The sequence below is a fragment of the Paenibacillus xylanexedens genome, from assembly GCF_017874615.1.
Lineage (GTDB): Bacteria > Bacillota > Bacilli > Paenibacillales > Paenibacillaceae > Paenibacillus > Paenibacillus xylanexedens.
This window is the reverse complement of record NZ_JAGIKV010000016.1, coordinates 115344-161106: the sequence shown is the minus strand read 5'-3', so window position 1 is coordinate 161106 and position 45763 is coordinate 115344. Positions and strand designations below refer to the sequence as shown.

At 47.3% G+C, this 45763-nt stretch carries 41 protein-coding genes and 1 riboswitch (1 of these 42 running past the window's edge); of the genes, 2 read left to right on the top strand and 39 right to left on the bottom strand.

The genetic code is table 11. From position 1 onward, the window contains the following. Positions 1-276: 276 nt before the first annotated feature. The 29 genes from spoIID to J2Z28_RS20240 form a co-directional block, all read right to left on the bottom strand. Entirely contained in the window at positions 277-1617 is a 1341-nt protein-coding gene (gene spoIID, locus J2Z28_RS20380; protein WP_211084050.1) for a stage II sporulation protein D, read from the bottom strand. Between the two features lie 469 nt (positions 1618-2086). Then, the gene (gene murA / locus J2Z28_RS20375; RefSeq protein ID WP_017691942.1) at positions 2087-3433 is read right to left on the bottom strand and encodes a UDP-N-acetylglucosamine 1-carboxyvinyltransferase; all 1347 of its coding nucleotides are present in this window, start codon (positions 3431-3433) and stop codon (positions 2087-2089) included. A gap of 523 nt (positions 3434-3956) precedes the next feature. Continuing rightward, entirely contained in the window at positions 3957-4214 is a 258-nt protein-coding gene (locus J2Z28_RS20370) for a DUF1146 family protein (RefSeq protein WP_211084048.1), read from the bottom strand. Between the two features lie 606 nt (positions 4215-4820). After that, positions 4821-5225 (bottom strand): F0F1 ATP synthase subunit epsilon, encoded by a 405-nt coding sequence (locus tag J2Z28_RS20365; protein WP_017691940.1) that lies wholly within the window; start codon positions 5223-5225, stop codon positions 4821-4823. A 60-nt stretch (positions 5226-5285) separates the two neighbouring features. After that, positions 5286-6689 (bottom strand): F0F1 ATP synthase subunit beta, encoded by a 1404-nt coding sequence (gene atpD, locus J2Z28_RS20360; RefSeq protein WP_105406848.1) that lies wholly within the window; start codon positions 6687-6689, stop codon positions 5286-5288. Positions 6690-6782: 93 nt separating this feature from the next. Continuing rightward, on the bottom strand, positions 6783-7655 hold the full coding sequence (atpG, locus tag J2Z28_RS20355; protein WP_076319219.1) for an ATP synthase F1 subunit gamma: 873 nt from the start codon (positions 7653-7655) through the stop codon (positions 6783-6785). Between the two features lie 129 nt (positions 7656-7784). Then, positions 7785-9299, bottom strand: coding sequence for a F0F1 ATP synthase subunit alpha (atpA, locus tag J2Z28_RS20350; RefSeq protein WP_036612563.1), 1515 nt, complete (start codon positions 9297-9299; stop codon positions 7785-7787). A 16-nt stretch (positions 9300-9315) separates the two neighbouring features. Continuing rightward, a complete protein-coding gene (locus J2Z28_RS20345; RefSeq protein WP_036667767.1) occupies positions 9316-9864 on the bottom strand; it encodes a F0F1 ATP synthase subunit delta in 549 nt (182 codons plus the stop codon). Continuing rightward, positions 9861-10349 carry a F0F1 ATP synthase subunit B gene (gene atpF / locus J2Z28_RS20340; RefSeq protein ID WP_211084047.1) on the bottom strand — a complete coding sequence of 163 codons (489 nt, stop codon included), beginning with the start codon at positions 10347-10349 and terminating at the stop codon, positions 9861-9863. Before atpF ends, J2Z28_RS20345 begins: the two co-directional genes overlap by 4 nt. Positions 10350-10462: 113 nt before the next feature. Then, complete coding sequence (gene atpE, locus J2Z28_RS20335; RefSeq protein WP_017691934.1) at positions 10463-10687, bottom strand: F0F1 ATP synthase subunit C; 225 nt, start codon at positions 10685-10687, stop codon at positions 10463-10465. Positions 10688-10766: 79 nt separating this feature from the next. Further along, positions 10767-11585, bottom strand: a complete 819-nt coding sequence (gene atpB / locus J2Z28_RS20330) for a F0F1 ATP synthase subunit A (protein WP_017691933.1) — start codon at positions 11583-11585, stop codon at positions 10767-10769. A gap of 45 nt (positions 11586-11630) precedes the next feature. Continuing rightward, positions 11631-12008, bottom strand: a complete 378-nt coding sequence (locus J2Z28_RS20325; RefSeq protein ID WP_017691932.1) for an ATP synthase subunit I — start codon at positions 12006-12008, stop codon at positions 11631-11633. Next, positions 12001-12255, bottom strand: a complete 255-nt coding sequence (locus tag J2Z28_RS20320) for an AtpZ/AtpI family protein (protein WP_017691931.1) — start codon at positions 12253-12255, stop codon at positions 12001-12003. Before J2Z28_RS20320 ends, J2Z28_RS20325 begins: the two co-directional genes overlap by 8 nt. A 185-nt stretch (positions 12256-12440) precedes the next feature. Then, positions 12441-13598: a non-hydrolyzing UDP-N-acetylglucosamine 2-epimerase gene (gene wecB / locus J2Z28_RS20315; RefSeq protein WP_036667768.1), complete on the bottom strand. Its 1158-nt coding sequence runs from the start codon at positions 13596-13598 to the stop codon at positions 12441-12443. A 38-nt stretch (positions 13599-13636) separates the two neighbouring features. Next, a complete protein-coding gene (upp, locus tag J2Z28_RS20310) occupies positions 13637-14266 on the bottom strand; it encodes a uracil phosphoribosyltransferase (protein ID WP_017691929.1) in 630 nt (209 codons plus the stop codon). A gap of 463 nt (positions 14267-14729) precedes the next feature. Further along, entirely contained in the window at positions 14730-15977 is a 1248-nt protein-coding gene (locus tag J2Z28_RS20305; protein ID WP_164783303.1) for a serine hydroxymethyltransferase, read from the bottom strand. A gap of 41 nt (positions 15978-16018) precedes the next feature. Beyond that, positions 16019-16612 (bottom strand): TIGR01440 family protein, encoded by a 594-nt coding sequence (locus J2Z28_RS20300; protein ID WP_211084045.1) that lies wholly within the window; start codon positions 16610-16612, stop codon positions 16019-16021. A 141-nt stretch (positions 16613-16753) separates the two neighbouring features. After that, positions 16754-16835: riboswitch (ZMP/ZTP riboswitch) on the bottom strand. A 90-nt stretch (positions 16836-16925) separates the two neighbouring features. Beyond that, a complete protein-coding gene (locus tag J2Z28_RS20295; RefSeq protein WP_017691926.1) occupies positions 16926-17504 on the bottom strand; it encodes a low molecular weight protein arginine phosphatase in 579 nt (192 codons plus the stop codon). 58 nt (positions 17505-17562) lie between these two features. Continuing rightward, positions 17563-18123, bottom strand: a complete 561-nt coding sequence (locus tag J2Z28_RS20290; protein ID WP_211084043.1) for a manganese efflux pump MntP — start codon at positions 18121-18123, stop codon at positions 17563-17565. Between the two features lie 155 nt (positions 18124-18278). Continuing rightward, positions 18279-18782 (bottom strand): hypothetical protein, encoded by a 504-nt coding sequence (locus tag J2Z28_RS20285; protein WP_211084041.1) that lies wholly within the window; start codon positions 18780-18782, stop codon positions 18279-18281. After that, complete coding sequence (locus tag J2Z28_RS31535) at positions 18754-19689, bottom strand: HipA domain-containing protein (protein WP_211084039.1); 936 nt, start codon at positions 19687-19689, stop codon at positions 18754-18756. The genes J2Z28_RS20285 and J2Z28_RS31535 overlap by 29 nt, the downstream gene beginning before the upstream one ends. Before the next feature lie 60 nt (positions 19690-19749). Next, on the bottom strand, positions 19750-20934 hold the full coding sequence (locus tag J2Z28_RS20275; RefSeq protein WP_415841507.1) for an L-threonylcarbamoyladenylate synthase: 1185 nt from the start codon (positions 20932-20934) through the stop codon (positions 19750-19752). A gap of 247 nt (positions 20935-21181) precedes the next feature. Then, on the bottom strand, positions 21182-21841 hold the full coding sequence (spoIIR, locus tag J2Z28_RS20270; protein ID WP_076254010.1) for a stage II sporulation protein R: 660 nt from the start codon (positions 21839-21841) through the stop codon (positions 21182-21184). Between the two features lie 931 nt (positions 21842-22772). Next, positions 22773-23993, bottom strand: a complete 1221-nt coding sequence (locus J2Z28_RS20265) for an FtsW/RodA/SpoVE family cell cycle protein (RefSeq protein ID WP_211084035.1) — start codon at positions 23991-23993, stop codon at positions 22773-22775. Between the two features lie 270 nt (positions 23994-24263). After that, positions 24264-25484: an FtsW/RodA/SpoVE family cell cycle protein gene (locus J2Z28_RS20260; RefSeq protein ID WP_076254008.1), complete on the bottom strand. Its 1221-nt coding sequence runs from the start codon at positions 25482-25484 to the stop codon at positions 24264-24266. 85 nt (positions 25485-25569) lie between these two features. Then, positions 25570-26454 carry a peptide chain release factor N(5)-glutamine methyltransferase gene (prmC, locus tag J2Z28_RS20255; RefSeq protein ID WP_211084069.1) on the bottom strand — a complete coding sequence of 295 codons (885 nt, stop codon included), beginning with the start codon at positions 26452-26454 and terminating at the stop codon, positions 25570-25572. 24 nt (positions 26455-26478) lie between these two features. Then, a complete protein-coding gene (gene prfA / locus J2Z28_RS20250) occupies positions 26479-27546 on the bottom strand; it encodes a peptide chain release factor 1 (RefSeq protein WP_017691918.1) in 1068 nt (355 codons plus the stop codon). 638 nt (positions 27547-28184) lie between these two features. After that, on the bottom strand, positions 28185-29285 hold the full coding sequence (gene ychF, locus J2Z28_RS20245; protein WP_017691917.1) for a redox-regulated ATPase YchF: 1101 nt from the start codon (positions 29283-29285) through the stop codon (positions 28185-28187). A gap of 192 nt (positions 29286-29477) precedes the next feature. Beyond that, positions 29478-29948: a GNAT family N-acetyltransferase gene (locus tag J2Z28_RS20240; RefSeq protein ID WP_244988426.1), complete on the bottom strand. Its 471-nt coding sequence runs from the start codon at positions 29946-29948 to the stop codon at positions 29478-29480. Positions 29949-30465: 517 nt separating this feature from the next. On the opposite strand from J2Z28_RS20240, the gene J2Z28_RS31530 reads away from it, so the two are divergent. After that, entirely contained in the window at positions 30466-30594 is a 129-nt protein-coding gene (locus J2Z28_RS31530; protein ID WP_280530842.1) for a hypothetical protein, read from the top strand. A 128-nt stretch (positions 30595-30722) separates the two neighbouring features. Here the strand turns inward: J2Z28_RS31530 and J2Z28_RS20235 are convergent, their stop codons facing one another. From J2Z28_RS20235 to J2Z28_RS20190, 10 genes are all read right to left on the bottom strand, one after another. Beyond that, positions 30723-33977 carry an S-layer homology domain-containing protein gene (locus J2Z28_RS20235; protein ID WP_211084033.1) on the bottom strand — a complete coding sequence of 1085 codons (3255 nt, stop codon included), beginning with the start codon at positions 33975-33977 and terminating at the stop codon, positions 30723-30725. A gap of 593 nt (positions 33978-34570) precedes the next feature. Beyond that, positions 34571-35638, bottom strand: a complete 1068-nt coding sequence (gene fni, locus J2Z28_RS20230) for a type 2 isopentenyl-diphosphate Delta-isomerase (RefSeq protein ID WP_211084031.1) — start codon at positions 35636-35638, stop codon at positions 34571-34573. Positions 35639-35987: 349 nt separating this feature from the next. Beyond that, a complete protein-coding gene (locus J2Z28_RS20225; RefSeq protein WP_211084029.1) occupies positions 35988-37469 on the bottom strand; it encodes a phytoene desaturase family protein in 1482 nt (493 codons plus the stop codon). Continuing rightward, positions 37466-38614: a glycosyltransferase family 2 protein gene (locus J2Z28_RS20220; protein WP_211084027.1), complete on the bottom strand. Its 1149-nt coding sequence runs from the start codon at positions 38612-38614 to the stop codon at positions 37466-37468. Before J2Z28_RS20220 ends, J2Z28_RS20225 begins: the two co-directional genes overlap by 4 nt. Position 38615: 1 nt before the next feature. Further along, on the bottom strand, positions 38616-39377 hold the full coding sequence (locus J2Z28_RS20215) for a lysophospholipid acyltransferase family protein (RefSeq protein ID WP_211084025.1): 762 nt from the start codon (positions 39375-39377) through the stop codon (positions 38616-38618). After that, on the bottom strand, positions 39346-40113 hold the full coding sequence (locus J2Z28_RS20210; protein WP_211084023.1) for a carotenoid biosynthesis protein: 768 nt from the start codon (positions 40111-40113) through the stop codon (positions 39346-39348). The genes J2Z28_RS20215 and J2Z28_RS20210 overlap by 32 nt, the downstream gene beginning before the upstream one ends. Continuing rightward, positions 40113-40985: a phytoene/squalene synthase family protein gene (locus tag J2Z28_RS20205; RefSeq protein ID WP_076328724.1), complete on the bottom strand. Its 873-nt coding sequence runs from the start codon at positions 40983-40985 to the stop codon at positions 40113-40115. The genes J2Z28_RS20210 and J2Z28_RS20205 overlap by 1 nt, the downstream gene beginning before the upstream one ends. Then, on the bottom strand, positions 40982-42445 hold the full coding sequence (locus tag J2Z28_RS20200) for a phytoene desaturase family protein (protein ID WP_211084021.1): 1464 nt from the start codon (positions 42443-42445) through the stop codon (positions 40982-40984). Before J2Z28_RS20200 ends, J2Z28_RS20205 begins: the two co-directional genes overlap by 4 nt. Then, positions 42442-43992: a phytoene desaturase family protein gene (locus J2Z28_RS20195; RefSeq protein WP_211084019.1), complete on the bottom strand. Its 1551-nt coding sequence runs from the start codon at positions 43990-43992 to the stop codon at positions 42442-42444. Before J2Z28_RS20195 ends, J2Z28_RS20200 begins: the two co-directional genes overlap by 4 nt. A gap of 264 nt (positions 43993-44256) precedes the next feature. Further along, positions 44257-45201 carry a MerR family transcriptional regulator gene (locus tag J2Z28_RS20190; RefSeq protein WP_100528386.1) on the bottom strand — a complete coding sequence of 315 codons (945 nt, stop codon included), beginning with the start codon at positions 45199-45201 and terminating at the stop codon, positions 44257-44259. Positions 45202-45468: 267 nt separating this feature from the next. Between J2Z28_RS20190 and J2Z28_RS20185 the strand changes: the two genes are divergently transcribed. After that, a protein-coding gene (locus tag J2Z28_RS20185) for a phospholipase D family protein (protein ID WP_211084017.1) crosses the window boundary here: on the top strand, positions 45469-45763 show its 5' end (the start). The gene runs 1181 nt beyond the window's last position; the window shows 295 of its 1476 coding nt (coding positions 1-295); its start codon is at positions 45469-45471; its stop codon lies beyond the right edge, outside the window.

Here is a 45763-nt window from a genome sequence, read left to right as displayed (position 1 = left end):
TGTAGCTCTGAAATGGTGGTTCTTACTTTCCATTTTAACCTACGATGTGCAGCAATATGGAGGGCTATTTTTGCGGTTACGTTCATCATAGCTAGAATTTCCATTCGTTGTAATATCGCCTGATAAGGCCTCCCAGGTTCGTTAGCGCGCAATGATATACGGGGAGTCAGATGAGTTCCAAACCAAAACTGCTCTCATTCACATACATTTGTATACATTCGCACATACTCCTACTCATTCGAATTATTTCGCTTTATCCATCCGTATTCATCTCTCCTACTTCGTTGCCAGCATCTTGGATGCCTGTCCGAATGAAATGCCGGTATAGTAGTGTTTGAGAATCTGGGTGGCTGTGTGTCCCTCCTGCGCCATGCCGTTTGCTCCCCATTGGCTCATACCAACCCCATGCCCATACCCGAACGTTGTAATTTGGACCTCGTCACCTGTGCTCTTCCAACTGAACTGGCTGGATCTTAGTCCAAGCAGTTTGCGAACTTCGGGTCCGCTGAATGTCTCACCTGCAATCTGCATTTCCTTAATTCGATGCCCTTTGGTTGTAGACAGTACTTCCATCCACGATCCACCCTTCTGAGCGGTAACCGGAATGGCATCCAAGTTTAACTTCTGCAGAATCTCATTACGCTTCATGGTGACGGTCTGCTTGAATCCTGGTGCCAGATTTTTGTCCCACGGACTGTCCACACTTTGCAGATACGGCACAGCGTTCCCCCATACATCCTCCGCATTCTCGGTATACCCATTACTTGTGGAAAAAAAGGATGCGGTGATCGCCTTGCCCTGATATGTCATCACCGTATCTCGACTTTCGCGTACAGCCTGTTGCAGCTTCTCCCATTCCTTCGCCTTCCCTAGACGCGTCCAATCCGCTTTCACCTGATCTGGCGGAATAAACACCTGATGGCTGACCGTATCCGTCACATCCGCCGCACCCGATGGAACACCGCTTGTATCACTCGCAGCGAGCCTACGCACGATAAATGTACGAGCTGCTATTGCCTGTGCCTTTAACGCCTCCAATCTGAATTCCGCAGGCATCTCAGCTGCCACCACCCCGGTAACATAGTCTTCCAATGGCAGATTCATCGTTGTGCCCGTTGCAGACAGGTATACGCGTACTTTGGGTTCAGGGTACGTAACAGGAACGGCTGGCACAGGAGCTGGGGTTTTTGTACTGCTTGAATCTGTTGGAGCAGGGATCGGCTTTGGTGATTCGCTTGTCCGCGGCCATACCAGAATTACCGGAATCAGCAGCGCCATCGCCAATAAGGCAGATACAGCGGCGGCGGGTTGCCATCGCGTCGTATTACGTCCCCATCGGGGTTTTCGTCCAAACGTCCGCATTCGGCGACGCTTCACTCTGCGGAACTGGTCCAACTCAATAACAGGTATATGAATATGCTCGGTTGTCTTTCGGTTCAGTTCATCTGCCGACACCCGTCCTGGATTGGATAATCTTGCAGGCTGTGATGGAACAGTCCTCAGGTTCAACGGGGCAGGCTTGTCTTTTTCCACTCCAGAAACGGTATTTCCCTCCGGCTCTTGCATACCTGGACGAGGGACAAGGGGTACCTTTACCTGTACACGAGCTTCTTTCATTCGAATATAACCCTCCGTTATCTATGGCCGGTCATGTGCCGGTCGTGTTGTTCAAATCCATAGTTTAGGTTATGAGCTGGCTTGATCTGATAGAACCTGATTTGAGAGAAACGAGACCCTTTTCGTTCTGTTCGATTTCTTGTTTTCTTTTGCTATGTACATCTTAGAAACGTTGATCTGTCGCTGAATATCGGTGTTTAATTGGAACCGACACCCTATATAAAGTACGCTCTTTCATTTGGTTCAGAATTGATACAGAATACGATGTTATGCTATACAAGTTAGGACCAGCTATTAATAGAATCAGGTATCAAATATCTCGTCATCTTCTTAAAAGTAAACACAAAAAAAGCCAAGCCAGATGGCTTAGCTTTATCATTTTTTACAATATACGTTCCATCGCATTCATAATCCACACAACTGTGTGACTCATAATAGAGGGACCATATTTTTTCTATTCAATCCAGTGTTAAGCCAAAGTTGGTTGCACCTTAAACATTGGTACTTCTTTCTCCACTTTTTCACTAGGTGCTTTAGTTGCTTCCAGCTTAGGCTCATCAACCGAGATCCGATAGATGTCAGCGCCAAGTCCGTTAAGCTTCTCAGCGAGATGTACATAGCCACGGTCGATGTGATGAACACCGCCCACTTCCGTTGTACCTTCAGCAACAAGACCTGCAATAATGAGTGCGGCACCCGCACGCAAATCGGTAGCCGTTACTTTGGCACCCTTCAGTTTGGCATTACCTGTGACGATGGACGAACGTCCTTCGACTTTGATCTCCGCATTCATCAATTGGAATTCATCCACATGCATGAATCGGTTTTCAAAAACAGTCTCTGTCACGACACTTGTTCCTTCAGATGCAAGCAAGAGTGCCATCATCTGGGATTGCATATCGGTCGGGAATCCTGGGTATGGTAATGTTTTTACATCCACAGCTTTAAGAGGGCGATCTGCGATTACACGCACGCCATTCTCATCCGGTTGGATTGTAACACCCATCTCTTCAAGCTTCGCGATAACGGAGCCTAAATGATCAGAGATTGCACCTTCAATGTACACGTCACCACCCGAAATTGCAGCAGCAGCCATATACGTACCAGCTTCTACCCGATCCGGAATAACGGTGTGTGTAACACCTGTCAGTTTCTCCACACCTTCAATGCGGATCACTCCAGTACCAGCACCACGTACGATGGCACCCATTCCATTCAGGAAGTTGGCAAGATCCACAATCTCAGGTTCTTTTGCCGCGTTCTCCAGAACAGTTACACCTTCGGCCAATGTTGCAGCCATCATAATATTTTGAGTGGCACCTACGGAAGCCACATCCAGATAAATTTTCGCGCCACGCAACCGACCTTGGCTACGAGCTTCGATATAACCTTGGCCCAAGCTGATCTCTGCGCCCATGGCTTCAAAACCTTTCAAATGCTGATCAATAGGCCGTGTACCGATGGCACATCCACCAGGAAGTGAGATTCTTGTATGACCCATACGAGTCAACAAAGGCCCCATGACCAGGAAAGACGCCCGCATTTTACTTACCCATTCATACGGGGCTTCACAGGAAGTAAGTTTCTCCGCATTTACGGTAATCACTTCGTCCCGGTATGTAACTCCCGCTCCCAGCGATTCCAACACCTTGTTAATCGTCATCACATCGTCTAGAGGAGGCGCGTCAATAATAACGCTTTGTCCTTCTTCCCCTAAGAGAGAGGCAGCGATGATCGGAAGAACAGAATTTTTAGCGCCGCTAACTTTGACACTTCCGGTCAACCTTTTGCCACCGCGGACGATAAATTTGCTCATCATGGTTCCCTCCGCGCTTTTATTCCCTTTTCTTCATTCCGGAATACGTAAGCCCCACTGTGTGTAAAAAGGACTGTTGCTGTGTGTGGAATTTCGACATATTCTGGCATATTGCCACAGATGTCTGTTCAGAAAAGAATTGGTTTTTTATAATCCATATCAATGATACCATGTGCCGTGCATCTTGCTATTCAGCATGTAAAATCTGTGTTTTACAAGCCAGCAGAGCATCAGAACTGACAGAGTGGGATGGTTATTAGCCGGCATGAGCCGGATATCCCGTTTATAACTACAAAATAAGTGAACAATTGTGAATTCCCTAACTTCCATCATAACATTGTTGAATTGTACGATACAAGCATTTTTACATAAAACATCTCAAATTCATCCAATTTTACGTCACATTTTTTTCTTAATTTCTTTACCGACAACTCATACTCTAATTGTTAACACAATTAATCGATGTTATTCGACAATGAGCAGCTTGAAGAACCTAACAGATGATTAACCAACCATCTCAACATTAAAACAAATTACGCAACATTTGAGTCCAGGACAAGTAGTCAATGACAAAGCCAGCAACGGCATGCCCCAAAATGATGGCGAACAACAAATGCAACAGTCTTCCCTGAGCACCTCGTGGTTGCCTGATGATTAAATCCAGTTTGAGATTTGTCAAAGCCCACCAAGACAACGCTATACATAACAGGGAGACGATAATTGAGACCAAGCCATTGGTGCTTAACGCCTGGTTCACCTGATTCGTCAGATCAGTATCCATATATTCTTTACCTCCACATTTGTTGCAGCGATCAGCATATCATATGCCCGGCACCCATAACTTGTTAGTATACTGGAATGTCTTGAGCACAACATACTGAGCGTACTGTCAGATTTACTCCTGCCAGGCAGGAATCTCCTGATGCCCAATCACCGAGCAGCAACAATGCGGCTGTGCATGACTATGGAATCTACTACGCAGCTTCCTGCTTCTGCTGACTCTATGGAATATAGGCTCTTTCATCATACATTGTCAATTACATTGATTTCCACTTCTAAACTATTTTAATTTTAAAATGCCGGGATTTTGTGACTAAAACGACATAAAAGAGCGCTATTTCGATATCGATTCTGTCATTTCCTCGGAAATAATTTAAATTTACTTATGAAAAAAATGGTTCTCTTAGTGGTAAATGCGCCCACTACTTTAGTCCTACATTCTATTCAAATCCTCATAATCGGTGAATATTTTGCTTAAAATACTTCTGTTTACTGAAGGGATAAGATGGATTTGTGGTCAGCCATTTTGATATATTCGATAAAACAATTCTATCAAACAAACTCAAAAAAGCCCGGCAGACTAAGCCGCCAGGCTTCCAAGAATCGTTTATTTGCCGAACACATTAATCCGGTTAACCGCTTTTTGCAGCGCAATCTCTGCACGACGGTGATCAAAGTGGTCCTGATTGCTTTGGCTTGCAAGCCGACGTTCTGCCCGCTCTTTCGCCGCACGCGCACGATCCACATCAATGCTTTCCGGGAATTCAGCACTCTCTGCGAGTACAACAACCTTATCTTTACGAACTTCGATAAACCCGCCACCGATAGCAACTCGTTTATTTTCTTTTCCGTTATGGATATAGATCGGTGCAATCTGCAAAGGTGTAACCATAGGAATATGACCAGGCAGAATGCCCAGTTCCCCTTCAATACCACGAGCTGTGATGCTATCCACTTGTTCTGAATAGACCAGACGCTCGGGTGTTACAATCTCCAACAAAAAGGTGCTCAATTCCATCCCTCCTGAAACTATCCGAAGGATAGCCCACATAAGGACAATCCTGGATTCAGACTAAACCAGTGTTTTGGCTTTCTCCACTGCCTCTTCAATTGTACCAACAAAGAGGAAAGCTGCTTCCGGAAGATCATCATACTTACCTTCGAGAATCTCTTTAAAGCTGCGCACCGTTTCTTTAACCGGAACGTATTTACCTGGAATACCGTTAAATGCTTCAGCAACGTGGAATGGCTGGGACAAGAAACGTTGGATTTTACGAGCACGGTATACAAGCGCTCTGTCTTCCTCACTCAACTCGTCCATACCCAGGATCGCAATGATATCTTGCAGTTCATTGTAACGCGCCAAGATACGTTTAACGCCTTGAGCTACGTTGTAGTGTTCTTCACCTACAACTTCAGGGGACAAGATCCGGGAGCTGGATGCCAGCGGATCTACCGCAGGGTAGATACCCATCTCGGAAATTTTACGCTCCAGATTCGTCGTTGCATCCAAGTGGGCAAACGTCGTTGCAGGAGCCGGGTCAGTGTAGTCATCCGCAGGCACGTAGATGGCCTGGATGGATGTTACAGAACCTTTTTTCGTTGAAGTGATACGCTCTTGCAGTTGACCCATTTCTGTTGCCAGCGTAGGTTGGTAACCTACCGCGGAAGGCATACGTCCAAGCAAGGCAGATACTTCTGAACCCGCTTGGGTGAAACGGAAGATATTATCGATAAAGAGCAACACGTCACGGCCTTCTTCATCACGGAAGTATTCCGCCATCGTCAGACCTGTGAGGGCTACACGAAGACGTGCGCCTGGAGGCTCGTTCATTTGTCCGAAGACCATTGCTGTTTTGTTGATAACGCCGGAATCACTCATCTCGTGATACAAGTCATTACCTTCACGTGTACGCTCACCAACACCCGCGAATACGGAGATACCGCCGTGCTCTTGTGCGATGTTGTTGATCAATTCCTGAATCGTTACCGTTTTACCTACACCGGCACCACCGAAGAGACCGATTTTACCACCTTTGGCATAAGGAGCGAGCAAGTCAATAACTTTGATTCCTGTCTCCAGCATTTCTGCTTGGGTAGTCAGTTCATCAAATGCAGGCGCTGAACGGTGAATCGGGTTCTTCTGTTCAGTAGCTACAGCACCGCCAGTATCAATGGCTTCGCCGAGTACGTTAAATACCCGACCCAGTGTCGCTTCTCCGACAGGTACAGAGATTGGAGCTCCTGTATCTAATGCTTCCATACCACGTACAAGTCCATCCGTGGAGGACATCGCAATACAACGTACACGGTTGTCACCCAGATGTCTCGAAGCTTCGAGTGTAAGGTTCACACTTACGCCGCTCTCACTTACTGTAGTGATCGTAATGGCATTGAGGATTTCCGGCAGACCGCCGCGATCAAACTCGACGTCAACAACCGGACCCATGATGCTCACAACGCGTCCTTTGTTCATCTTAACGTTCCCCTCCTACAAGCCTGCTACTTTTGCAAAAATAATGTACCGTTCTTTTATCTTTGCTCTGCAAGCCTTCATTAATAAAAACAGTTAGCCTTGTGCTGCGTTGGCACCTGCCACAATTTCCGTAATCTCCTGCGTAATCGCCGCTTGACGGGCACGGTTATAGGTCAATGACAATTCGTTAATCATTTTGGATGCATTTTTGGTTGCATTACCCATCGCCGTCATTTTCGCGCCTAGCTCACTCGCCTTACCGTTCAAAAGCGCACCATAGATCAGCGTCTCCGCGTAACGCGGAAGCAAAACCTCCAGTACAGCCTCAGCAGACGGCTCGTATTCGTAGCTTGCCGTTGGTCCTTCCGCAGCAGTTACCTCAGGTGTTTCCATCGGAAGAAGTTTTTCTACCGTAGGAATCTGGGTCAACGCATTCACAAAGCGGTTATAACAAATGTACAATTCATCAAATTCAGCCAGTTCAAACCCATGAACAGCCTCGTGTGCGATGGATTTGATATCTGCAAATGAAGGCGAATCCGACAGATCCGTTGTTGTGGATGCCATCGCCATTTCACGACGTCTGAAGTAATCGCGTCCTTTACGTCCAATGACGAACAATTCGTAGTCATCCTGAGAGTTGTGGCGCTCTTTGAGCGTCTGATTAACCTGACGCAAAACGTTCGCATTGTATCCACCTGCAAGCCCACGGTCCGATGTAATGATCAGGTAAGCTGTCTTTTTGACCGGACGGCTCTCCAGCATCGGATGCTGTATGCCTTGCGTGCTTGATGCAATACTAGCTACAACTTCTTTCAGTTTCTCCGAATAAGGACGGGCTGCTTCCGCTTTTTCCTGCGCTTTACGCAGTTTTGCAGCAGCTACCATCTCCATTGCTTTGGTGATCTGCTTGGTGCTTTGTACGCTTTTAATTTGCCGCTTAATTTCGCGCATGCCTTTTGCCATGATTTCACCACCTTAAAGTTTTGACAAAGTCAAAACTACATCGTAAGCATCATCTTTTTTGACAGAGTCAAAGTATTACATGCAGACATGCGGAATCGGTTAGACAACTCCGCACCTGCAGTCATTTATTTAGACAGAGACAGCAAAGCTCTTTCTGAACTTCTCAATTGCACCTTTCAGTGCGTTTTCGTTGTCTGCAGTCAGTTCTTTTGTATCACGGATGGATGCAAGAATTTCCGGATGACTGCTCTCCATGAAGGCGAGGAACTCACCTTCGAAACGAGTCACATCACCTGTAGGAATTTCATCGAGGAATCCTTTAACGGCTGTGTACAAGCTGACAACCTGTTGTTCTACAGCCAGAGGCTGATTCACACCTTGCTTCAGGATTTCCATCATACGTGCACCACGATTCAGGCGAGCCTGAGTCGCTTTGTCCAGATCGGAACCGAACTGGGAGAACGCTTGAAGCTCACGATATTGAGCGAGGTCGAGACGCAGGGAACCTGCAACCTTTTTCATCGCTTTGATCTGAGCAGAACCACCGACACGAGATACGGAAATACCTACGTTGATTGCCGGGCGTTGTCCAGCATTGAACAAGTCAGCTTCCAGGAAGATTTGTCCGTCCGTGATGGAGATTACGTTCGTTGGAATGTATGCAGATACGTCGGAAGCTTGTGTTTCAATGAACGGCAGTGCGGTTAAAGAACCACCACCCAGTTCATCATTCAGCTTCGCAGCACGCTCCAGCAAACGGGAGTGCAGGTAGAAGACGTCACCCGGATAAGCCTCACGGCCCGGTGGACGACGAAGCAACAAGGAAAGCTCACGATATGCAGAGGCTTGTTTGGTCAAGTCATCATAGATAACCAGAACGTGCTCGCCTTTGTACATGAAGTACTCACCCATCGAACAACCGGAATACGGTGCGATGTACAAGAGTGGTGATGGATCGGAAGCTGCTGCAGTTACAACAATGGTGTACTCCATTGCGCCTTTACGACGAAGAGTTTCCACAACTTGAGCAACTGTAGACTGTTTCTGACCAATAGCCACATAGATACACTTCATGCCGCTACCTTTTTGGTTCAGGATCGCATCAATCGCGATGGATGTTTTACCTGTTTGACGGTCACCGATGATCAACTCACGTTGTCCACGACCGATTGGAACCATTGCATCAATGGCTTTGATCCCTGTTTGCATCGGCTCATGAACCGATTTACGATCCATTACGCCTGGTGCTTTACCTTCAACCGGACGGAATTCCGTTGTTGCGATTGGCCCTTTGCCATCTACAGGAATACCGAGCGGGTTCACAACGCGTCCAATCAATGCTTCGCCTACAGGCACTTGCATGATTTGGCCAGTACGTTTCACTTGGTCACCTTCACGAATATCGTAGTAAGGTCCCAGGATAACGACACCAACATTGCTTTCTTCGACGTTCATGGCGAGTCCCATAACACCGCTTGGGAATTCAACCAACTCGTTGGACATGACGTTCTCAAGTCCGTAAACACGAGCGATACCATCACCAACCTCGATTACCGTTCCGACTTCGACTACATCGATATCGGTCTTGTATTGTTCGATTTGGCTCTTAATTAATGTACTGATTTCTTCTGGTTTGATACTCAAGTGTCCTCACCCCAATCTACTGTACTCGTCTGTTAAAAGACTGCTCAAGACGTTCGAGCTTGCCAGCCAAGCTGCCGTCATAGATCGTATCGCCAATGGCGACTTTCAATCCGCCCAGCAGAGTCGGATCAACAATGTTCTCGATACGAATCTTTTTATTCACACGGCCACCGAATTCACGGGCTACCGCTTCTTTTTCTTCATCATTCAACGCATAAGTGGAATAGACACGTGCATCAGCGATGCCCAGCGACTCACCTTGGATCTTCCGATAATCATTCAGCAAGTCTCCCAGCAATTCAACGCGTCCGCGTTCAATTAACAACAAGACTGTACGAAGGACAGGTTCGGATACCTTACCATCAAGACTTGAGTGAAGCACGTTCTGCTTGACTTCATCAGAGATATTAGGAGATACGATAAATTTCTCGATATCTGCATCTCCGGTCAATGCACTGACTACCGCAACCAGTTCCTGTTCAACCTCAAGTACCTGCTGTTGCTGAAGAGCAACTTCGAACAATGCTTTCGCATAACGCTTGGCAACAATCGTATCGCGGCTCATTGTCGGCCTCCTACCTCATTGAGGTATTGGTTCACAAGCTCTTCTTGTGCAGGACCGTTCTCAACTTCTTTTTTGATCAACTTGGATGCAATCTGAACGGAAGCTGTACCCAGTTCGCTGCGAAGTGCTGCGACTGCTTTGTTCTTCTCGCTCTCGATTTCGCGTACTGCATCGTCTTTCAGACGATTAGCTTCAGCTTTTGCATCAGCCAAAATCGATTCAGCTTGTTTGCCACCTGTTTGTTTGGACTGTTCAATGATGTCGTAAGCATCTTGACGTGCTTGCTCAAGAGCTTGTTTTTGTTCCTCCACATAGGCAATGGCCTGTTCCCGAGTCTGTGCAGCCTCATTCATCTGCGTCATCACGAGTTCACGACGTTTTTCCATAATGGAGAACAAAGGCCCGAAGGCATAACGGCTAAGCAGCCAATATAAAATTACAAATGCAATCATCGCAAGAAGCGTATTTTCCCATATGAAACTCAATCTGTTCACTCCTTCCTGGAGGTATCCTTGAAACGTCATCCGTTAGAACGGACATTACCTAAAAAGAAGGCGCGGATGGCTATGGCCTTCCCCGCCAAACCTTTAAAATTTGATTAAGCCATACCGTAGAACATGAACGCGAGTACCACACCGATGATCGGCAATACCTCGATCAAACCTACACCGATAAACATTGTTGTTTGAAGAGTGGATTTTGCTTCCGGTTGACGGGCAATACCTTCCACCGTTTTGCTGATTACCATACCGTTACCAATACCTGCGCCAAACGCGCCCAGTCCTGCAACAATTGCTGCTGCGATTAATGCCATTGCTCCCATTTGTATATCCTCCTTAAAATGATAAATCGAATTTTTTTATTGTTCAGCCTGGTGAAGAAATCTTCGTAGGGCTTGAAACTTAATGCTCGTCATGCGTCTCGATGCTCTGTGAAATGTACACCATCATCAAGATAACAAACACAAATGCCTGGATCGCGCCGATAAAGATACTAAAGCCTTGCCACACCATAAGTAGCGGAATCGCTGCAATAGCACCAAACACTTTGAATGTGGTCAGTTTCAGGATCGTTGCGATCAGTACCTCACCTGCAAAGATATTCGCGAATAAACGCATACCGTGTGTCAACAGCTTGGATGCCGTCTCAATCAAGTTGATTGGCAAGAACAAGGCGAATGGCTTGAAGTAATGCTGGAGATACCCTTTGGTGTTACGGAACAATCCAAGTCCATGAGATACAAGGAACGCTACGAGAGCAAGTCCCATCGTTACAGACAAGTCGGCTGTTGGTGATTTCCACCAGGCCAGTTCAACGTGTGGGTGTGCTTCAGGGTCCTTGGCATGCGCTTTTTCAAACGCCTCCACCGCTGTAACAATCGGCTTACCGAATACCTGTGCCTGATTAACATCTGTTACCTCAGATACAGCCACGAGCGGAAGGCCGAGCATGTTCCCTACAAAAATGAACATAATCATGGAAAGAGCGAGAGAGATAAAATGTTTACCTTTCTTCATATCCATTGTACTGGAAATCAGATTGCGGACGAATTCTACTGCCCACTCCATAAAATTTTGCAGCTTGCCGGGATTTTCAACGGATAATCTCCGTGTTGCCAGTACAGCAAAAATAAAAACAATTGCACCTGTAACTACCAGCATCAACAGAACCGATAGATCCAGTCGAAATCCGCCAAGCATAATAATTGGAGCTTCATGCATATTTTTCTCACCCCTTTCTCGACTTGAAAGCTGCAGCCCTTAACATCATTCTGCTCTGCGGGAATAGACAATCCCTATAATCAATAAGGAATATTGTGCAATGACGAGACCGCCTGCAACCGCATATGTATTGAAGTACTGCGGAAAGCGCATCGATATGAATATACCGAGCACAGCGAATGCCGCTCTTGTCAAAAATCCCAAGTTGACACGCTTCAAGTTACCTTCTGCCGCATCATCAGACATTTTCCTTACTTTGTAACCCAGGTAAAATGCATTGATCCAGCTAACTCCTGTACCCAGGGCCAGTCCCAAAGCAATTGTCTCCACACGTGGCATAAAGGCCGCTGCGAGAAAACAAATCATAAGAAAGTACATGACGAAAACAGTCATCGATCTGCGGTATCTGGTTAGTTCACTCATCACTTTCCCCCATGATTTTTTTCGCGATAAAGTAGATGCTTACACCGCCTGCCGCAAGAAAAAAGAGAACGCTTACGGCGATCCATATTCCGTTACCTCCGATGGTCTTGTCCAACCAGGAGCCAGCGTAATATCCGGCAACAGCGAGAATGGCAATCTCGATCCCAAAAGCTGTCACGAGTCCCATCGCTTTCCATACATTATCGTCATGGTTACGGGATGAATTTGGTTTGTTCGAATCGGCCATTTTCCACGCCACCCTTGCAATCCCAGTTAATTTTACTGAATGATGAGAGCCTTTGTCAATTGAATGATTTTAGCGTTTTAAAGGGGAAAACGACGGGAATACAGACTCTCAAAGCCCATAAACCCGCGTAAACCGTACAGTTTAACTGTATGCTTGCCCTTTATAAATCCGTCAGAAAAAATGTATTATTTTTTGAATTTTCTGTGAAATGATTCCGGACGCTCACTATTTACACCGAAATGATGCAAAATCGCATTGACAATTCTTTCCGAAGCATGTCCATCACCGTATGGATTGGCAGCCTGGCTCATGCTTGCATACAGGGTTTTGTCTGTAAGCAGAGCTTTGGTCCGTTCATACACACGTTCCTCTTCGGTACCTACCAATTCCAGCGTTCCGGCTTCAATACCTTCCGGGCGTTCTGTTGTATCGCGCAATACGAGCACAGGCACACCAAACGAAGGTGCTTCTTCCTGCAAACCGCCTGAATCGGTCAAAATCAAGTGAGTGTGCGGGTAAAAGTTATGCAAATCCACCACGTCTAGTGGATCAATTAATTGAATACGGGGATGATTCCCCAAGATCGCGTGAGCCGGCTCCTTCACAGCAGGACTTGGATGCACCGGGTACACGATGGCAATATCTTCGAATTCGTCAGCAATCCGTTTGACGGCCTGGAAAATGTTGCGGTGAGGCTCGCCTTGAGATTCACGGCGGTGAGCTGTCATCAGCACAAGGCGTTTGCCTTGGGCCCAATCAAGTACCGGGTGTGTGTAGTCCTCCCGTACTGTATATTGAAACACATCTGTTACCGTGTTGCCTGTGACGTACGTACTAGACTCTGATTTATTTTCTTTGGCAAGATTGGAAGAAGACCAATCCGTTGGCGCAAAGTGTAGATCAGCCAGTACTCCTGTCAACTGACGGTTCATCTCTTCCGGATATGGAGACAGCTTGTTCCACGTCCGCAGCCCCGCTTCCACATGTCCTACCTGAATTTGTTGTAGGAATGCTGCGTAGCTCGCTACAAAGGTAGTCAATGTATCCCCGTGAACCAGTACAATATCCGGCTTAGCTTCTGCTAACACTGGCTCCAGACCACCAAGCACACGAATTGTAATTTCATTCAATGTCTGACGGTCTTTCATCACATCCAGATCATAATCAGGATGAATGTCGAAAACTTCAAGTACCTGATCCAACATCTGGCGATGCTGCGCAGTTACGCAAACAATAGATTCAATAGACTCAGGGTGTTTCTGCAATTCCAAAATAAGCGGAGCCATCTTGATGGCTTCCGGACGCACCCCGAAGATCGTCATGACTTTAATTTTGTTGGACATTCGAGCAAAGCCCCTTTTCTACTCCGCATGCAATATGCTTATTTAGTGCCGTATAGACGGTCTCCTGCATCTCCAAGCCCTGGAACGATATAACCATGATCATCCAGACGGTCGTCCAATGCTGCTACATAGATATCCACATCGGGATGTGCATCCTGCACAGCTTTTACGCCTTCCGGTGCTGCAACCAGGTTCATCATCTTGATTTGGGTACAGCCACGTTTTTTGAGCACGTCAATAGCTGCAATTGCCGAACCACCCGTTGCCAGCATCGGATCAATTACAATCAATTGACGCTCTGTTACGTCTGTAGGCAGTTTGGTGTAGTATTCTACCGGTTGCAGTGTTTCCGGGTCACGGAACAGACCAACATGTCCAACTTTTGCCGCTGGCAACAATTTCACAACGCCATCCAGCATTCCGAGTCCTGCACGCAGAATCGGCACCAGTCCGAGCATACGTCCAGAGATGACTTTACCTTGTGTTGCAGCTACAGGTGTCTGTACATCAATCGTTTCCAGTTCAACATCTCTTGTAATCTCATAAGCCATCAACGTTGCTACTTCATCCACCAATTCACGAAAATCTTTCGTATTCGTACGCATGTCGCGTATAAACGTCAGTTTGTGTTGAATCAAAGGGTGATCACATATTACTAATTTTCCCATCTAATTTGTCCCTCCGGTAAGTTCTTCATGTTAAGCATTTCCAAATATACCTAGCCGCCATTCATGGGCTCGATAAATCCTGTATATTATATCATCACCAACAACGAATTACACCATCAAAGGGCACCCAATCATTACAGATTACCGAATCCTATAAAAAACAGGACCGGAAAATGAGTCTTCCGGTCCTGTTTGCTCCTGCTGTTATGTCGTTGAGAATGTTCAAAAACGTGTAAACACTAATAGTGCTCCGCAAACCGAATGACCTTCCGATCGCTGTTATCCCCAGATTTCTTTGATCCAATTATAATTGTTGAAATCTGGGGATAGCATATGCTTCCGAAGCAGCTTTCTTTCAGAAAGCTTTTAGGCGAGCGCTACGCTTCTTCAGGTTCTTTCGGTTAGCTCCGTCTGCGTGTGTACATTAAGAACACTCAAATACAAACAGCATGAGCAAAGTTTTTTAGTATTTAAGATCTGTATAGAGCGGGAATTGGTCTGTCAGTGCAGTCACTTCTGCACGAGCTTCATCCAGCTTCGCCGTATCTTTTGGATTTTTCAGCGTTTTAGCAATGATCTTACCAATAGCAACCATCGCTTCTTCGTTCATGCCACGGGAAGTTGCAGCAGGTGTACCAATTCGAATACCACTCGTTACAAACGGGCTTGTAGGGTCGAATGGAATTGCATTTTTGTTCACGGTAATGCCGATGGAATCGAGCACATGCTCAGCTTCCTTACCAGTGATGTTCACACTGCGTGTGTCGATAAGCATCAAGTGGTTATCTGTACCACCGGATACGATGTTCAATCCTTCAGCGATCAGTGTTTCAGCCAGAACCTGTGCGTTTTTCACGACATTCTCTGCATACGTTTTGAAAGATGGTTGCAAAGCTTCACCGAATGCTACCGCTTTGGAAGCGATCACGTGCATCAGAGGTCCACCTTGGGAACCAGGAAATACGGCTTTATCAATCGCTGCTGCCCATGCTTTGCGGCACAGAATCATACCACCACGAGGTCCACGCAGCGTTTTGTGTGTAGTTGTTGTTACGAAATGCGCATGTGGAACCGGGTTTGGATGCAAACCAGCAGCAACCAGTCCTGCGATGTGAGCCATGTCCACCATGAACAAAGCGCCTACATCATTGGCGATGGAAGCCAGCTTTTCAAAATCAATGGTACGCGGATATGCACTTGCACCTGCAACGATCAGACGAGGGCGGTGTTTGAAAGCCGCTTTGCGTACTTCATCATAATCAATCAGGAATGTATCTTCCTGTACGCCGTATGCTACAAAGTTGTACAGCAAACCGGATGCGTTAACCGGGCTACCGTGTGTGAGGTGTCCACCATGGGCAAGGTTCATACCAAGTACAGTATCACCAGGTTTCAACGCTGCAAGATAAACTGCCATGTTTGCTTGTGCACCGGAGTGAGGTTGAACATTCACGTGTTCTGCTCCGAACAATTCTTTTGCACGATCACGTGCGATATCTTCAACGATGTCTACATGCTCACAACCGCCATAGTAACGTTTACCTGGATATCCTTCAGCATACTTGTTGGTCAGAACAGATCCCATTGCTTCGATTACTGCTTCACTTACGATGTTCTCGGATGCAATCAGTTCGATGTTGTTCTGTTGACGTTTCAGTTCAAGATTCATCGCTTCCAGTACTGCCGGGTCATTCTTGCGCAATTGTTCCATGATTAAATTCCTCCCAAGTATAGTGAAGTAGGTTGAATATGTTAGTCACAAAATGTCGAATCTGGTTGTTCTTCCATACGATAAACCGCGCGTTCGCCGCCAATCAACTTCGGACGGGTCAACGCTGTGGTCACACGTGCATCTCCAACATAGCGAAGCGCTGTACGATAGGGTACGGCTACATGCCGAAGATGCATCCCAATCATCGTCTCCCCAATATCCAGGCCCGCATGGGCCTGCACATGTTCAGCCAGGCATGGATCGGTCAGCGAACGATATGCTGCGGATGCCATTGAACCTCCGGCCTTGGGCACGGGTACTGCACCAACCTCGGTCAATCCAAGTCGAGTAAGCACAGAACGTTCCATTACCAGCGCACGGTTCAGATGCTCACAACATTGGAATACCGTGTCAAAACCGAATTCCTCCTGCACCTCGCGTATACCCGCAAGAAGCTGCTGCGCCACTTCAATGGCACCACTCGTACCAATCCGAGCGCCTGCGACTTCACTTGTGCTTGTACCGATCACAACGATCTGTCCAGGCCCAAGCTGTCCGGCAAGCGCCAGTTCATGCAGAATAGACGCGGTCTGTTCCTGCAATCCGGGTTGTTCCGAATCTAACTCTATAATCATCCTATCATCGCCTCCCGATAAAATCATGCCCGCTGTCTCTTGGCTGTCCTTCGTATTCTTGCACGGCATCTCAGGTACTATTATAGCGAATAATCAGATGAAAGACGAAAAAAAGAGCAGTCTGCGGGTAACGCAGAATTGCTCTTTTGCCCAGGCGACCGGCCGTTTGTTCCGGTGCTCCATCGTGGTTATGCCCACTTCGTCGCCAGTTACACCGGATCCCTGTTTTCCCCTTCATCATAAAACAACCGGCGGCTAAAATCAACGGTTAATTTACATCACATGTCCTATTTCTATAACCTGCCCCGCAGGATCAGAATTTTCCCAGCTTATCCAAAAGCCGATCCAGTGCCGTCCGAATCTCGGCCGCAGCTATATTGTAATCATCACGGCTGCCACCAAACGGATCAGAAATGTCGAAACTTGGAATCCGTTGTCTAATCTCGATGGCTCGCTCACGCTCCGATGCCAGGATCTCTTGCCCAAGGGCACGTTTCATCTCAAGCGTTGCAAACAGGCTGTCCAATTCCTGAACATCTCTTAATACCTGCTCGTCGTCCTCCACATACTCTTTCAACGTATAGGTTTTGTGGACTGAATCGGGAAAAACCTGCATGACATGCTGCTTATGACTCCGTGTTAATGTAAGAACCAGATCGGCCCAGCCTACCAGGTTAGAGCTAAGCTGTGTGGAATGAGGTGGACCTTCAACGTTATGATCTCTCAAAACCGCTTCAGCATGTCGGGAGATCGGCATCCCCGACGTTGCTGCCACACCTGCGGAGCGAACCTCTACCTGAATGCCGCGCTCCGATGCCAGTTTTCGCAAAAGCCCCTCTGCCATGGGGCTGCGGCACGTATTTCCTGTACATACGAATAAAATATGTTTCATTGTGTTAGCCTCCCCATTTTACATATGATGCGAATGATATGATTCCTTAAGTTTTATTCTAAAATATAAACAAAAGTCCAAACGCAAGCAAGATTGCGCCACCAATAGCTTCGCCGTAATCTCCAAGATTCTGACTCACCCGACGGCCTAATAGCAGACCCATAACCGACATCACCCCGCCACAAACGCCGAAAGCAAGTACGGTTAAGATCAGATCACTGCTAAACATCCCTAAGGAAACGCCAACGGAGAACGAATCCACACTTACGCTGAGGGAGAACAAAACAACGCCGAGCAGGGAACGGTGGTCCACCAGCTTGGTATCGCCTTCACGGAATGCATTCAGAATCATATGACCACCCAGCAGGATAAGCAATCCCCCTGCCGCATAGGTCGTAATGTCACCGAGCAACGAGCTGACGTATTTGCCCATATACATGCCGATGAGCGGCATGATGATATGAAATAGCGCCGTTACTGTGCTGATTCGCAATACATCCCGTAGTCGAATGCCCTTCATGCCAATTCCGATTCCGAGCGAGAACGCATCGAGGCCAAGCGCAACAGCCATGATCAAAATGGTTACCAACTGCCCTACATGGGCAGACACATCCCACATCCCCATACCCCCAAGTCACGTAAAGGTTCTTGTACACGATATGCGGACAAGGACCTAAACATGACCGATGAAAGGCATTTTAGAACAACATAAAATCTATTCCTAATAAATCATTCAAACTGATTTACTGCTTGTAAAATACGTATTCACTCAACCTATTTAGTAGCTAGTTCTTCCCTAGGTTCTTCAAAATCTTCAAAATCTTTGGTCTTCTTTATTGGGTCTTGTAGTGTAGACTGCGCAGCCAAACTATTAAAATGCTCAACACTAGCATGATAAACATTAATATTTTCAAAAGAATCTTCCATCCTGTTACTCATCCAATAAAAATCGTTTAGACTTATAGCATTTGTCTTCTTCGCAATTTCCCAAGAATCATACGTGGTCAAGCCCAGCGATTCAAGTATTTGATTCGCTCCTTGACGTTCCTTAGGGAAAACACGGTCACTTAGCCAGAGTTTTATGTCTTCTTGGCTTGGTTGTTTATCCCTGTCAATATAGAGTTCTCCCGAACTAGCGTGGATGAGCTTATACAGTCCGAAGGGGTACCCCGCATCTCCCAATTTTTCAGCTTCCACTGTTGGCGTATATTTTTGCCCATCCAATGAAAATTCTCCAATAATAATATTTTTATATCTGAGAAAATAAACGTTGGACATGTTTATACCTCCTAGCGACAAACTGTTTAATAAATTCTATTCTTTCTACAGACATCAACGGTGCATATCTTTCAATTACAGCAACAACCTCTTCAATCGAAATATTAAGATTTATTCCCTCTAAGTTATCTTTATCCACCAAATCCAAAGCTCCGCTTAAACTGGTAAAAGGCTTGCCAATAGAAAACCCTAAAATTTCTTGATCTTCGTTCACGATATCAGAGTCACTAAACTCAGAACAGAAAGCTAGACCATGATCAAACAAGGGTGCAAAAGAAAACTTTTTTTCTTTTCTATCCACTATGAACCCAAAATTTTTCTTATGCCGATCTGTGTTATGAATAATGTAATCAAATATAATCATCTGATCTATATTTTTCTTACCGCCATCCAGACCTTCTACCGTTAGTTCCTTATATAACTCTTTTCCCTTTTTGCCTGTAATTACATCACAGCTAGCAAATTCCTGATGCGGAAGCTTAAAAGACTGACTAACGCTTACCAGAACTTTGTTCTGATCTGCGAGAAGTCTTTCAAAAGATTTGCCTCGATATTGTCCTTTTTGCCTTTCAGATAATTGCTCGACCTCTTCTTCTGAGAGAAACAAATGTATATCGACAATCCAAAGTTTATAATGAACCACATTAAAACCTAACAACTCACCTATCTCACACGCTATCTTTTCTGACATAGGTTGATCTATGGAGAAGAATGTACCTCTGCTGTATCCAGATTTCACATACAGAAGCCCTGATTTATCATGATGTATATTAAACTTCCTTAGTACACCTAAAGAAGAAGGTGTTGAAGCTTGTATTTGTGTCGTCCTGGACTGCGGTATAATAACATCAGCAATATGAAAATCATCTAAAATATATTCACCATATTTTCTCAAACCTGAACTCACGATGGAATCCACCACTAATCACCCTTCCCTTAGACCATAGACCCATAGTTCCAGAATGAATCAGTCTTTAAGCATCGGAGATTGCCGGTTGCCAACTTGTATGAGTTGGTTACCCGCCGCCTTGAGCAGCCGATTCATGACGGCTGCTCCCAGACCTTCGCGTGAGCAGGCTTCAGCCACAATATATGTGGCGCCTTGCTCATCGCAGCTGCGCAGCGCGGCGTATAGCCGGCGCGCTGCTTCTTCCAGCTCGCTGGCGTCACCCAGCGAGAACACGGCATCGGCGCGGTACTGCTCCGCGTGCTCGGCGAACGCCAGCACAGCGGTGCGCTCTCCGCGCTGCGCCGCCTCTGCGAGGGCGGCGCTGATCCAGGCCGCCACCGCTGCGGGCGGCCCCTCCACCACGCACAGCGCCCCTGCGGGTGCGTAGTGCGTGTACTTCATGCCCGGCGAGCGCGGCGCCGGGCTGCCCACGCCATCGGCCCCCTCCGCGAGTAGCGCGGGGTCCGTGGCGACACGGGCGGCAACGGCGGACAGTTGTTCCGCCGTAATGCCGCCAGGGCGCAGGATGGTGACGGTACCGTCGTCACCGACCTGCACAACCGTGGACTCGACGCCCACCCCGGTGGGGCCGCCGTCCACGATGCCGCCGATGCGGCCATCCAGATCCTCGCGTACATGAGACGCGAGTGTTGGGCTTGGCCGCCCGGAGCGGTTGGCGCTTGGCGCAGCCACAGGGCATGCCGCCGCCGCGATCAACTGCAAGGCCACCGGGTGGTCCGGCATGCGCACGGCCACCGTGTCCAGTCCGGCGGTGACACGTGGGGACACCGCCCCCAGCCTAACCGGCAACACCAGCGTCAATGGTCCCGGCCAGAAGGCCGCCATCAGCGCTTCCGCCGTTTCATTCACTTCCGTGACCAGCGCATCCAACTGGTCACGGTGCGCGATATGCACAATCAGTGGATTGTCGGAAGGTCGGCCTTTAGCGACAAATACAGCCTCCACGGCTGCTGTGCTACGCGCATCAGCACCCAAGCCATAGACCGTCTCGGTCGGAAAGGCCACCGTCTGACCTTGACGAATGCAGGCTGCGGCAGCCTGCAAGTCGGCGAGCGCCTGTTGATCGGCGCTCCCCTTTTTCACATCCAACATTTCAATATTACCCAATCCGTGATCGTTCTCAGCGCTCACCAAGACGCGTACATCCCACATCTCAGTGACCAGCTCTCCCGGAGCTTTCATATCACGTTCTTCTCTATCATCCCTCATCTCAGAGGTGTGTTGCACTGGTTCGTTTTCTCTGCTCATATATCATCATTCCTAAACTTCAAGTAGGTTAGTTCATATCCATATTCAATATAAGTAATTATAACATACCTGTCCCAACTCGGATGCCCTTCAAACTTCGCCCGGAAATTCACCTCAAATTCATATCAAAAGGGCAGCTTCTTGAATCGAAGTCGCCCTTTTTTGTAGTATAAATCCGTTGTTATGCGAACAATCCAGTTACCCAACTCCATAGTTTCACAGCCATATCCCACAGAAAGAATCTCGCTTCCGGTGTGTCTCCCTGCACAGATGCCTCTGCATCTCCTGGTTCAGCCGCTGCGGCTGATACCGTTGAAGGTTTCGCCAGTGCATCCCCGGTCCCTGCATCAATGAAACACAACGGCGGGAACAACACACACCACCAGTTCTGACCTTTTCCTTCGCCCAGCGTAATCCGAACCGCTTCATAATCTCCGGCAGGATACACAGTGCCACCATATAGTTTGGTCGGGAACGGAACGGAACCCAGCTCCACCTGATACTCATAATTTAAACCGCGACTGGCCAACTCTTCTCCTACTCTATTCTCAATCTCGGACAAATGCTCACGAATAACCTTGCGCGCTTCATCCAGACTTTGCGGATTCTCCAGTTCGGCTACCCACTCGCCCATCTGAGCAACGACAGCATCCCGAATCTCGCGTTTCACCAATTGATCTCCCGGTGCATCCGAGTTTGCTAGAATACGCAAGCGAATCGATTGTTCTGGAATTGCTGTGGCCGCCACAGCTGCATCCGTTTTCTGACCTTCCCACATCATGATAATCATCATAAGACATACAATAATAAGTCCAATTTGCTTTACAATTCTTCTGCTCATTCCGTTCTCCCCCTCGGCTCTCTGATCACGCTACCTGCAACTCTCTCATGTCTATCAGTATGCCCGGTAGAGACGGAAGTAAACCTAGCATTTGTAATAAATCTACTAGAGGTTGTTCAAAAAGTCTGCTTTTGATTACAAAGGATGCCCAGCTGCATCATCAACGTCGATTATGAAATTCAGCCGATATAAGCGGGAGGCTTACGAAGGTTGTTTCCCAAGGAACCATTTTGATTGCTCACGTAGTTTATCCTACGCTCCACTACTCCATTTCTAGCCTCATCCCATCTTCTCGGTACTGAAAACCCAACTATTTGAACACGTACTACTAGAGTGTGTATTTAAACCCAGGCAAGTTATGCGACGACAAAATACAGCGTCCAAGAAGCCTTGAAGAGTGTACTGGCGACCCTAGGCGAATGACTCTCGCGAGTGACCAGTCGATGCTCTAAGGAACCGAGGACGTCTTATTTGCCCTTCAGGTATTCTTTTGAAATTGTAAGGAACATGAGGCACGTTATTTCCCAAAATCATCTAATCAACACGCTACAAAAGGCTGTTTATGTTGATATAACGTGTCTCAGATTCATTAGCTTTCTCCGGACACTTCAAATCCCCGAATAAGACGTGTGTGGTTCGTTAGCTCCTAACACCACCTAACTCTTAACTCCTAACCCCTAACAGCTAGCACTTGAAGCTTCACATCATGCCCATATACGCTGCTCCAGATTCTTTCAGGTTCGCCTCAGCCTACAGCAGGCTCGAAGACACCTATGCATTGCTTCTTTCATCTCTCATTCACACTTTCTCACCCATCATGTTAAAAAGGCTGATCCGCACCTGGTTACAGGGCAAATCAACCTCTTTATTCCTATAAACGATCACGTTATACATCCCACCGCTTTACTTTTCACTTACACCGACTCAACAGTTACACAGCACTTTTCTCTTTCTTGAGCATATTCCATAAACGTTCCGACAACCGAGGTTGCTGCTCCCCCATCAGAAGTTCATCCTCCTCTTCTTGCCCGTACAACTTAATGCTCATGACTACACCGATGCAAGCCATATTTATAAGCAAAGAGGTGCCGCCGTAACTGATGAACGGTAACGTAATACCTGTGAGTGGCATCAGTCCGAGGAACGCCCCCACGTTCTCAAACACCTGATACAACAACATTCCGATAATACCTACAATGATGACGGGTCCCGCGCGATCTCTACATGCCAGAGCAATCAGCACCATGCGGTGGATCAGGATAAAGTACAACAGAATCAGTACGGATGCACCAACAAACCCAAACTCCTCTGCGATCACAACAAAAATGGAATCAGAATACGTATAGGGGACTCGTCCACTCTGAACGGATGTTCCTTGCAAATAACCTTTGCCGATGATGCCCCCTGAACCGATGGCTAAACCTGCATTTTTCGTATGCCAAGAAGCCTTTGAGGTAGCCTTTTCCGGTACAAGCCAGGGATCAATCCGCTCCGCCCAATGCTCACGTTTTATCTTCTCAAGAAAAGTGAATACTTCATCATGGTAGAAGGTATAGGCTTTGACAAAACCAAAGAACGCTACCCCCACAATCGCCAGTGCAATCAATGCGTGCTTCAGCCTCATATTTCCGATCCAGAATACCGCAGCCAAAATCACCACATACCCCAGCGCATTCCCCAAATCATTCTGAGCCATAACAAGGGCAAACGGAATAAACGCCCAACAGCCAATCGGCACAATATCTCTCCAAAATTTCAGCGTGCCTCGTTGTCTCTTCACGATCAAATGGGCGAGAAACAGAATCAGAATCATCTTGAACAGCTCTGCCGGTTGAAAAGAAAAGTTCTCGCCCAGCTTCAGCCAACCGTTGGCGTTATTGATTGAACTTCCCAGGACATTGGCCAGGATCAGTAGTATGATCCCCAAGCCATACAAATAAAACGCATATTTCACGTATAACTTGTAATTCACAAGCCCGATCACAAGCACCGCAATGAACCCGGCCACATAGAAATACATCGTTTTGACATGATGATTCACCAGGTTGGCATCTGTCTGCGTTCCGCTATAAATCGCAAATACACTAATAATCATGAGCAACAGCATTACAAAAAGAATAACACCGTCCATCTTTTTCAACATTCTCAACATGACTCTGTCCATCCCCCTGAAATCTAGCATTCTATGATTTCCAATTGAACTCAATATTACCATTGTATATAATTGGATAATAAAATGGAAATCAGGGTCGTTTCAGGTTAAAAAACGAACTATTCAACGGCCTGAATTACGCCGTAAAAACAATAAAAACCCCAAAACATCCACCCAATGTAACTTGGGTTGGTCTGTTCCAGGGTTCTATAGTTATCTAGCTTATATACATAAATCTGACGTGCTATTTCACGGTTTGACTCAGAAACGTTATTGCTCCTGCTGGGATGGCTTGCGTCTTAGCAATTTCCTCACCAGATCCGTAATACTCGGTTGTTCCGCAGAGCCAAGAATATCCTCATTCTCTTCCGTGTGGACCTTAATACTCATCACAAGACCCATGCTGATCATGTTGATCATAATGGAGGTACCACCCGAACTGATAAACGGCAGCGTAATTCCTGTCAACGGCATCAGACCAATGAATGGACCAATATTAACAAAGATCTGGTAAAGCAGCATCGCTATGATCCCAACAATGAGATAAGGCCCCGCGCGATCCTTACACTCCAGTGCAATCAGCACCAGCCTGTGAATCAGGATAAAGTACAGGAGAAGCAGTACCGAGGCACCGATGAAACCAAATTCTTCCCCAATCTGCACAAAGATGGAGTCAGCATAGGCCAGCGGCACCCGATTCGACTGAATCGTTGTGCCTTCCATATAACCTTTGCCTGTAATCCCACCAGAACCAATCGCAAGCTTTGCATTATACGTCTGCCAGAGTACATCTCTTGAGGTCAGCTCTGGTACAAGCCAAGGGTCAAAACGATCCGCCCAGTGCGAACGTCCAATGTCATTCAGAAATTTAACAATCTCATCATGGTAATGAATATACGCCTGTGTACCACCGATAAAAGCAGCCACTGCGATCATAAAGCCAATGAGGGCATGCGTAAATTTAATGTTACCAATCCACAGTAAGCCCACAAGAATGACTACATAGCTTAATGCATTTCCCAAGTCATTTTGAAGCAATACGAGTAGTAACGGCGGCAGAACACAGAGCGAAATCGGAATAACGTCACGTCCAAAATAGAGCGGACGGTTCTTCTTTCGGGCCAAAAAGGCCGATAAAAACACAATCAGGCATAACTTGAACAATTCAGCAGGTTGCAAACTGACCCCGAAGATGGACAGCCAACCTTTTGCACCATAATACTCCTTACCAAAGAACATAACGAATATGAGCAGGAGCATCCCCACGCCATAGATATATAAATAATTTTTGATTATGAATTTATAGTTGATCATCGACATCCCAAAAAAGACTACGAAGCCCAAAATATAAAAGATCACTGCGCTTTTCGGGAGTCCCTCCAGCTTTGGACGACCAAACGTTGTACTGTAAATCGATAAAATACTGATACCCATCAGAATAACGAGTATAAAGACAATAGAATAGTCTATTTTTTTAAATTTGTGCAGCATGTAATTATGTTCCCCCAAGCATTCAGAAATCTTCGGTATATCTCATTGTAGAGGATTTCACGGCAAAAAGAAAACCCGCGGAACCTTACATTTTCGTCACCTGTTCCGAAGTACGAACACCCAGGACATGCCGCTCGATTCCGGCAAGGTCCGGTACAATGATTATTTCCGGCCAATGTCCCGCCGATTCAAGCAAAGCTGCGATGTCGCGAGCCTGCCCCTGGCCCAGCTCAAAACCAATGATCTGCGGCGGCGCAGGCAGCAGCGCCACTTGCTCCAGCATGATACGGTACGGTGCAAGCCCGTCCGGACCACCGTCCAGTGCCATGCGCGGCTCATGATCGCGCACCTCTTGCTGTAACCCGGCGATATCCTCCGCCGGGATGTATGGTGGGTTGGACACCAGGATGTCCACCCGAGCCCCGGCGAACGGGGCCAGCAGATCGCCTTCACGGAAGTCGATCTGTACGCCGTTCGCGGCCGCGTTCCGCGCGGCCACTTGCAGGGCAGCCGCCGAGAGATCCCCGGCGCCTACCTGCCAGCGCGGGCGCAGTGAAGCCATCGTCACCGCGATGGCACCACTGCCCGTGCCGATATCGACGGCGAGCGGAGCGCCGTCAGGAAACACGCGGTCGGCTTCGCGCAGCACAGCCTCGACCAACAGCTCGGTCTCCGGCCGCGGAATCAGCACGGCCGGTGTGACCTCGAACGGCAGCCCATAGAATTCCTGGCTGCCGATAATGTATTGCGCCGGCTCACCCGCAGCCTTGCGCGTGACGGCGTCCTCCCAGCGGCTGCGATGCTCGCTGGGAAAAGGCTCCGGCTGCATCATGTAATACGCGGCGCCATAAACGCCGAGTACATGTTCCAACAGCAGCCGGGCATTGTTTTGCGGCTCGTACACGCCGCACTTCTCCAAAAAAGAGGAAGCCTCCACGAAGGCTTCCCGACAGCTCTGTTCCGGCATCATGACAAACTGCGCTCGGGTCACAGATTATTCTCCTCTATCCATCAACTCGGTCTGCTGAGCAATCGTCAGTGCAGACAAGATATCTTCAATCTCCCCGTTCATGATCTGATCCAGTTTGTGCATCGTCAGGCCGATGCGGTGATCCGTCACACGGCTTTGAGGGAAATTGTACGTACGAATACGCTCACTACGGTCGCCCGTTCCCACTTTGCTCTTCCGCTCAACAGAGATCTTCGCTTCCTCTTCCATACGTTTCATATCGAAGATACGTGTACGCAGAACTTGCAACGCTTTTTCCTTGTTGGAGTTCTGTGATTTTCCATCCTGACATGTCGCCACGATTCCCGTTGGAACGTGCGTTACCCGTACTGCGGATTTCGTGGTATTAACCGATTGTCCACCTGCACCACTGGAACAGAACGTATCAACACGGATGTCTTTGTCATGAATTTCAATATCAAAATCTTCGGCTTCAGGCATAACCGCAACCGTTGAAGTTGACGTATGAATACGTCCGCCGGACTCAGTTGTTGGAATACGCTGCACACGGTGTGCGCCGCTTTCGTATTTCATTTTGCTGTAAGCGCCACGTCCGTTGATCAGGAAAACAACCTCTTTGAACCCACCGAGATCATTTGTGTTAACGTCCATCAGCTCTACACGCCAGCCTTGTGCATCTGCATAACGTGTGTACATCCGGTACAGATCTGCTGCAAACAACGCTGCCTCATCTCCACCAGCTGCTCCGCGAATCTCAACAATAACGTTTTTGTCGTCATTCGGATCTTTTGGCAACATAAGCACACGAATCAATTCGTCCAGTTCCTTCTGGCGAGTGCTCAGTTCGTCAATTTCCATTTTGACCATTTCGCGCATCTCATCATCCAGTTTCTCACCCTGCATTTCCTTCGCAGCTTCGAGATCCTGACTTACCTGTTTGTATTCATTGTACGCTTCATAAGTCGGTTGCAGATCGGATTGTTCTTTGGAGTATTCCCGCAACTTTTTGTTGTCACTTGCCACATCCGGGTCACACAAAAGCTCGCTCAACTTGTCATAACGGTCGGCTAACGCCTGTAATTTATCCAACATGTATAGTCACCTCACACATTATTTTGTCCATGCAAATATCGTTTTTAATAATTATTTCGGTTTCATTATTCATAACATCTATAATCTATATTCCACAACGCACAGGATTCTCACCGAATCCCCTGACCGCAGCATGTATTCACATTCCTGTATGATCGACGTATAACATCGCTACAACGTCATCAAATCCTTTACTTTTAAAGTGAAATCAAGAAATCGCGTACCCTGTATGAAACTCGCTTAAGCTCATCTGTTCAAGCGCGAATTTTAACGTGGTATACGACTCTTAATTATAGCATATTCTTATGGTTCTGAATAGTAACTGTTCCGCAGGCGGATGAACTAATTTTTGGTGCTACAAAATACAAAATGAAATTGTTGTTCGATGTTGTTCCGAAATGTAAAATAAACAAAAGCCACGATGCGCTAACATCGTGACTTCTCTAACAAAGGCCGGTGGGCGACCACGGCGAATTTCAATCAAACGAATGAAAAACCACCGGATTGCAAGGCGACCAACCTAATCCCGGTGGTTTTTCTTGTTCCTCATCTGCAAAACTCTAAGTCAAAGACCCCACGAACTTCACGAGAAGGTCGCAGGGTCATGTTATTGAATCTACATATAAAGGTGTAACAACTTATACGTTGAAACGGAAGTGCATAACGTCGCCGTCATTTACAACGTACTCTTTACCTTCAAGACGAAGTTGTCCGCGCTCTTTGGCACCGTTCATGGAACCCGCTGCAACCAGATCGTCATAGGAAACCACTTCTGCACGGATGAATCCACGTTCGAAGTCGGTGTGAATGACACCCGCTGCGCCAGGCGCTTTTGTACCTTTGCGGATTGTCCACGCACGAACTTCCTGTACACCTGCTGTGAAGTATGTGTACAGACCGAGCAATTTGTAAGCCGCTTTGATCAACAGGTTCAGACCGGAATCCTCGATACCGAGTTCTTCCAGGAACATTTGTTTATCTTCGCCTTCCAGCTCAGAGATCTCTTCTTCAACCTTTGCACTGATTGGCACCACTTCTGCGTTCTCAGCAGCTGCGAATTCTCTTACTTTTTGCACGTAAGCATTGTTCGCCACGTCACCGATTTCATCCTCAGCTACATTGGCTGCATACAGAACAGGCTTCAGGGTAAGCAAGTGCAGATCGCGCACGATCAGAAGCTCATCATCCGTAAGTTCCATGCTGCGTGCCGGCTTGTCATCGTACAGAACAGCCTTCACTCTCTCCAATACTTCTACTTCTTGAGAGGCAGTCTTGTTGCCGCCCTTCATGTTTTTCTTGGAGCGATCGATTTTCTTCTCAACACTCTCGATATCGGCCAGGATCAGCTCCAGATTGATCGTCTGGATGTCGCTCACCGGGTCAATTTTACCATCGACGTGTGTGATGTTCTCATCTACAAAGCAACGTACCACGTGTACAATTGCATCTACTTCACGAATGTGGGCAAGGAACTTGTTACCAAGACCTTCGCCTTTGCTCGCACCGCGAACAAGACCAGCGATATCTACAAACTCAAACGCCGTTGGTACTGTTTTCTTAGGTACAACGAGTTCTGTCAGTTTGTCCAAACGCTCATCTGGTACTTCAACGATTCCCACGTTAGGGTCAATTGTACAGAACGGATAGTTTGCCGATTCGGCACCTGCTTGTGTAATTGCGTTAAACAACGTAGATTTTCCGACGTTCGGAAGCCCTACAATTCCTGCTTTCAAAGCCATGTATATGACAACTCCTCATTGATTACTTGTTCGGTATGGATAATCCTATACATTATATATGACAAACCTCAAGGCATCAAGGAACTTCGCCAATTCGACCAGAGTCCCATACGCTTCCCGAAATCCCCGTTTACTGCGGATAATTCGTTTTGCGCAGATCTTAAGTTTTGCCTAGAATATCCGCTATTAGGTTTACCCTTTGATTTCCTTGTACATGGTTAGATCCGTTACCTCATATCCCATCTTGCGATATAGGCTGCTCGCCCGCACATTATGTCCAAAGACATGCAAACCAATGCGATCCACGCCAAGACTCAAGGCCGTCTGTTCAAGCACCTGCATCGTCTCTGTTCCGTATCCCTTACCACGGTGTGCTTCTTCAACCACAATATCCAGCAAAAAAGCATCTTTTCCACGACGATTATCCGTGATATTAAACCAGATATACCCTACATTTCCGTCCACAGGATGCATCAGATTGTAGAGATACGCTCCGGGTGTGTTCAAGCCTTCTTGCAGATAACGTTCATAAGATTCCTCGGCAAGTTGCTGCGCCTCTTCCTCAGCCCAGGTGCCCGCTTCTACTTTTTCCTGTGCAAAATCCTTAATCGATCGAATGCGAAAACTCGCATAATCTTCCTGATTCATTGGAGAAAGTTTCAACTTTTTCCCCTCCTTATTTCGAGTGATCTTAATTATGTATGAACTCTGTGCAGTCCTTTTTTCACTACTAGTATCTTATTGTATCCTGTTCTTCCGCTTAGCGCATGAAGTTATTCTGACGATTCGGTTTTCAATTTTCATATTTATCCATTTTAATCAAAACTTTTGATCTCTTCTCATCGTTTATACCTCATAGGAAAGGAGTGGATCATATTGAACACACGTCGCCGATTCTCCAAAAAGAAAATGATTATCTTATCCGCTATCATACTCGGAATCGCCATAGTCGCTTTTATGAGCTTTCTGAATGCAATGGATCCCTTTCGCCACTTAAGAATCACGATACAATCAGTCCGACTATGACCTCACCAATATTCAGGCTAGCCTAGTCCAAGGCGACAACTCTTTAAACAACAATGAGAGTGGCTCCACCTACGTATTCGATCAGGATATTCCCAGCGGAGCAAACGTGAAATTCGCCCCGCAACTGAAACGTTCCGGGGAGGGGGTCGTCTCCTTGGCGTTCACGGACAGCCGCGGAAAAACCTATAACAAAACGGTTTGCGGTTATACGGAATACTTGTCCGGCAATTCCTACGTCACTGTAACCAATGAGAATGTCACCGTGAAAGAAGAATGTATGTAAAAGGTAGATCAGTCAATCATCAAATAAACATGCAATCTCCCTTTAGGAAGATTGCATGTTAGGGTCCTATTTTATTTCAACATCGTTTATCACCGTTAAAAGTTAGTAAAAAGAACTTTACGGGCCTTTTACTTCTTGCTATGCAATAGGTTATAGATTATCATTGCAGCCTCCTGTCGGGTTAGCTGCTTTTTAGGCATAAACTTCCGATCGGGATATCCTTTCATAACAGATTCTTGAGTTACAAGACTGATACTATTTCTAGCCCATTTGGAGATCATTTGGTTGTCATCGTAAAGTGTGAATGATGATAATACATAACCTTGTTTTTTCATTACGTTCTCAATCATACTGGATGCTTCTTCTCTCGTAACGTCCACATTCGGTCTAAGCGTACCATCATTGAATCCTTTAAGTATACCTTGTTGTAATGCAGGAGTTATCTCCGAATAGTACCAAGAGTTAGATTGAACATCGTTGAATTCATTAATATAAGGAACCACAGAATTATATCCAAGGGCTCGTTGTAAGAAGATTGCAAATTCGGCTCTCGTCACTTTTTGATGTCCACCAAACGAACCATCGGAATAGCCTTTGACAATTCCTTTCTGTGCCAAGTAGATAATAGCTTCCTTCGCATAACTCTTTTCTATATCTCTAAAAGTAACACTTGCAGGATTTTTCACTTCTCCATTCGAACCCACAACTTGAGTATCAATTGTAATGCTGTCGTTTTTCCCCGTAACCGCACTAGGGATAGGGGTATTATCAACATTATGGTAAGGAGGAATAGGATAATTATATCCATATACCGTTGCACCACTTCCATCTGCTGGAGTTGTTACAGCAACCGTCTGCTTGCCAATGACCTCTTCTGATCCATCAGGTCTGACACGAACAGCGATGACATTATACTCATAATATTTATTTCGTTCGATGCCCACTTCACTAAACTGCAACTTACCGTTCACAGCAGTCACCATACCCTCATCACGTGTTTCTCCAGTGGCAGTATTCAAATACGTCTTACGGTAAACACCGTTTCCTAGAGGTTCGTACTTCGTTTGTGGATTACGTTCCACGTAATGAACTGCTCCTTCAATAGGTTGATATTCAAAGGCAATCGTTGCGTTCGAGGCATTCATTGGAGCCACATTCATCGGTTGAGGTATGCCCGCCGTCTGCACTTCGATTGTACTAGATTCAACCTTTCCGTATTTGTTACTCGCTACAACCCGATAGGTATATGTTCTTCCTGGCTGGAGCGTGTACGCTATCATCGTATTTGAATGACCTGACCATACTTTACTCACTTGATCCTGGTAGATCTCATACTGGGTTGCGCCCTCTACCAGATTCCATTGCAGGTCCACTCTATTATCGTACACTCGATTGACTCTGATGTTAATTTGGCCTTTCGGTGCCACGTCCTCAGTCACCTTAGGTATCTTCACACTTTTAACTGCAGGAGGACCTTCATTGTCTCCGTCCCGGCCAATCACTTTATAGATGTACGTGGTGTCAGGTGTAACATTCCCATCCTCGTATGAGGTTGACTTAGTAATCGCCAAAGGCTGATCATTACGAGTAATTACATACTCTACGGCATGGTCTGCCTTACTCCACGTAAGTCTAACTTTGCTGGAATCCAGTGCTTCAGCTCGGAAATCTGGTGGATATGGAATATGAGGTACATTTCCGATGGTGTATTTCGTTTCCTCACTGTAAATTTCGCCTTTGCGAGCTACTAATGTATACGTAGTGACAGCATTAAAATTCACACCTTCGTCTATATATTCTACAAGCGGACCCTCATAAAGGATTATGGAACCACGCTTGAGTATATATTGTTCAGCACCTTCCACAGCGTACCACTTCAACTGAATACCATTGTTACCGCCAGGACCCGAGTAGTAATATCTAGGTTTGTCAAGTTTTGTGATCACCGGCTCCCCGTCAGCTAGGGTCGGAATAACGTAAGGATCCTCAGGCGTCCCCTGTCCTTTAAATTCACCATTATATTTTAAGAAGGCTTTGTATTTGAAATTCTGTACCGAGCTGCCTGCTGGAACAAGATTTATATGATTATTTGGGAATGCATTAGATCCAGTGGTGATCTCCGTAAAAACCGGCCCCTGATTCCCCGACTTTCCAAATGCATGCTCATATGTACTAGGATTAGCCAAAGCCAGGCTGGATATCATCTGATTCGGACGTTTAGGATCATACAAAATAATCCCTGTATATTTCTCTAGATCCTCCTTGGTAACGATCCCTACAGGAGTTGAATAACCATTAACGTACTCCCCATTATCAAACGCATTGACTCTCCACCATAATGTCTGAAAAGGAGATTGCTTGTCTTCTTTTATTTTGTTTAATTCATAGCCCACACTATCCGTGAACTTGGAGTACTCGTCCACACTCCATTTAGCGCTGTCACCTTGTGTATCAATATATTTTGAAACTGTATTTTGAGAGATTAAGGTTTGATTATCCACCAGGTACCATTTGCCGTATTTCTTAAGATCAACGACGGCGCCGAATCCTGCCTTGGAATCTCCTAAAGTATAAGTATCCTGTGCAGGAGGCGTGATTATAAATTCTAATGAACGTTGAGTGGAGTCTGTAGGATTCGTCCAAGCTAACCTGATCACATTTTTCTCACCTGGTTTCAGATCATTAATGAAAGTACTCGAACTGGACTGGCCCTTCAGCTCAGTATTCTTCACATCATTGACGTACACATCTGCCTTTACAATGGAATCTAGCTTGTAGAACAGACTAATCGCATTGCCATTCACAAGCCCCCAGTTTACATAATTGAAGCCATCATCAATTCGATCTAACTTCCCTGCGTGCTTTCCAGTAAAATCAATTCTACCCGCATCATCGTAAATTGGAGCAGGCTCTTTCAATCTAACGAAGAGTAACTCTTGTTCTCCATATTTTTCTCCGTCATGAGCGAGAACCGTGATCCTATATGTATACTCAGGTATTGCTCTTGTTATTGTATATGTTCTCAGTTCCCCTACATCTCTGCCATCTCGATTAACCGTGACTGCATACTTTACCGCTCCCGGAACTTCATCCCAAGACAACGTTATGGAGTTATCCGTTGTGGTTACCGTTACGTTAGGTTTCGGCAAATATGACGTAGTATTGGTATCACTTATTGTTTCAATTGATGCAGACGTACTAGTAGTCTTGGAATTATACGAGTCTATGAAGTTATCATTCGACTTGGAAGACTCCTTAGTTATTCTATCTGTACGAGGCTCATAATTAGCATGAGCTACTTCTGTACCTCCTCCTGAAATCAGTAGATTAACCAATAATAAATTAATAACTAGCATGAAAATTAATACGTTCTTGAACTTCATGTTATGTATCACCTCTTAGAAATTATCGTAAATCAATCCATCCTTCCCTTAGTTATAAGTGAGTCTTTTCACCTAAAAAATTCATTAAAAACCATTCCTTAAGACTCATCAATCATAATGTGTAATGTATTAACAAACAATAAAAAAATTTACTCTGAATTAAATCTTCAGCTTGCTATACATTACAAAAAAGCATGTCGTTAATTATCGTCGACATGCTTAGAGTAATACACCCACATTAATTAAATTGACTTGTCGCACTTCAAAGTTGAAGTGCCCAGTTCTGATCCATGAACCGTTACACGTTTCCCTCACAGTCTAACGAACCTGAGAAACAGTATTCAGCCCTTCTCATACGTTTTGAAAATCTAACGAACCATAGACTCGTTATTCACTCTTTCTTTGGCGTCATCCGCTGTAAATCGCTGATCTCTATCCCATTAGCGTGTGTGAGATTCGTTAGATTTCTAACTAACGCCTAAATCGCCAAATAAGGTGTTACAGGTTCGTTAGCGGACTTTGCTCCATAAGATCCAGCGTCTACGCCGCTCACAAGTCACAGCTGTTCAGCAAGACGCCATGTCTAGTTTTATTTAACGCCGTTCCACCAGACGTGACGTCTGCTTCAAATCATCAATCCGCCCTGCACCAATGCCAAACATCACGGTACGAAGTTCAAACTCAACCTGCTCCAACCGCTCATTCAGAGCATCATCCGATGCGACCGCGGATTCGAGCAGAGATCGACCGAAACCAGCCAGGTCCGCACCGAGCGCGAGGGCTTTGGCCGCATCCACGCCAGTGTACAGCCCACCGCTGCCAATCAGGGCACCAGTAGGATTCAGCGCTCGTACTTCCTGAATACACTCCGCTGTGGGAATGCCCCAGTCGGCAAAAGCTTCCGCTGCTGCCCGGCGTACCGGGTTATTGTTACGGTACTTCTCTACCTGCACCCAGCTTGTACCTCCAGCGCCGGCTACATCGATAAACGCGACACCCGCTTCATATAGGCGTTGAGCCGTCACACCATCGATGCCAAAACCTACTTCTTTTACGCCAACAGGTACGTCTAGCTCACGACACAAGTTTTCAATCCGCTGAAATAATCCGCTGAAGTTGGTATTGCCTTCCGGCTGGAAAACTTCCTGCAACGTGTTCAGATGAAGTACGAGCATGTCCGCACCCGCAATATCTACGGCGCGCTGGAAATCAGCCGTGGTGAAACCATAGTTCAGTTGCACCGCGCCCAGGTTAGCAATGACCGGGATGTCCGGTGCCCAACGGCGGACATCGAAGGTACTCGCCAGTTCCGGCTGTTCCACGGCAGCCCGGATCGAACCTACGCCGAGCGCCCAGCCTCTGGCGTTTGCTACTCGCGCGAGGCGCTCATTGATCGCGCCCGTTGTTTTGCTTCCACCCGTCATCGAACTGATGAGCAAGGGTGTACGCACTTTTTTACCAATAAACAAAGTCTCCAGATGCACCTCTTCAAAATTCAGTTCCGGCAGTGGGTGATGGCGAAACGCAAACCGCTCCATACCGCTGGTTACCCCTTCTCCTGCCACATTCTCCTCAAGACAGAGGCGCACGTGCTCCAGCTTCCGTTCTCCCGTAGCCACTTCGGGAAGCAGCCGTTCGCCGGCTCGCTCTTGTTCATTCATGATGAGACCTCCTATGTGAGAATCGTGCGGATCGACAGGATAACCTGCCCGTTCCTTACTTCTATGTATATACGTCTTTTGCAAAAGACAAAAACATTAATCCTATAAGCATTGCAGCTCAACAGTTTAACTCTATCCAGTATAACGTTCCAAACCGGCTATTGAAAGGATGCCCCGACACCAAATGTCTCACTTAAATCCCGGAGCACCACTATCTTATGCCTACTCAAAAACACAGATCTTCCATCCCATCTCCAAAACGGGGTTGCACGGAAGATGGCGATGCACACGCACATGGATCAACACAACACATTTCCACTTTTCAACCCCGTCATCCTGCAAAACGAACTTATCTCAAGATTTCTGAGGCCAACTGCTCACCAACAAGCTGTCCGGACAACGTCACAATCGGGGTTCCACCGCCTGGATGCGTGGTTCCGCCCACGTACCAGAGTCCTTGTACATCTTTGCTTCGGTTGCCTGGTCGCATAAAGGTCTGCTTCACCGAGTTGGACGAGATGCCGTAGATCGACCCTTGATGCGCCAAGGTATCCCGTTCGATATCTCGCGGTGTGTACCGGATCAGCACATCGGATTCATTCAACCCGGTAATTCCCCGCGCCGCCAATTGTTCCAGCACAAACGCTCCGTAACGTTCCGTCTGCTGCTCCCAATTCCATGAATCCGACAAATAGGGGGCATTGACCAGAATGAACAGATTACTGGCTCCCGCCGGAGCCATGCCCGCTTCCGAATAACCGGAATAACAGATGTAGATCGTGGGATCGGCGGGCATTTTACGGTCACGGAAAATATGGTCGAACTCCGGTTCATACCGTTCCGGGAAAAAGACCGTATGGTGTAACAACGCATCATATTGTCTTCGCACACCTGCCAGCGTTACAAATCCCGAAATAGATGGCTCATACTTCCGTATGCGGGCATTGCTCATCTCTTTCCGATGTTCCGGTGCGAGCAGCAGTCGATTCACGCTAAGCACATCTCCATTGGCAACAACCTGATCGGCTTCCCGAAAGCCTTGATCCGTGTCTACACCTGCCACTTTACCATTCCGAACAACAATCTGCCGGACCTCTGTGCCGGTAATGATCTGTACACCTTTTTCCCGAGCCAGCCGGGTCATTCCTTCGATCAGTTGATAGGTTCCACCTTTGACCCCGTAGATGCCGACTTCTGCTTCCACATGCCCCATCATGGCAAAGATGGAAGGCGATTGATACGGTGATGATCCCACATAGGTCGCGTACCGTCCGAACATAGCCAGCGTATGCGGATGTTGGAAATACGAGCGTAGCAGCTTATCCAGCTTCACCGTTGGCCGCACGCGGAGCAAGCTGCGCAGCATTTGGAGATTGTATTTGTCAGAAGGAGACAGCAGCAACTTACCCAGAAAATGACGATTGGCTTCCGCATACAGTGCAGCAGACTCATCCATAAATGCATCATAACGAGCCGCATCCTCCGGACTGTACGCTGCGATCTGCTCCTTCATCCACCCGCGATTGCCTGACAAATCTACCACTGTGCCATCTGCGAATATATTACGCGTGCGCGGCTCTAACTCATATAACTGTACGTAATCTTCCATTGCTACTCCCGCATGGTCGAAGACTGAACGAAAGGTCGATGGCATCGTGATCGTGCTCGGTCCCCGGTCAAAATGATACCCGTCCCGCTCAATCTGCTGCAGCTTGCCACCTACATGTTGCTGCCGTTCCAGAATGGTCACCTGCACACCTTGTGAAGCCAGTCTTATTGCACACGACAGACCTCCAAATCCTGCTCCGATTATAATGACGTTACCTCTCAACTGTACCGCCTACCTTTCCATACATACCCCTTGCCGGAGCGGCCTGCCTGCCAGGAAGCAAGTCCGATGGCAATGACACAGGCCATGCTGATCGGCTGCAAAAGGGCAAGCCACCAGGGTTGTCCGCCAGCATGATCCGCTACTCTTTTCACAGCCATACCTAATAATGTTCCTAACAATCCATACAGAATGGACACCGAACTGCCCATAAGGAGTCCAATAATCAAGCCTAGCGGGGGCACAATATACATCAGTGTATACATCAACATCGTACCCAGAAGTAGCACGTCTTTGCGCCCCATACCTTCGTACATGTTTTTCTTATATCCGTTCCATACTTCAACACCGTTCTGATACATGCGGGTATTCGTTACGTCATGCACGTCGGTCAGCATCACCGGATGACCTGCACGCTTGACTGCTTTGGCGAGACTCATATCATCCACCAGATGTGCCTGAATGGCAGCATGACCACCGGAAGCTTCGTAACTGGAGCGATGAATCAGCAAAAAAGCCCCCGTAGCGGCCACAAACATCGGACTGGATGATCTGCGTATCATGAAAATGGGCAGATGACTGATGATGGTGAAGACCATCATGGGCACAACAAGCTTTTCCATCCACGTCTTCGTTACCTGATAAGGAAAACCGGTTACCAGACCCCCGCTCTGCTCACACCCTGCCGCAAGAGTCTGCCGAATGGCACTTGGCTCCAGACGCACATCCGCATCCACGAACATATACCATTCTCCCTTGGCCTCCTGAACCAGCCTGTGACACGCATGGGATTTCCCCATCCAGCCCTCGGGAAGATCAACACCATGAAGTAGACGCACACGTGCATCGCGATCCGCAATCGCTTGTACCATGGCCGCTGTCTCATCTTCGGAGCGATCATCCAGCACCAATACTTCCATCTGGAATCCTGATGTATCGCTCGCGAGCACACTTTCCAGACATCCTTCGATATGTAGTCTTTCATTTCTGGCTGGAATCAGCACCGAGACCAGCAGGTCTGGTGGTTGTATTCGGTCTGCTCGGAATGAACGCACTTTGGGCAGACAGGAGACATTCCATAGAGCGAACAGCAACTGTATACTCAATATGCAGGTAAGCACAATCCAGAAGATTTCAGATGCATTCATGCTAACGGTTCACCCGCTTTCGTGCCGCATCGTATTTTTCACTTGTCGAACGTACATGACGAATCAGTGGAATCGCATCTGGCAAACTTCCCTGCCCCATCCGTATAAGCTCTGATCTATGATCGTCTAACTGCTGTTCCAGCACATGGCCGAGTCTGGCGGCAATCTCTTCACTCTTCAACGCCTTCCAGTCTTCCATCACAGCCGGGCCCGCCTGCATCGATATTTCCGGTAGATCATGCTGGACCATCCCATGGCACAAGGTTACCGGTACGGCGATGGCATTCGGAGAACGACGAAGCAACAATCCGATGCCTGGACGGAACTGAATTGGTCTGGCCTCCTGATGCAAAATTTCTCCTTGGGGAAAAATCCAGACCCTTTTACCTGAATCCAATAATTCACTGGTGTACTGTAGAGAGGTCCGAATACCGGACGCACTCTCCTTATTGATCGAATACGCACCCAATTTACGAAAAAAAGCATACTGCTGAAGCTGTTGCTCCTCCATCATCACATAATGATCACCCCGCGATGTCTGCCTGGCCGCATGATAGAGCAGCAGACCATCCCACCAGGAGCTGTGATTCATGAAATAGATCACCGGACGAGTCGGTTCAATCGGGGAGTTGTCCCTGATGTCCACCTGCGGGTCCAGTGACCCTGTGAGCGTGAAGGAACGGAAGCGCCGACGTAGCAGATAATAATGATTGTATAAGGCAAAAATATGATTAAACGATTTTGATTTTACGGCGCGAATCATAGAGCCAGCTCCCTTCGGCAAGAAGCACCCCAGCAATGGCGATGATAAAGCTGCCTGTAATCCCTTCCTTTAGAGCAAGCAGGCCGAACAGAAGAATAAACAGCTGATACAACCATTTTGCACGCAGCAATGAGCTACGGTCATTAGGCATGGCCGGAAGGAAGAGGGACAGGAATGCACCCATGATAAACCAGCTTATGTAATTGGTCCACGGAACACCGTAGAATCCACCTGGGGCTTGCCACTCCCAGAATCCTCTTGCATGCGCAACAGGGTCGAGCACCAGATCAAGTACAATCGCCCAGAACCCGGTCTTCACTGCCCGAAGCAATTTGCCCGTCCAGGTTGAACCACCGCCACTTAACAGCGCCGAGTTACCCACCACTGCGATCCAGGCGAAACCCAGCGTAACAGGTACACTGAACAGATGAATCCCGAAGAAGTCTGAGTAAGCATACTCACCAAATGGCCAATGCGTATGCACTCCTACCCACTCTACGCCCATACCTCCAAGCCAGATAATCACAGAGGATATCCAGAGTCCGGGTTTCAGCCAGATGACTGACTGGTCGGACAGGCCTGTCCGATTACGCCCTTGATAGATCAGATCCAACACATACAATGCGTAGAAGATTAGAAATAAACCATTTGAAAAAGATAATACGTCAGGCACACCGATCGTTAGCATCAAGGTTGCTCCAATGACATACCACGCCCAGTAAAGCCACTGGATCATCAGGATACCGCCGTTCGGGAGGCTTGATAGGCCAGCATCGGGTAACGTTTCACAATCGCACCCAGCATCTCCAGTTTCAATTCATCGCTAACATATGCCCGTTTGGTATATACGTCATAATCGTTGCGTTCAACCGCGTGTAGAATGGTGGAGTAAAAGGCTGCTGCCAGCTCGATGGAAAACGCACTTTCCGTTGGGTACGTATCCAGACGATCCATGCCAATACGGAACCAGTTCAATGCTGCAGCTTTTAATTCATGAACAATGGCAATAAAGCGTTCGTCCACGACCCCGTCTTCAAAGTCCTGCTCGGTGTAACCATGCTTCTCCATGATCTCCAGCGGAACATACCGACGCACTCTGGCCCGATCTTCACCAACATCCCGAATAATATTAACGATCTGCATCCCTTTACCCAAAGCAATCCCGTTCATCGCTACTTCTGCGCCGTTATCATCTCTCAATACAGGCAACAACATCTCGCCTACGGTTCCGGCCACCAGATAACAATAATGCTCCAGTTCCTGCATCGTTGTATAATGCGTTACTTTAAGATCTGTGAGTTGCCCTTCCATCTGACGGAAGAATGGACCCTTATCCAGATGAGGGAAACTGCTGAACAACCATCTCAGTGCTGGCCAGATAAAATGTCCTTCCGCGTCATCCAACTGATCAAACAAATCATGGATCTCGTGAATCGTATAGGGCGAATGTTCCGGCTCGTCTACACTGTCATCAATCATGCGGCAGAAGGCATAAATGACATATACCGCTTCCCGACGTGGACTTGGCAGCCCTCTAAAGGCCTGATAAAAAGAGGAAGAACCCTTTTGCATCAACTCTTCACACCTGCTCAAAATCGCTTCATTCATGTTCCCATCTCCTTCATGAGTTGATTGACGGCCATACGTGCGCTCTGCATTACAATCGGCACTCCGCCACCTGGATGTACAGATGCTCCTGCGGCATATAATCCCTTTATATTAGGGAATGGTTTGGGTTGCGGTCGGTATACACCGGACTGGAACAATACAGGTGCTATACCAAAGCTTCCACCCCCATAGAGCCCGTCTCGCTCTGCGTCAGCGGGTGTACGTACCTTTTTCCACTTAATCGCTGCACGAAGTCCCGGGAATCCTCGTTGCTCCGCTTCTTCCAGTACACGTTCTGCCAATGCTTCACTCTCCTGATCCCAGTCGACACCTTCGGCATCTGGTACGGGAATGAGGAAATACAATACACTCTGTCCTTGAGGCGCTGCAGTTTCATCCAAGGCGACCGGATTAAATACGTAAAATGAGGACTTTGCCGGAATGCGTCGCTGATTGAACACTTCCTGCAAACTGCCTTCAAGACTCGGTGGCAGGAAGAACTGGTGCGTCGTTGCATCTTCCCAGGTTTTGTCCACACCCACATAGAGCAATACACATCCGGAAGAGGGACGATACGGTTTTCTTTTACGTGCTACCGCTGGTGATTGTCCAAGCAAACCTGATAGATGGGGGAAATCACCATTGTAGATAACTGCATCCACATTTTCTGCGCCTGCTGCCGTTTCTATACCTTCACACACACCATTTTTAATCTTGAGTCCGGTCACTTCCGAATTCAGCACGACACGTCCACCACGTGATATCAGTTCCTGTTCCAGTATGGCTGGCAATGCTGCATATCCACCTTTGACCATCCAGATGCCATATTCATGCTCTGCGTAAGGTAAAAGGGAATAGATACCTGGCGTCCCAAACGGTGATCCACCAATGTATAAACTTTGCAGTGAGTATGCATCAAGCAATTCCTCGTGCTCAAAATAATCGCCTACCGCTTTCCGGACACTTTTGTGTGCACGCAATCTGCCCATGAGTGACATGAGCGAAGGGGTGAAGAAATCCCTTTTGCGCGGAAAAGCCCTTTCCAGAAACGCTGCCCTGCCTGCCGGAAACAACGTGTCCATATCTTTCATGAATCGTGTGAATCCCCGGCTCTCTCCCGGGAACAAACGCTCAATCTCCGCCGTCTGCTCTTCACGTGAGGTCATCTTGGTCATGACACGACCACTGTGGTAGTGGACTCTGTATAATGGATCACAGCGAAGTAGCTCAATCTTCGAACGATCTACGCCTGCTTCCTCCAGTATGCCAAGTAACATCTCCGGCAACAGTACGATGGTTGGCCCCTGATCGATCCGATACTCGCCTTCCTGCTCATATCCAATGCGTCCGCCAACGCGGGAACCCCGTTCATACACGGTGACATCCCATCCCTGACGGTTCAATAACAGTGCCGAAGTGAGTCCGCCAATCCCTGCGCCTACAATAGCGGCCCGCTTCATGAATGCCCTCCGGCTTCTGCCGTCTTCACATAAGAGGATGGCTTGGAACGTGTGCGTGCGTCCTCTTCCTGAATCAGTCTGACACTGATTCGTGCCGATTCGAAAATCGTGGGCAACCCGCTGCCCGGATGTGTTCCGCCGCCTACCAGCCATACACTTTTCAACTCTTCAAACTGGTTATGGGGACGCAGATACATCATCTGACCCAGATTATGTGCCATATTAAACGTTGCTCCGCGATACACATCCAGTTCAGTCTCCCAATCAAGTGGAGTGAACAGCATACATTCTTCAATACGGCTACGTATGTCTGCCAGCTCAGGAATGCCTTCCATGCGTTTCATCATGGCCTCCTGCACATTCTCCCGTTCTGCCTCCCAATCAATGTCTGCGGTAAGGTTAGGCGTAGGCATAAGAACATACAAAGCAGATTTCCCTTCCGGTGCCAGCGTCGAATCAAGTCTGGAAGGGTTATGAATATATAGAGATGGATCGGCTGATAACATTTTGTGCTTTGTGATCTCATCAACGTTTAACCGGTAGTCCTCGGGAAAATAGATCGAGTGATGCGGCAGATCCACATCACCATCCACGCCCAGATACAGCATTGCTGTAGAGCAGGAATACTTTTTGCGTTTCATTTTCTCCGGGGTATATTTCTTAAGCACGCCTGGTTCAAACAGATGGTTCACCGCATGTGCAAAGTCGGCGTTCACCACCACATGGTCTGCTTCGATGCGTTCACCGTTCTCAAGCAACACACCTTCTGCACGACCATTGCGAACGATGACCTGTTTCACCGGGGTGGAAGTATGTATGCGTCCTCCGTATTCTTCCACGACATCGGCCATGGCTTGGAAGATCCGATTCACGCCGCCAATGGGGTGGAACAATCCGTAGTGATGCTCAATAAACGATAATATGGTAAAGGTGCCCGGACAATCCCAGGCAGACATGCCAAGGTATTTGGATTGAAATGTAAATGCCCAGCGCAGACGCTCGTCTGTAAAATAGCGGGACAAGATCCCGTAGACCGTATTGTGGACATCAAGCTTAGGTAGAGCTGTTACCGCATCCTTGCGTAGATAGTCAGTCAACTTGCCAAAAGGACGACGGAGCAGAGGCATGACTTTGCCAAACTTCACTTCTTCTTCTTGCATGAACCGAAGGTAATTGTCTTCATTGCCCGGAAACAATTCCTTAATCTGTGCAGCTGTATCTTCCCGATTACGAGAAGGCTTGAACACCTTGTCACCAAAGTTCAGTGCGTACAGCGGAGTTAGCTCTTTCATATCCACATAATCGGATAATTTGCGTCCCACCACATCGAACATCTCTTCGATCAGCTGTGGCATCATCAAAAATGTAGCACCCCGGTCGAATCGATATTCACCCAGTTCCAATCTGGCAGAACGCCCCCCGATGACTGGCTGTTTCTCATACACATCTACCTCGTACCCCTGACCGGACAATAACATTGCTGCTGCAAGTCCACCCGGACCTGCGCCAATGACAGCTGCACGTTTGCGTTGTTGATTCGGTATCATGCCACTCACCTTTCTATGTAGGGAATTCCTATAGTTCTCTAGCCCCTAACCTATTATTAAACCGCCTAAGAACACTTTAAGCGGTAACTAGCAAAAACATTATACAAATATAATACAAATATTATACGACCTTGTAAACCAAAAAATGACCCGTCGGTCAAAATACCTGGTAATCCATTTATAAACACAAAAAACACCCTTTGATCACTTTCGTCAAAGGATGTCCTTTATACACTAACCTATTCATATCATTTGAGATTATGTTTAATTATTGGCCTGTCCAAACCGTGCACCAGGTGACCGCTCGGAGAGATATTCACGCTCCATCCACGACTGCCAGTCCGCAGAACTCTCCGGCATAATCCATTGCGGATAACGTGCATGCTCTGCACGCTCATAGCCTTTACCTCCAAGTACAAAGCGAATATGCGGGAACTCGTTCATAATCCGCTCGACGAGCTGATCACACCGTTCAAGAAGCCCTGGACTTGTGATCGACAGGCAGACCAACTTGATTTTTTGCTCCCGGATAATCGGGAAGATACCTTCTTCTGGCGTGTTCGCACCGAGATACAGTACTTCCGCTCCATTTTTGCGCATAAAGAGAGAGAACAGCAGCAATCCGACCTGATGATGCTCCCCTTCCGGACACAACGCCAGAACTTTGGGCAGATGCGGATAGATCGGGAACAGATGGAAAAACTGATAAAACCGCTGTGATATCAGCTGTGTCATGAAGTGTTCCTGAGCCACCGAAGCCCTGCCTTGCTCCCATGCATCTCCAACCCGGACCAGAATGGGCACCAACACATGATAGAACATCGAGTCATACCCATACATGGTGAACCCAAAATCAATCAAACCATTGGCACGTTCACCCTGAAAGTTGTAGAGCGAGTCATAGATCTGATCTGCCATGCGTGCGTAGGCTTCTTCCATCGTAGGCACCGGAGCCATGATCGGCGTGGGCACAGCCTCGGGCGGATTTAATTTGTTTACTTTCAGCATCCGTACCGCTTCCGAAATATTGGTCTGATGTAGCTCAACCTGTTCTTTCAACCAGCGCAGATCCGCAACATTCTCTTCGGTATACATTCGATAACCCGATTCCGTCCGCTCAGGGGTGACCGCACTATACCGATTCTCCCAAGCCCGGAGCGTCACCGTCGGGATACCGAGCATGGCAGCGACTTGTTTGATGGAATACACCTTATTACCCACTTTCTTTCCTAAATGTCCAGATTTCAAAGGTTATATCATTGGTTCCCCGTCCTTGTCAGGCATATGAAAACCCTAACATTCTACAAAAATAATACACTCATTATACACAACGCTCAGACACCTGTCGATTGCATACTGCCAATTTTGCCATATGCATTTTACCACTACATTCGTTATGCTAGCGGGTTCTCCTGCGTCAACGTTATCATCCGTGTGGTAATAGAAGTCAGCAAGTACAGAAGGGGGAGTCCACCGTTGGGTTCATTACGCCGCCATACATCAGACCGCAAATCTTCACGCGGCAAATTTCCATACATACGAACAGGACTTGTCCTATTGGTCCTATGGCTCATCGCCGTCATGCTCTATCAGACCTACAAACCATTACCAACGGGCATTTCCTACGAAAGTCCGGAGTATCGTGTCGACCAAGTCGAGTTCCTGCATGACCTCACTTATCCTTCCTCCGACGGACAGATGGAGCACGAGCAGCAGATTTTCCAGCGCATGATGCAAATTGTGGAGGAAGCGGAGCAGTTTGTGCTGGTGG

Coding starts and splice junctions, on each gene's coding strand:
- spoIID (WP_211084050.1), bottom strand. CDS start 1,617: ATGAAAGAAGCTCGTGTACAGGTAAAGGTACCCCTTGTCCCTCGTCCA.
- murA (WP_017691942.1), bottom strand. CDS start 3,433: ATGAGCAAATTTATCGTCCGCGGTGGCAAAAGGTTGACCGGAAGTGTC.
- J2Z28_RS20370 (WP_211084048.1), bottom strand. CDS start 4,214: ATGGATACTGATCTGACGAATCAGGTGAACCAGGCGTTAAGCACCAAT.
- atpD (WP_105406848.1), bottom strand. CDS start 6,689: ATGAACAAAGGACGCGTTGTGAGCATCATGGGTCCGGTTGTTGACGTC.
- atpG (WP_076319219.1), bottom strand. CDS start 7,655: ATGGCAAAAGGCATGCGCGAAATTAAGCGGCAAATTAAAAGCGTACAA.
- J2Z28_RS20345 (WP_036667767.1), bottom strand. CDS start 9,864: ATGAGCCGCGATACGATTGTTGCCAAGCGTTATGCGAAAGCATTGTTC.
- atpE (WP_017691934.1), bottom strand. CDS start 10,687: ATGGGAGCAATGGCATTAATCGCAGCAGCAATTGTTGCAGGACTGGGC.
- atpB (WP_017691933.1), bottom strand. CDS start 11,585: ATGCATGAAGCTCCAATTATTATGCTTGGCGGATTTCGACTGGATCTA.
- J2Z28_RS20325 (WP_017691932.1), bottom strand. CDS start 12,008: ATGAGTGAACTAACCAGATACCGCAGATCGATGACTGTTTTCGTCATG.
- J2Z28_RS20320 (WP_017691931.1), bottom strand. CDS start 12,255: ATGGCCGATTCGAACAAACCAAATTCATCCCGTAACCATGACGATAAT.
- wecB (WP_036667768.1), bottom strand. CDS start 13,598: ATGTCCAACAAAATTAAAGTCATGACGATCTTCGGGGTGCGTCCGGAA.
- upp (WP_017691929.1), bottom strand. CDS start 14,266: ATGGGAAAATTAGTAATATGTGATCACCCTTTGATTCAACACAAACTG.
- J2Z28_RS20305 (WP_164783303.1), bottom strand. CDS start 15,977: ATGGAACAATTGCGCAAGAATGACCCGGCAGTACTGGAAGCGATGAAT.
- J2Z28_RS20300 (WP_211084045.1), bottom strand. CDS start 16,612: ATGATTATAGAGTTAGATTCGGAACAACCCGGATTGCAGGAACAGACC.
- J2Z28_RS20295 (WP_017691926.1), bottom strand. CDS start 17,504: ATGAAACATATTTTATTCGTATGTACAGGAAATACGTGCCGCAGCCCC.
- J2Z28_RS20290 (WP_211084043.1), bottom strand. CDS start 18,123: ATGTGGGATGTGTCTGCCCATGTAGGGCAGTTGGTAACCATTTTGATC.
- J2Z28_RS20285 (WP_211084041.1), bottom strand. CDS start 18,782: ATGTCCAACGTTTATTTTCTCAGATATAAAAATATTATTATTGGAGAA.
- J2Z28_RS20275 (WP_415841507.1), bottom strand. CDS start 20,934: ATGAAAGCTCCGGGAGAGCTGGTCACTGAGATGTGGGATGTACGCGTC.
- spoIIR (WP_076254010.1), bottom strand. CDS start 21,841: ATGAGCAGAAGAATTGTAAAGCAAATTGGACTTATTATTGTATGTCTT.
- J2Z28_RS20265 (WP_211084035.1), bottom strand. CDS start 23,993: ATGTTGAGAATGTTGAAAAAGATGGACGGTGTTATTCTTTTTGTAATG.
- J2Z28_RS20260 (WP_076254008.1), bottom strand. CDS start 25,484: ATGCTGCACAAATTTAAAAAAATAGACTATTCTATTGTCTTTATACTC.
- prmC (WP_211084069.1), bottom strand. CDS start 26,454: ATGATGCCGGAACAGAGCTGTCGGGAAGCCTTCGTGGAGGCTTCCTCT.
- prfA (WP_017691918.1), bottom strand. CDS start 27,546: ATGTTGGATAAATTACAGGCGTTAGCCGACCGTTATGACAAGTTGAGC.
- ychF (WP_017691917.1), bottom strand. CDS start 29,285: ATGGCTTTGAAAGCAGGAATTGTAGGGCTTCCGAACGTCGGAAAATCT.
- J2Z28_RS20235 (WP_211084033.1), bottom strand. CDS start 33,977: ATGAAGTTCAAGAACGTATTAATTTTCATGCTAGTTATTAATTTATTA.
- fni (WP_211084031.1), bottom strand. CDS start 35,638: ATGAATGAACAAGAGCGAGCCGGCGAACGGCTGCTTCCCGAAGTGGCT.
- J2Z28_RS20220 (WP_211084027.1), bottom strand. CDS start 38,614: ATGAATGCATCTGAAATCTTCTGGATTGTGCTTACCTGCATATTGAGT.
- J2Z28_RS20215 (WP_211084025.1), bottom strand. CDS start 39,377: ATGATTCGCGCCGTAAAATCAAAATCGTTTAATCATATTTTTGCCTTA.
- J2Z28_RS20210 (WP_211084023.1), bottom strand. CDS start 40,113: ATGATCCAGTGGCTTTACTGGGCGTGGTATGTCATTGGAGCAACCTTG.
- J2Z28_RS20205 (WP_076328724.1), bottom strand. CDS start 40,985: ATGAATGAAGCGATTTTGAGCAGGTGTGAAGAGTTGATGCAAAAGGGT.
- J2Z28_RS20200 (WP_211084021.1), bottom strand. CDS start 42,445: ATGAAGCGGGCCGCTATTGTAGGCGCAGGGATTGGCGGACTCACTTCG.
- J2Z28_RS20195 (WP_211084019.1), bottom strand. CDS start 43,992: ATGATACCGAATCAACAACGCAAACGTGCAGCTGTCATTGGCGCAGGT.